Raw genomic sequence first — 57671 nt, 5'->3', positions numbered from 1 at the left:
CCCAATTGTCTTTTTTCAGCTCAATCAAACGCTGTACCAACCGGTATGAATCCTGAATATGCACGTTGACATCTACCATGCCATGACAAATCAATAAATGATCTTTCAATCCTGCCGCGTGATAAATAGGCGAACTCCGACGATACGCCAACGAATCCGTGGCGGGTTCGTTAAGGATATTGGCCGTATAAGGGTGATTATACGCCGCCCAGTCGGTCACGGGACGCAAAGCAGCTCCTGCTTTGAAAACACCCGGCTTGGTAAACATGGCCATTAAAGTGATAAAACCACCGTAAGAACCACCGTAAATACCGATGCGCTTGGCGTCAATTCCGTGTTTTTCAACCAAGAATTTTGCCCCGTCAACATTATCATCCAAATCTTTTCCGCCCATAAAACGATAAATCCCCGTGCGTACATCGCGGCCATAGCCCGACGACGCCCGGTAATCCATGTCGAGCACGGTATAGCCCAAATCCACCAACAGGTTATGAAACATATACTCTCTAAAATATTGACTCCACCATTTATGGGCATTTTGAAGGTAACCCGCCCCGTGAACAAACACCACCGCCGCACCATTTTTCTTTTTGGGAACGTACAAACGGGCATAAATATCAACCCCGTCGCTGGCCTTTACGGTCACAATTTGGGGTTCACGCCACTGATACGAGCTAAACTCAGGGGAAAGCGATTTCGTAAGTTGCGTAGCCGTGGCGCTGGGCTGCGCCTCCTGAAGGTACAATTCCCATGGTTTTGTGGCCGAAGAATAACGAATCAATAACTTCGACTCATCGGGCGATAGCGTGGCATCATTGGCTCCCACCATGCCCGTAAGCTTGGTACGCTCCCCTCCCGTAACGGCCATTTTATAGAAATGCTGCTCGCCCGGGTGTACTTCGTTTGACTGAAAATAGATGGTTTTCTTGTCTTTTGAGAGCTGCGCCTGCTGCACCTCAAACTTCCCCGACGTGAGGGTTTTGCGCTCGCCCGTACGGACATTAACCGAGTACAAATGCGAATAGCCCGTGGCTTCGGAATGAAAAATAATGGTTTCATTATCAATCCATTCCAACCAAAAACTGCCCGGGCCACCTACCCATGCTTCGTCGCGCAGGTGGTCAAGGACTTTAAATTTAGCAGTTTCGGGGTTTAGAGAAGCAATCCAACGGTCTTTATTGTCTTGTGAGCGCATCATTGCAACCACGTACTTGCCATCTTCCGACCACCGAACGTTGATAAACTGCACTTTGCGGGCGGCGGCTTTTTTAGCCGTATCGGCTTTGTATTCTTTCAGGTATTCAGGTTTTACGTTGATACCCGTCAAGTCTTTGGTCGATGCTTCGAGTACGGTATCTTTCTTAATGTTGTAGATAAACAACTGCGAGTTGTTTTGGGAAGCGCCCACTTTCGTGCGGGCGGGCAGGTTTTCGGTGTAGCCAGATTCAGTTACATAACTCGGCACAACGGTTGATTTTGCGCCACTACCCCCTTTGGTCGAACGGTAAGTGATAAACTCCGCCGTGGGCGATAAGAGGATATTATCCAAGATAGCATCGTTGGTATAAATCTCTTTCGGGCGTTTCGGTTGGTTTGATTTTGTAATTTTATCCGCTTCCTTTTTTTTGTCAGCACGCTCTTTCAAAACCTCAAACAACGCCAATTGGTCTTTTTTCAGCCACTTATCCTGCTCGTTTGCGGCCGCGTCGGCTTTCTTTGTTCCTGGCAAAAAATTCGTTAATTGAATCAACTCTCCCGTGAGCAAATGTTGCGAAAACAAGTTTTGCCCGCGTCTAAAAATAGCTTTGCTGCCATCGGCGCTAAACGTAACGTTTGATTCTGCATCTACGGTATTGGTCAACTGTCGGGTTTGGCCCGTTTTCACGTCAATCCAATAAATATCCCCATTTTTTATGAATAATTTTTGGGTGAAAGCACGGTTATAATCGCCCGATGCAGTCGGCAGCAAACTGCGCTCCAGCGGCGTTACTTTGCGGGTTTGCTTGGTTGACAGTTCGTACACGTAGAGTGAGTCACCCGTGTTTTTTTCAGGATTCCAGCTAAAGAAAATTTTGGTACCGTCTTCGCTCCAGTAGGGATTGGAAGGGGCAACGCCCATCCATTTGGGGTCGCGCATGATTTTTTCCACCGAAAGTGGCGCAAGGGTCTGGGCTTTGAGCGTGACGTTTAGGGCACAAAAAAAGGCAAGGAACAGGTGGGTTCGCCAAAGGTAAAAGTTTCGCATAAGTAAGTAAAATGAAGTGTTTACGGTTGAAAATACAATTTAAAAATCAAAACAAATAAATACCGCCCACAAAACGACGGAATGAGGACGTAGCCTTGGTTTAAAGAGATAAAAGTAGTTAAAATCGCATCTTTTGCCGATATTTCCCCCTTTATTTCCTGATAATTATCATTTTTTCAAACCATCACAGCGCCTACCATTGCGCCAAACCAAACGGCCCACCCAATGCGCCCAAAAATCAGCTACGTTTCTCCGCAAGAGGCTCTTTCCTGCGTTCAATCTGGCCACCGAGTCTTTGTACAAGGAAGTGCACAAACCCCTTCATTCCTTTTAAAACACCTCGCTCTGGAAGCCCCTCGATTACAGGATGTTGAGGTTGTTTCTATCACCGTTTACGGCGATGTATACATTGATAAACCCGAATTCCAAGGCCATTTTCACATCAATTCACTTTTTGTTTCGGAGAGCATTCGCAAGGCCGTCAATGAAGGGCGGGCCGATTATGTTCCGGTGTTTTTAAGTGAAATCCCAGAGTTGTTTAATCAAGGAATTTTACCCATCGACGTTGCCTTGGTGCACGTGTCGGTACCCGACCAACACGGTTATTGCTCGTTGGGGCTTTCGGTCGACATTGCCCGCTCGGCTGTCAACAACGCCCGTTACGTCATTGCTCAGGTAAACCCCAACGTTCCGCGTACGCAGGGCGACGGCATGATTCACGCCAGTAAATTTCACGCGATGGTTTATTGTGAAGACGCCCTCCATGAAGCCAATTTCAGCAGTTCAGTGTCGGAAAGCGACCAAAAAATCGGTCAATACGTCGCCGAATTGATTGACGACGGCAGCACCCTCCAAATGGGCATCGGCTCCATTCCCAACGCGGTTTTGCAGTGTCTTTATAACCACAAAAACCTAGGCGTTCACACCGAAATGTTCAGCGATGGGCTGATTGATTTGTTCGATAAAGATGTCATCAACAATCGATTTAAAGTAATCATGCCCAACAAAACCGTCACGGGTTTTGCCTTAGGCACTAAGCGTCTGTATGATTACGTCAATGACAATCCTGCGTTTTCGTTTCTTGACATTGATTTTGTCAATGACCCGTACATTATCAAACAAAATCCCAAAGTGGTGGCCATCAACAGCGCCGTAGAAGTCGACGTAACGGGGCAAATCTGTTCTGATTCGATTGGTACCTATCAGTATTCGGGCGTGGGTGGTCAAATGGATTTTATGCGCGGGGCCGCCCTTAGTCAAGGCGGGAAACCCATCATTGCGCTTCCCTCCCGTACCCAAAAAGGTATTTCAAGGATTGCGCCTTACCTCAAGCAAGGCGCTGGAGTGGTCACCACCCGCGCCCACGCGCACTACATCATTACGGAATATGGGGTAGCGTATCTGTTCGGAAAAAACCTCCGCCAACGTGCCAAAGCCCTCATCAACATTGCCCACCCCGACGACCGTGAAGACATTGAGCGTCAATGCTTTGAACGATTCAAAACGTTGTAAATAATGAATTACTAGCATACAAAAGCAGCGCCAATCGGACCCGATTGGCGCTGCTTTGATGTAGAAAAGAAATGTTGTTAAATATCAGAATAGTCGGTTGGATAAAAGAATCGGGTGTCATTCTTAGAAACATTCTTTTGGTATTCGGGCATCGCCGCAAGTTTTTTCCAGTAGGCATCGGCGCTGAATGCTTTCCAATGCTCATCGCGGGAAGCACGGTTTTCAAAAGTGGTGAGATACATCAGATTGGGCATCCGACTGCCCGATACGACTTCGGCATAAAACACCGCGTTAAAGCCAAGACGCTTGAAGAGACCAATTTCGTCGCCGTCGTTAAACATCTTTATTTTATTCTTAGATATTTTTTCGGTGTGGCCTTCATAACTTCTTAATTCATAGACCCTTTCTTTGGGGGCAGAAGTGAGTTGGGGCATGGTAAATTGCAGGCTTTTATCAAACGCATTCAATAAAATTGATTCAATTCTATCATACGGCGGCTCGCTGAATACCGCGTCGTGGTAGGCTTTGCCGTCGTTCCAATACGCCTTATCTTTCGCCAGTCTTTGTTCCAACTTAAAAAATTCATCGCGTGAGCGGAAAGGAATAAAAACGTAGATAAGCTTTTCGTCGGTCGGCTTGGCCGTTTCGGGGTTGATGATGGGTTTAAAAACCCCCACTTTACTGATACCGATTCGATGCAAGGCGGGCAGGTACGCGTCTTTTAAAAACGCATCCACTTTTTTCTCCTGCTCTTCCGTTTTGAGGTGATAAATTTTAATTTGGTAAAAATCGCGTTTTGCGGCGGTTGCCGAAACACCAAAACTCAGAAAACACACTGCCAACAACAATGGCATAAATAACTTAGACATACTGAAAATGATTTTTGGGGGTTACGTTGTAATTAGGGCCAAAGTAACGGCTAGTTTTTCAGTAAATCCACATTTTAAAGTCTAACGCTTAACTCATAATTTACGAAGGAAATTCCATTTCATTCTCAGCAAAACTGCACAAACCGCCCAGCAACTCGCTCAGTTTTTCGCCCGTTTCGGTCAAAGAATATTCTACCCGGGCGGGAACTTCGCCCAAATGATTGTTTCTAACAATGAGTTTATATTGTTCAAGAAGCTTGAGGCGGTCAGCCAAAATATTGTCGCTGATGTGCTTTAAGTCCTCTTTCAGGCTTGAAAATCGGCTGTTGCCTTCTTCAATGCTAAACATAACCTCCGTTAGCCATCGTTTGCTCAGAAGATGAATCAGCTCATTGAGCGCACATTTATCTTCCAAAAACGTCTGATTATAATAATTGGTAGAGCTTAACTTTCTCATCGCCATCACTAACTTTTTAAGGAGTTGTTCAATATTACCTAAACTATTGTTCAAAGTTAGATTTAAACGTTCATTTGTGAACTGATTTTTATCGAAAACCGTAAATAAAAACGGCAACCTACCTGTATACGTGTTTTGTTGTTAATACTATTTCTATGAACTACCGCAAAATTGGCATTTCAGACAAACCAAATCAAGCTAGCCTTGATGTATCCGTGATTACCTTTGGCGCTTGGGCCGCTGGAGGATGGATGTGGGGCGGAACCGAGCGAAATGAAGCCGTAAAGGCCATCAGAGCGTCTTATGACGTGGGCGTAACTTCCATTGACACCGCCCCAATTTATGGGCAAGGACTCAGCGAAGAAATCGTGGGCGAGGCCATCAAGGGTATTCCGCGCGACAAAGTTCAAATCCTCACAAAATTTGGCATGCGCTGGGACTTGGCGAAGGGAGATTTTGCCATGCACAGCAAAAAAAACGACGGTCAAGCCATTGATATTTACCGGTACGCGGGCAAAGAGAGCATTGTCAAAGAATGTGAAGACAGCCTGCGACGCCTGGGCACCGATTATATTGACCTGTATCAAATTCACTGGCCAGACACCACAACGCCCATCGGTGAAACCATGGAGGCCGTTTCGCGGTTAATAGCGCAAGGAAAAGTGCGCTACGCGGGTGTTTGCAATTACAACGCCGACCAAATGCGCGAAGCCGAAAAGTTCATCCCTCTTGCTTCCAACCAAGTGCCTTACAGCATGGTGAAAAGAGACATTGAAAAGCAAACGGTTCCGTATTGCATCGAGCACGGAAAAGCCATCTTGGCCTACAGCCCGTTGGAACGTGGATTATTGACCGGAAAAATGAAACCCGGCCACCAATTTGCGGCCGACGACCACCGAGCAAAGCTGTTTTTTTACAAAGATGAGAATCTCAAACGGGTGGATGCATTTTTGGATAAAATCAAACCTTTGGCCGATGATAAAAAAGCAACGATTGGCCAATTGGTGCTGCGTTGGACCGTCGAGCAGCCGGGCATTACCATTGCGTTGGTCGGGGCGCGCGACGCCAAACAAGCGCTCGAAAATGCCGCCGCCATGGACATCCATTTGAGTAATGAAGAAATTAATTTTATCACTGGGCATTTAAACCAACTCGAATTGGTTCCATAACAAAGGAGGAAGGAGAATCCACGGCCCTATTCTATTTTTAACATTTCAACCTATCGTTTTTTTATTCATTTTCATTTTATGAAGAACAACAAAACCTTACTCAAAAAGAGCCTTCCCGTTGCGTTGACAGGCTTGATTCTAACCGCTTCCGTTGCGTTGATGAGCAATAGCGGTATCACGGAGGGTACAAATTCTGTACAAAAAATAACCGAAGCCAACTTGAAAGTAGATACCGTTGCCAGAGGGTTGACCATGCCCTGGGCAACTGCTTTTCTACCCAACGGGGACTTGCTAGTGACCGAGCGCGTCGGCAAATTGCGTCTGGTAAAAAATGGCGTTTTGGACCCGCAAGAAATTACTGGATTGCCAGCCATTCTTTACAAAGGACAAGGCGGCTTGCTCGACGTAGCTTTGCATCCCGATTATGCTTCAAACGGCTGGATTTATATCAGTTATTCATCGCCCAAAGCGGCGGGTGAAGAAGGCGACGACGGCGGCGCAAATACCGCCCTGCTGCGTGCCAAACTGAAAGACCACGCCCTAACCGATATTCAGTACTTGTTTAAAGCCATCCCCAACGTCAGAGCCAATGTACACTTCGGTGGCCGCATTGTATTTGACAAAAAAGGCTATGTATTTTTGTCGCTCGGCGAACGCGGACAAAAAGAAAATTCACAAAATCTGAGCAAAGACCAAGGGAAAGTGGTCCGCCTGCACGAAGACGGAAAAATCCCTACCGATAATCCATTCGTAAAAACCGCCGGTGCGCGTCCTGAAATCTGGACCTATGGCCACCGCAATCCCCAAGGAATGACGATTCACCCCACCACGGGCGTTATTTGGGAGCACGAACACGGTCCGCAGGGAGGTGATGAGCTGAATATCGTAGAGCGTGGCAAAAACTACGGCTGGCCCGTGATTACGTTCGGGATTGACTACGACAACAGCATTATCTCCAAAGACACCGCCAAAGTGGGTATGGAGCAACCCGTTACGTACTGGAAGCCTTCGATTGCGCCGTGCGGAATGACGTTTATCACGAGCGATAAATTCAAAGAATGGAAAGGCGACCTGATTGTTGGCTCACTTAAATTTGCGTACCTCCAACACCTCGTGGTAAAAGGCAACAAAGTGGTAAGCCGCGAAATAATGTTCGAAAAACTCGGACGCGTACGTGACGTACGTCAAGGACCCGACGGCAATATCTACGTGGTGCTCGAAAACTCAGGCAAAATCGTCAGAATCAGCCCCAAAGCGTAAATCGTTTTTATTAGCATCACTTACTTATAAATAATGATTTGAGCAGTTATGTTAATCCCATAGCTGCTCAAATTGTGTTTGATGAATTATCCATACTTACCACTTTTTCGCATGAAACTGTTAGTCATTTTTTGTTCAGGCATCTTTTTTTGTTCTGCCAGCCTCCCCCACCAAGACGATGCACTTACCAAAAGCATGGAGCGGGGAAAAGTGATTTACGCTGAAAACTGCATTACGTGCCACATGGGCGCAGGAGAGGGCGTTGCGGGAGCTTTCCCACCACTTGCCAAAGCCGATTATTTGGTCAAAACCCCCGAAAAAGCCATTGCTGCCATTAAATTCGGTCTGTCGGAAAAAATTACCGTCAACGGCGTTGCCTACGAAGGAATGATGCCCAATCCGGGATTAGACAATGAAGAAATAGCGGATGTGATGAATTACATTCAAAATTCATGGGGCAATACCTCCAACAAGAAACTCGTAACGGCGAAGATGGTTGAGGAAGTAAAACCGAAAAAGTAACCCTGTCGCCATTGCACAACGGATAGCATTTGAGAGGTGTTATCTGTTTTTTTTTAGTTATTGCTGCCGTTTGGTCGATATAGGAAATGTGTACGTATAAAACAAGATATTTTGGGGCTTTGAGCTCAATTTTAGGCGCGTTATCTAATTTTAAACTGTTGGAATACTTACAAAGTACTTAAACCACTCCAACCAACAATGAAAAAGCACTGTTTTCTAATTTTGATTTTCCTGATTTCAGGGATTTTTGCTACGGCACAGGTTCCCGGCTCGGTGGTTGCGTACAGTCCGGCGGCCTCGGGTTTGTACATCGGCTCACCGAGTATTTGTATTTTATCCAACGGCGATTATCTGGCATCGCACGATTTGTTTGGCCCGAAATCCAATGAGTTTGAACGCCCAAACTCCCGAATTTATCGCTCCAATGACAAAGGCAAAACATGGACGCAGATTTCTGAAATCAACGGTCAATTTTGGTCAAAACTCTTTGTGCATGAAAAAGGGCTGTATTTCATGGGCACAAGCAAACACCACGGCAACACCATCATCCGGAAATCTACCGATGGCGGCGTGACTTGGAGTGAGCCAACCGACGGTGAAAACGGCCTACTTTTAGCGGGCGAATACCACTGTGCACCCATGCCCCTGATTGAACACAACGGCCGCCTCTGGCGCGCCATGGAAGATGCGATGGGCTCGATCAAAAAATGGGGAAAACGCTACGGTGCTTTCATGATGTCCATTCCCTTGGGGGCCGACCCCATGAAGGCTGCCAACTGGACGAGCAGCAATGTATTACGTTATGATTCGACCTTGCTTAACGGAAATTTTGGCGCTTGGATTGAAGGAAACGCCGTCGTAGACCCCACAGGGCAATTGTGGGATGTGTTGCGGGTGGATGACAAATCGACATTGGAAGAAAAGGCCGCCTTCATCAAAATCAGCGCCGACGGCAAAACAGCCACCTTTGATTCTAATACAGACTTTGTCAAATTCCCGGGCGGCAGCAAAAAATTCAGCATTCGGTACGACCCCAAATCCAAACTATACTGGACCGTTGCCAATTATATTCCGCAGGAAATCAAAGCCGCAAATCCGGGCAAAAACCCCGCGAGTATTCGCAACACCCAAGCGCTTTTCAGTTCCGAAGATTTGCGTAATTGGGACTTACGCACCCTTCTTTTGCAACATCCCGAAATCATCAAACACGGCTTTCAGTACGTAGATTGGCTTTTTGAAGGCAAAGACATCATCTTCCTTTCCCGCACTGCCTTCGACGACGGCCAAGGCGGCGCCCACAACAACCACGATGCCAATTACCTGACGTTCCACCGAATCAAAAAATTTCGGAAGATTGGGGTTTTGTAAAGCTTTTGAGATAACGCCTTTAAAGGTGTATTTTTGTTCACAAAACACGCAATTATGGCTTTTGCTGAAAAATACATAAATCCTTTTACCGACTTTGGATTCAAAAAATTGTTCGGCAGCGAGCCAAACAAAGAGTTGTTAATTGACTTTTTGAATCAGGTAGTACTGCCTGAACAGCATCGAATCACGGAGTTAAGCTACACTCGAAACGAACACCTTGGCGCTAAGGAGCTTGATCGAAAAGCGATATTTGACCTGTATTGCATTGGTAAAAACGGGGAACGATTTATTGTTGAGATGCAAAAGGCCAAACAAAACTATTTTAAAGACCGCAGCGTATTTTACGCTTCTTTCCCGATTCAAGAACAGGCCAAACGCGGAGAGTGGGATTTTCAATTGACCGAAATTTATACCGTAGGCGTGTTAGATTTTGTGTTTTCTGAAGATGCTCATGAAAAAGAAGTTCGTCATGAAGTAAAACTTAAAGACCAAAACGGGCGCGTATTTTACAAAAAATTGACCTTCGTGTATTTAGAGATGCCCCATTTCACCAAAACAGAGGAGGAACTGGAAACCACGTACGACAAATGGCTCTACGTACTCAAACACCTGCCCTATTTAGACAGTAAGCCAAAAGCTTTGCAGGAAAAAGTTTTTGATCAACTATTTGCCGTTGCTGAAATTGCTAAGTTCACGCCCGACGAAATGAACGCCTATGAACAAAGCCTCAAATATTACCGTGATTTAAAGAATGTCATTGACACGGCCATTATGGAAGGCGAGACCAAGGGGAGAATGGAAGGGAGATTAGAAGGTGAAATGAAAGGGAGAATAGAAGGGAGGCTGGAAGCAATCACTGAAAGTATTATCAAGGCGCTCAGTCGTGGAAAACTGACAGTCGAAGAAATTGCCGAAGATTTTGGTGTGAGTGTTGACTTTGTGTTACAGATAAAAGAAGAACAGAGACCCTAATCCCTACCGATACGTCACCGTCACGTAATAAAAACCACCGATTTGCGGGCCGCCGAGGATGGAGAAATAGTAGCGGTTGAGGAGATTGGTGCCGCCGAGTTTGAAATCCACTTTTTGTTTTGGCAATGAATAAGTAATCTGTCCGTCAAAAACGTTGATGGCGGGCACGTTGCCGTTGACCAAAAACGATTGATAATAGAATTGACTTTGGTGTTTGTAGCTAAGTCCAAAACCGATATTTTTAAACAGATTTGCGTGACTAACGGAGACATTGGTCATCCATTTGGGGGTATTAAATCCATCTTCCAAGCCGTCATTTGCTTCTTTGCGGTCAAGTTGGGTGTAAGTAGCATTGACCGCCACAAACCACCCTTGCCTAAACCGATACCGACCGCCAAGACTCGCCCCGTAATTATGAACAATGGTTTTGGAATTGGTCCAGAGGCGATAACGCTGCTGTTTAGACCGGTCGAGCATGATATAGCCCAGCGAATCTGGCGTAGAAACATTCGGAATATTGGCTTCTACCTGCGCCATAAAATCTTGGTAGCGATTGTAATAAAAGTCTGCATCAACAAACAAATGTTTCTGAAAAAAGAGGCCTTTGTAGCCGATTTCCAAAGAACGAATAAACTCCGGACGGAGGTAGGTATACGCATTGCGTTGCAGAAGTCCGAGGTTGGCTTTGACCAAACTGTCACGCTTGCTTACGCCCAATCTGTTCACGCCCGCATTTACTGCCGCCTGAAATGCATCAATCGACGTGCGTATATATGAGTTCTCAAAAATCCCCTGCGACATCACCGGCAAGCCGCCCACCCGTTTTACCCCACCGCTGTTGATGTTGGAAAAACCCTCAAAAATGCTCGGAAAACGATACCCGCTTTGGTAGGATGCCCGAAAATGGTGGTTTTCATGGAAAGCGTAAACAGCCGTAAAACGCGGATTGAGTTTCAGGTCGAAGTAATCGGCTTTATCAGCGCGAAGGGTAGCGCCAAGTTTGAGCTTTTCTCCAAACAATACTTTCGTTGCCTGCACAAATCCCCCTGTTTTGGCATAAGTCAGATGACGGCTGTTACTTTCCGGATTAATGAAATAATTACCATCAGGAACAATGGCATAAGTACGATGGTCAAAACCCGCCAAAATTTCAATTCCCGTTTGTTTTCGCCATTTTTCAAGCCATTCTTCCGTCAGATTCCATTGGCCTTCGGCATGGTACAACTTGGCTTTGACCCGCAACGCCGCGCCTACGTCCCAATTGTTAATATTCTGCAAACGAGCTAAACTATTCGTAAAAGCTTCCGTGCCGGGCTGCGGTCGGCCCGCATCGGCAAAAGTACGGGCTTCACGCAAGGCATCGGCCCAAGAAACCGAACCCTCTACCTGTCTGAAACGGGCCTGAAAATCCGTAAACCATTGGTTATCTGATTTATACCCACGGTCAATATTCTCAGCCATGGAACGAAGGTTATAGGACTTACCAGTATTTTCGGACGTAACATACGCCCGAACCTGAAACGCCCGACCGCGCAGTTGAAAGGCGTGCTGTTGCAACAAATAGTTGGCTAACTGAAAGCGATTGGAGCGTTGGTAGACATTATTGAGGTAGGCAATCCGATACGTGTAACTCAGTTCAACGGCTTTCGTAGGACGGAAATGAAGACCTGCATCGGCCTTTAGGTTCTGAAAATGATAATCAACCACATCTGATTCATTATAACCCGTACGCGCCACGACAATGTTGCGATTGGCCAAAGTCAGCGTGCGCCGATTGGCCGACTCGTTGCCGTAGCCGCTCACGGGGTCGAAAGCGGGATTGTCGACGTCTCTCAGTCCGGCAGAGGCATTGATATTGGGGGAAATATCGGTGCGGTCGGTGGCTTGCCAATCGTAACCCTTGGTAAACGTCCCGTTGATTTTAAAGGCCCAACGGTCGTTCCAAGCGTGGGCGTAACGTAGATTACTTTCGTTGAACAATTTGGCCGTTACCCCCTTATCACTCAGGTGATTTACCCCTAATTTTTGCTGAAAACTCAACCCCAAATGTTCAAAAGGATTTTTGGTTTGGAAATTTGCCAAGCCGTTGATGGCGTTCATCCCATACAGCGCAGAGGCTGTTCCGGGAATAATTTCAACGCTCAGAATATCCAAATCGCTCGGTCCGAGCGCATTGCCGACGGGCGCGCCAATGTGCGGCGACTGGTTATCAATTCCGTCAATGAGCTGGGCAAAACGCACATTTGTGGTATTGGCAAAGCCTCTGGTATTAAGCACTTTAAACCCCAAACTAGGCACAATCAAGTGAACACCTTTGATGTTTTCGAGAGCATCAAAAAACGACGGCTGCGCCGAACGACGAAAATCCTGCATTGTCACTTTCTCAATACTTACTGGTGATTTCAACAGACTTTCTTGCAAACGCGAAGCCGAAATAACCACTTCGTCTAACCGAAAAATACGGTTTTGTAGAGAGGTGGTATCTTGCGTCTGGGCTTCAACGCTGCCCCCCAATGCAAAAACTCCAATAAACGTTATGAACTGCCCAAATCTCATCCCGAAAAGCGTTATCTCCTCAAAGATATAACGCTTTTCAAAAAAGACAAAATCAAAATACGATTACAAATATCCCCTAGCCTGCAATTGAAACAGTTCGGCGTAGCGTCCTTTATTATCCATCAAGCTTTGGTGACTTCCCGACTCGATGAGTTGGCCGTTTTCAATCACAATGATACGGTCAGCCATGCGAACGGTAGAAAAACGGTGTGAAATCAACAGCGCCATTTTCCCTTTGGTCAACTCGGCAAACCGCTGAAAAACTTCATACTCGGCACGAGCGTCGAGTGCGGCGGTAGGTTCGTCCAAAATCAATAAATCAGAATCTCTCATATAGGCCCGGGCAAGGGCGATTTTTTGCCATTCCCCCCCCGAAAGCTCCACCCCTCCGCTGAAATGCCGTCCCAACACCTGCTGCAAACCATCAGGAAAACGTTTAATCAGCGCCGACGCCAAACTGCGGTCAGCCGCCGTTGCAATGCGGTCAAGGTTGTTGAGTTCGTCAATATCTCCCACGGCAATGTTGCTCTGGGCCGTCATCATTAAGCGGATGTAATCCTGAAAAATGACCCCAATGTGGCGCTGTAATTCTCCTAATTCATACTCCCGTAAATCGCGCCCTTCGAGCAAAATACGCCCTTCGGTGGGGTCATACAAGCGGGTGAGCAGCTTCACCAGGGTTGTTTTTCCTGCCCCATTTTCCCCCACAATGGCCAATTTTTCACCTGCTTTCAACGTAAAATTAAGGTTTTGAAAGACCCATCTTTCAGCTCCGGGATACTTAAAACTGACGTTTTCAAACACAAATCCTTTTTGAATAACAGAAGGAAACGGAAGCGGTTTGGGAGGAGAAATCACTTCGGGTCGTAAGTCAAAAAATTCAAAGAAATCTCGTAGGTACAAAGTTCCCTGAGAGATAGTCGTAAACCGGTTAAGAATACCTTCAAGCGAAGCTTTCAACTGCCTAAAAGACCCCGCCAAAAAAGTAAGGCTCCCAATCGTAATAACCCCCTTAATGGTTTCAATACCGATAAAAGCGTACGCTCCGTAATAGCCCGCCGTACCAACGGCCGCCAACAGCGCCCCCCAAACTGCACGACGAATGGCTAACTTTCTGTTTTGTAAGTAATACGCTGCTGATACTTCCCGAAAACGTTCCGTCAAAAAGCCTGAGAGGCTGAATAATTTCATCTCTTTAGCATAGACATTGCTCGCTCCGATGTAACGTATGTAGTCCAATTCACGGCGTTGGGGCGTCCATTGATACGACAGCGCATAACTTTGCGAATTGAAATAAAACTCCCCAAAAAAGCCCGGAATAATACTTAACACCAAAATCAAAATCAACCACGGACTAAACACCGCCAAACCGCCAGCCAAGAAACCAATGGTAATAATATCCTGCACCTGCGCTAATGTCTGCGCCAACAACGCCGTCCGTCCAACAGTCTGTTGGCGGGCACGTTCGAGCTTATCGTAAAAAATCGGCTCTTCAAATTGGGTTAAATCGAGCGTTGCCGCGTGTTGCATGATTTGAATCGACGACCGATTGGCGTGCAAATCGCCCAAAAGTCCATCCAATAGCCCTGTCATACGGTTCAGAATATCGGAGCTCATCGCCAACGCCAATTCCATCCCAATCAGCGCCAATAAATGCCGCGTATCGGTAGAGTGGCTATTGATAAGCAATACTACTTCATCAATGATTAACTTTCCCAAATACAGCGTCAAAAACGGAATCACCGACCGAATGAGTCGTAAAACCACATTGGTCGCCGTCATCCACGGCTGCGTGTGCCAAATTTCTTTTAAAAACAGCGGTAAGTATTTAAGTGCCAATATTCTGGCTTTAATGGTGGGGAGTTGATGTTTATTTTTTTGGGACATTGTTGATAATTTTCAATTGCCGATTGGCAATGTTGACGTTACAGCAACAGAAACCAGTCGCAATTAGTGCCGAAAAATAAACGGGCCGCTTATCGAACAGGTTATCTGAATTACTTTGGTAAAAAAATCAGAAAGAAACGTATAAAACAAGAAGACCTTCTACGCTTTTGTAAATCAATGAGCGCGGAGGCACAAGCCATGAACACCAAAAACTATCAACTATTCTTTGTCAAAGACCTCGCGGATTTTCCCGATGGCACCCTCTTCGAGTTAGAAAATCAACTCTACAGCCACGCACAAATCAGCAAAGCCTCCAACGAACGCATGAGGGACATTGCCGATTGGGAATACGAAACCAAAGGCTACCTACTACCGGACCGTGGCGACGGTGTTCAGACGATTGTACCCGAGGAAAAAGCCATTGTTTGCGCCCCTTTTTCTCAAAATTTTTCTCCCCTCAAAGGACGAATTCAGATAACAAAAACCACGACCAAAAGTCTACGGTTTCCCGATGCTCCCGCCCCGTCCAACGTTCCGGTAGGGATATTGGCCCGAAATCAGGTTTCCGTTTTTCAGAACATCCACTTTCAGCGGCTCCTCATTGAACTGAATTCAGAGCCTTTTGAAGTAGAACAAATCAGCGTTTTTCATAAAGTAAAAGGCCTTGAAACTGAATGCTATTACGCTCCCAATCCCAAAAAAGAAAATGGAAAATGGATCATTACCTGTGAATTCAGCCACATCATGTTTGGCTTTTACGAAGTTCAGGTTCAATTTACCAATGGCTGGTATTACAGCATCGACCTCATCAAACATTTTCCCGAAGAAGTAAAAGAAAAGTACCCTTTTTCGGATCAATTTTCCGCCATCTCTGGCCAACGGGCCGTTTTTACGCCGATTCCTGAAATTGGGTTTGACCTTTCCAAGTATGATTTATCCAACTTCACCAACGCTGCGATGAACACCAACGAATTAGGTTTCAGCGATGAGCTATTGAATCATGCCATGGAATTGAGCATCGAGTGGGGCGAGAATTACCGCAAGCCCATTTATGAACGATTACAAAAAAAATACCCCCAAATCACCGCCGAAGAGGCCGAAAGAATTCAAAAGCACTGCCGTGAAGCAGAATCGTACATCTACGCGATGGGCGAAAAAGAACTCAACGGCGACATTACAGAGGCCGACATTGTGCCCCTTGCCCAACGAAAATACCCGTGGGTAAAAGCGAAACATTGGTATCGACTGAAAAATATTGCGATGTTTTACGCTCGAAAATAATTTTCCTCCCCAAGTCTCCCAGAAGCTATACGGAAAAGGCATTATAAACCCCAAACATTTTGCTTTAACAGTTAATTGTTCAAATGACATGTTCTAAATCCGGATACTTATGAAAAAATACCTTTGGGGACTGGGTGGGTTGGCGCTGGCTGGCTCTTTGTTGGCAACTTACCAAAACGACAACCCAAGTCGCGGGGCTCAAACGACCCTCGACAGTGTATACGCTACCCTCACGCAGGAACAAAAACACGAATTGAAATACGCCGTGGGGGCTTTGGAAGTAGCCGACGGGCTGGAAGCCAATCTGTATGCTTCGGAACCGATGATTACCAACCCGACCAACATCGACATCGACCACAAAGGACGAATCTGGGTGTTGGAGGCCTACAACTACCGTCCGCATATTACGGGAAATGCCACCCACAAAGAAGGCGACCGCATCATGATTCTGGAAGATACCAACGGCGACGGCAAAGCCGACGCCAGTAAGGTGTTTTATCAGGGGCCCGAAGTCAACGCGCCCTTGGGGATTTTGGTGATGGGCAACCGCGTGCTGGTTTCACAAAGCCCGTACGTGTGGCTGTTTACGGACGAAAATGGTGACGACAAAGCCGACAAAAAAGAAATCATCTTTCAGGGAGTGAAGGGCGAGCAGCACGACCACGGAATGCACGCTTTCACCTTCGGGCACGACGGAAAACTGTATTTTAACTTCGGAAACGAAGGAAATCAGCTCCTCGACGGCAAAGGCCAACCCGTACTGGACCAAGACGGACAGCCCATTGACCGAAAAAAATACAAACAGGGAATGGTGTTTCGATGCGACCAAGACTTCAAAAATGTAGAAGTATTGGGACACAATTTCCGTAACAACTACGAAGTAGCCGTAGACAGCTACGGCACCATGTGGCAGTCAGACAACGACGACGACGGCAACAAAGGGGTGCGCATCAACTATGTAATGGAGTACGGAAACTACGGCTACACCGACGAAATGACGGGTGCAAGCTGGAGCGCTAACCGGACCAACATCGAATCAGAAATTCCGCTACGCCACTGGCACCTGAATGACCCCGGCGCCATCCCCAACCTGCTCCAAACGGGTGCGGGCTCGCCCACGGGCATGTTGATTTACGAAGGCGACATGTTGCCACAAGTATTTCAAAACCAGATGATTCACTGCGATGCAGGGCCAAACGTGGTGCGCTCGTATCCCGTCGAAAAAAGCGGGGCGGGCTACAAAGCAAGCATCGTAAATGTACTTTACGGAAAGCGCAATCAGTGGTTTCGCCCGTCGGATGTGTGCGTGGCCCCTGATGGTTCACTCTTCGCCGCCGACTGGTACGACCCGGGCGTGGGCGGCCACCAAGCGGGCGATTTGAACCGAGGCCGCATTTACCGCGTAGCACCTGCCAATACGGCTTACAAAGTGCCAAGTACGGATTTCAGCACCTTAGAAGGAGCGTTAAAAGCGATTCAAAGCCCCAATGTTTCAGTACGTTATATGGCTTGGAACAAAATTCGTAGCCTTGGACAAAGTGCCGAAAGTGACCTCGTAAAAATGTACCAGACCTCCCCCAATCCGCGCATGAAAGCCCGGGCATTGTGGTTGTTGACGAAACTTTCCAACGGCACTAAATACGTAGAACTTGCCTTAAAAGATAGCAACCCTGACCTCAAAATCACGGCCATCCGCGCCGCCCGGCAGATTACCGCCAAAGGTGTGTTGCCGTTGTCGGTTGAACATTTGAACACCTTAGCGGCTGACCCCGACGCACAGGTGCGCCGCGAAGTAGCTTTGGCGATTCGTCACATCAGCGACGATTTAGCCGCCGACGTGTGGGCCCAATTGGCCACCCGTTACGACGGAAAAGACCGCTGGTATTTAGAAGCCCTCGGGGTGTCGGCCGATGGTCAATGGGATAAATTCTACAACGCATGGCTCAAAATGGCGGGGTCCAATCCTACGGCCACGCCTAAAAACCGTGACATTGTATGGCGGGCGCGTACGGCCGCTTCGGTGCCGTTGTTGGCTTCGTTGGCAGGTGATAAAAATGTGCCGCTCACCGACCGTTTGCGCTATTTCCGCGCGTTTGACTTTAACCCCGGCGCAACCGAAAAATCAAACGCTTTGTTGGACATCATGAAGGGCAACACCGACAATGACGTGGCTAAATTGTGCCTGCGCCATTTAGACCCCGGCTTTGTCAAAACCTCGCCTGTGGCGCAGCAATCCCTTCAAAAACTGTTGGATGCCAGTTTTGGCACCTCTGAGTACATGGATTTGGTACAACGCTTTGAGCCAATCTCGGAGTCAAAACGTCTTTTACAGGTGGCCACCGAAAAGCCCATGCAACGCGACGGCCGCGACGCCGCCCGTCAGTTGTTGAAGCAAGAACAGGCACCGCTGTTGTGGGCGACCATCAACGGCAAAGATGCCACCAAAGCGCAGAGTGTGGTCACTTCTTTACGGAGTGTGGGCACCAAACAATCCATCGACATGCTGAAAGCAATTGCCCTTGACCCCAAACGCCCCAAAGCCCTCCGGGCCGAAGCAACACGGGCGTTAGGCGGCAGCATGGACGGCGAAGATTTAGTATTGGCGCTGTTGAAAGAAGGCAAATTTAGCGGTGATTTAAAAGCCGCTGCCGTGCAGGGCGTAAGCGGTGCTTGGCGCAAAAATGTAAAAATAGAAGCCGCCAAATACATAGATGCTACCCCCAGCAAAGCGGGCAAAAAACTCCCGCCCGTAAGTGAACTGATGGCCATGACGGGCAACGCCGCCAACGGGCAAAAAGTGTTTGCCAATTACTGCGCTATCTGCCACCAAGTCAACGGTGAAGGCAACGATTTTGGGCCTAAATTGTCAGAAATTGGCAGCAAATTGGGCAAAGATGGTCAATATATGGCTATTTTCTACCCAAGTGCAGGGGTAAGTTTCGGCTACGAAGGCTATGAAGTAAAGTTCAAAGACGGCACGACTACCGTGGGGATTGTTTCGAGCAAAACCGAAACCGATTTACTGCTCAAATTTCCCGGAGGCACCACCCAAAGCTACAAAATGAGCCAAGTGGTGTCGATGAAAAAAATGGATGAATCGCTCATGAGCGCAGGCTTACACGAATCCATGAGTCAACCAGAATTGGTGGACTTGGTAGAATATTTATCCAGCTTGAAACGGAAGTAATTTTTAAGCAAAGTTTAAGCCACATTTAAGTACTTTTTAAGGATTAATTTGGACATTTGACCTAATCAAACGAAAAGCTATCACGTAAGTCGAAATTCTTTTTCGTTTTTTGTGGTGTTATATATACTCAGATACCCGACGTGCCAATCCAAGTGCGCGTCGGGTATTTTTATTATGGCTAATATTGAAACTTTCTGCAAATTGTTTGTTTATTTTATCATATTTGTTATTGATATAGTAATAATCAAGCCAGAAAGTAAATATCCGTAGAATATGCTAAATAGAGCTTCATTTTTCTTAATTGCTTTACTAATAGGTTGTCAGACCAAAGACGAGCCTATTTCATCCATTCACCTCCCACTTACAATTGTGAAGGGTTATGGGCCATTTATACCAGCGTTTTCATTGCTTTCCAAAGAACATTCTTCTACAGACCCTGCTGGGGCAGGTTGGGTTAAAACCTATTTGCCGATTAAAGGAATTCCTCCTAAATGGCAAAGTGTAAGCAGATCTATGATTGTGCTTAACATCAGACAATTAGTTTATCAAAATTATGTTTCAGAAAATATTACTTTTGAAATGTACAGTTACCTACAAAAATCATGGAAATGGCAACCCGACGAGCTTAAACTTTCCAAAAAACCAATTAAATGCTACGTATATGTTATTTGGGGAATAAATTCTGAAGGAAATTGGATGGCTATGGTTGACACCAACAACAATCTTGACTTCAGCGACGAAAAAGCGTTTTATCCCGAAATATTGGATTTTAATAAAAATGTTTCTTCTACTTTAAATGAACAAATTGTTAAGTATCAAGTGTATCAAAACCATCAAATAATAGACGCCGAAATTCCAATCGTTATCAAACAATTCAACGGAAATCAATTCGGGTATAATTTTCCTCGATATGCCATAGTTGAATTGATTCAGAAAGGGCAAAAGCATGAATTGGCGGTTGTTCCGAGTGGTTTAACCAGTCCTGATTTTGAAAGCGCAAGTGTTGTAGAAATGGATGGCTCGGTGCAAAATAAAGTAATCGAAGACAACGAACTAATTGAAATAGAGCAATATATCACCATTGGAGGCTTATTGGGAACAAAATACAAAAATAAGGGAGTGGATTTATTCAATAATACAGTAAAATTAGAAGGAATACCCTCTGATGTGGTTGTGTATTCTACCCAAGTAGGCTATCTTTTTCAACCATTTTCAGCCAAAGAGTTTTCCACTAAAAAAACCATTTCATTGGATAGTCTCAAAGGCAAATATGTACTTATTGATTTTTGGGGAACTTGGTGTAGAGGATGCGTGGAAGAAATCCCTAATTTGGTCACAATCTACAAAGGTCTTGATAAAAGCCGTTTTGAATTTATCGGAATTGTTGGGGGAGATACTTCTGATGAATTAAGGAAATTCAATGATAAAAATGGGGTAACTTGGCCCCAAATTTTATCTGATAGTTCTAATAAATTGATTGAAATTTATAAAATAACAGGCTTCCCTCAGACTGTTCTCCTTGACCCAAGCGGGAAAGTAATTGCAAAAGACTTGAAAGGAAAACAATTGCAAATAAAATTAAATGAACTTGCCCTTAAAAAAATATAACAGGCCTTTTAATCTATGCTAAAACCATTTTTTTTGTACGTTTTTCTACTCTGCTGTCTTTCCGTAAAAGCGTCCATAGGCCATCAATTGCCTCTTTTTCTTTCAAAGCCTCTCGGCTTAAATCCCCGCGTGGAGGCGTTGGCATTCATGTACCCCGCGCAGGCACCGCTCATTTTTGATGCGGGCAACGAAGCCAATGCCTATACCGACCAATTTTTTGGGGTAGGTGCACAAAGCCAAAATGACAATAGTTCCAACGCTTTCCGACATTCACTTTGGAATGCGCTTGCGGTCAAAAAACTGAAAGATGCGGGCGCCAACGATGCCACGGCCAACGACATTGTACAGCAATTTACGTCGGCCTATGAGTACAATGACGCAGGAACGGCGCTGGTCAAAACGGCCGCTTCGGCCATGGATTTGCACAATAATTTGGTGGGGCGTTCCTTTAAAAACTACACAACGGTGAATCAACTGTTAGACAGTCTTTTTCTAAAGTCCATTGAACCTAAAGTAATTACATCTACCCTCAGTCAAATTTTGGCAAGTCACAATGCGGATGTGAATACCGCATGGGATTTATTGGAAAACACCGATAGCTCTGGCCTGAACGTCAGTAAATTTTTGGTTAGAATTGACCCCTGTACGGTTTCGTTGGCGCTGAATCACACCATTACAGATACGGTCAAATTTGAGGTTAGCACCAATATTCAGGCCCAAAATATTCTTTCACCTTCGGCCAAAGTGACTTATGATGCCCAAAATTACGTGTTATTGAACCCTGGCTTTAAAGCAGACCAAGGTAGTACCTTTTCTGCGTATGTGGATGGGTGCGGCAATAAGTAGGGCTTACGTTGGCTGATACATTCCATAGCCTTTTGTCACTTTCCCGTACCTAGTTACCAATCATCGGTTCGAAACGATTTTATAAAAAACGCCTCTGGTGAGTTCCCAAATTGTGGAACTATTTTGATACATTTGCTCTTATGAGAATATATTCGCATAAAACCCTGAAAGAGTTTTGGGACCAATACCCTGATGCAAGGACATCCTTAGAGATGTGGTATGAGAAAATGGACGAAAACACCTATGAAACCTCAAACCAAGTTATCAAAGACTTTAAAGATGCTGATATTATTGGAAATGGAAGAGTCGTTTTTAACATAGCCCTCAATAAATATAGATTAGTAGCCTATTTTCGATATAAATTTCATGCAGTTTATGTTCGATTTATAGGAACCCACAAAGAATACGATAAAATAAAGGATATTTTTAACCTATAACAAAAGGCAGACACGGTTATGAAAAATAGAAATATTCAGATTAAGCCAATTACCAATGATGCAGAATTTGCGGAGGCCCATGAAATGATTGAGCTTTTACTAGAGTGTCCTGAGGGTTCTGAAGAAGAGAAAATTTTAGAGGCAATTACAATACTTGCCTGCGAGTATGAGAAAAAACATTATCCAATACCCAAGCCCAATCCAATTGAGGCTATTAAATATAAAATGGCTGAACTTAAACTTTCCCAAAAAGATGTGGCCCACTATTTTGGAGGCGAAAATAGAGTGTCGGAAGTATTGAATGGAAAAAGGAAGTTAAGTCTTAAAATGATAAAAGAACTGCACCATAATTTAGGAATTTCTGCCACTACTTTGTTGGCTATGTGATTAATTAGTTGAATAGAAATACTCACTTTTGTCACCTCATAAAGGTCTAAAACCTCCTATTGAGCAGCACAAGAGGCAGCAGATGTATTTTGCCGTTGTTGGTTTTTCCACCAACATCCTTTCTCTCAACGTCCTAGTTTCCAATCATCAGTTCGAAACGGAATGGCGGGTAAACCCTCTTTGTTGAACAAGTTTGGAACGGGCGTATCCCGAAACGCAAAACGCACCGCTATGGGCTGACTAACCTTATCGGAGGTGACTTCAACGACGTTGTTTTTGACAATTCGGGCCTGTGCTTTGTAAAATACGTGGTCTGCTCCCGCGACTTCAAACTCAGTCAACGGGCCTCCTTTGGCGGCAAGACCACTTTCGGCGTGGTCAAACGAAACGATGGCTTTGTTGCCTTCTACTTGCAAAGATTTATACTGCGGACTTTTATAATTTCCGTTCTTCTGATTGTAAGTCTCTGCCAATGCCCAACCCGCCAACCGATTGCCGACTTCTTTTTTATACACGGGGTGAATGTTGTTAAGGTCATCGACCAAATCGGTAATGACCACCATACCCGATTTCGGAATGTCCATGGCCCGGGTTTGCATCTCGCGCACGGCGGGGGCTTTAAATTCGGTGGTATCGCGGTAGTTGAAAGGGGCAATTTGAACGTAGTAAAACGGAAAGTCTTTCTGCCACGCGCCCCGCCACGTATCCACCATCAGGTGCATGAGTTGGTAGTACGTAGAAGGATAATGACGGTTGGACTCGCCCTGATACCACAACGCCCCCGCAATGACAAACGGCGTGAGGGGTGCTACCATGCCGTTGTAAATATATCCCGCCTGTCGCGGCCATCCTTTGCTCGGAATCATGGTTTCGGCCGAGGTACGGGTGTTGGGGAAGAGATTGACCAAATGCTCTGGAATCCACGATTCGATGTACGAACCGCCCCACGCTACATCAATCAAGCCGATGGGCACATTGAGCGATTGATTGAGTTTTTTACCGAAAAAATATCCCACGGCACTGAACCGCTTTAACGTCAGTGAATCACAAACCGTCCAGATTCCTTTGGCGTCGGTTTGGGGCGTTTCGGCGGTGAGTTTGGGCATTTTAAAAAAACGAATGTTGGCATTGTAGGCCGTCGGCAACTCCGCCTTTGCGTCTTTTACGCCGTGGTCGGCGCTCCATTCCATGTTGGATTGACCCGCACACAACCACACCTCACCCATCAGGACATTTTCCAGCACAATTTTATTTCTTCCCTGAATGCTCAACGTATACGGTCCGCCTCCTGCTTTGGGGGTAGTAATAGTTAATTTCCAAACAGCATTTTCGTTGGTCACCACACTGACCGTTTCACTTTGCCAACTCCCCGTAACTGTTACCCTCTCGCCCGGCTGCGCCCATCCCCATACCGTTACGTTGGATTGTTGCTGCAACACCATATTACTACTAAAAATAGCCGGCAAGTACACATCGGCAACGGCGAAGAGTGGGAAAAGAAAGAGGAGAAGGAAGAGTTTTTTCATTTTTTGAGGAGGTTTTAGGAGTGCATATCCCAACTGAATTAATTTGTTTGGCTAACTTTATTGATAATTTTTACCGTTTCGTAGTTGCTGGTGTTTTCCAACAACAACCTCATTTATGGGCACGGTTTCGGAAAAAATTCAGGTTTTAAGAAACCTGAATCATGGGCTTGAGAAACCGCCCTGACACACGAGTATCACTCCATCATTTGCCGCTTAAAAAACGCCCATGCTTCCAGATACACATCAATATCGCGCGGGGAATTGTGTTGGCCGTTCAGTACTTTTAAGAGGGTTACTTCGGGCTTGCCAGGTTCTTTATACGTATAGCGCTCAATGGTGCGGCCGTCGGTTGGGTCGGTATCGGGCAGCGCCTCCATTTTGGGGCTGCCTGCATATCCCGCCAGTTCAGACCAATATTTGAACGTCCTGTCGGTGGAGCGAACAAAGCCAAGACTGATACCGTTGGTCAACACCTCCCCACCAGTGTAGGGGTTGGTGCGGTCGGCCGTACCGTTGACAATCATCACGGGAATCGCCATGCGTTTTTCGGCGCAATCCATGTTATTGGTGTCGGGTAAGTTGGCAATAAGCGCGGTAATGGCTCTGAACTGTTCGGGCATCGTCAGCGCCAACTTATACGCCATGTGCCCGCCTCCCGAAGTGCCTACCGCGAATACTTTTTTAGGATTGATGGCGTATTTTTGCTCGAAATAGGTAATCATGGATTGAAAAAACGCATTGTCGTTGATGTTTTCCATGTTTGCCGCCGACTGCGCCGTTTTCCGACATTCATTCCAATAGTTTTTGTAGCCGTCGGGATATACCATTAAAATGTTTTCATTGGGAGCAATGGCTTCCAATTTCTGGGCTCCGTTTCGCTGTCCACGCCCGTTGCCCCCTGAGCCGTGCAAAACAAACAGCAAAGAAGACTGCTTATCGGCAGGTGTCAGAAAATGGAAGGTACGGTAATGACCTTCAATCAGCACCGAGTCGCTCACCAGTTGGCAGTGGGCAGTATGGACGAGGAACACTAAGAAGTAGATAAATAGATTTTTTTGCATAACGATGTATTTATCAGTTAGTGAGCCGAAGCCTTCAACTCTTTTTTTACGGTTTTCCACGCGGTTTTCCGCAGCTGTTTTGCAAAATCAGCAGGTACGTTTTTCGGGGTAAAAGTCAGCTTGATTGGCGATTCCTGAAACAAGAAACCATACCAAACCAATGCCCCCAAATAACACCCTGCTGGACTGGCGTGGTGCGAATCAAAATTTAATTTTTCTTTATTCCACGCATAACCCACGTGGAGAGAGTTCGTTTGATCGGGCAGATTGGACATTGTTGGATTTTTGAAATCGAAGTTTTTATCCCGATGGTACGTCCATTTCCGACTGGAACTCATTTGCCAAAATGCATCGCCCGTCGGGATGACCGCTGCGTGAAGCGAGGCAGCGGTGGCTCGGTACGCAGCCCGCGATTTTTCCCACATTTCTTGCTCATTTTTAGCCTCTCCTCCTTCGGTCAGCTGCCCAAAATCGTTAGAATCAGACCGATAAGCCCACGTTTGATGAAAAACGATGCGGGCGTTGGGCTGGAGTTTACGGACGTATTCGTAGAGCTTAGTGGCATACGGTTCGTACGTGCTCAAATCGGTAGAAATTTTGGAGTATTGCTGAAGCGTTATCACGTCCCAACTCCCTTCCGACAAAAGCATTTTTAGCGATTTCCCTTTGTAAGGCTTTCCTTTTTCATCGTTAGGATTTGCTTCGGCGGCGGCGGCGTGTTCCCAGTGGCGCTGCAAAGAGCATCCACCCAATTCAGCCCTTCCAATGATGAGTTCGTGCCCGCCTTCTTTACTCAACTCGGGCAGAAACTGGGTGGCATTTTGCGAAAAGCTATTCCCAATCAAAAACAACCTTAACGGCTGTTTCTGCGCCGAAACACATTGAAGAATAAATAAAAAAAATAAAGTCAGCAGTAACTGACGAGTACGTATTGAACATTTTTGCATACTATATATTTAGCTGATAATGAATTTATTGCCTAAAAACCCTACTTTTTCACTCCCACTTTCGCCGCCCATTGGCGGTATTTTTCGGTTAATTGGGCTACAATTTCGGGGTGTGCCTGCGCCAAATCTTGGGTTTCGGTACGGTCGTTTTCAAGGTCATACAATTCCCATTGGCTTTTACCTTTCATTCCTACCAACTTCCATTTTCCTTGTCGTATGGCACGGTTATCGAAATGCTCCCACGCGATATAGTCATGTCCTTTACGGGTTTTTCCCTGCAAAATGGGCACCAAACTTTTGCCTTCGATGGGCTTAAGGTTCTGTTGGTTCATCGTAAGCGGTTGTTTCACCTGCGCCACTTCCAGAATCGTCGGGAGGAGGTCGATGATGTGCCCGACCTGCGAAGTTTGGAATGCCTTTTTTATAACATTGGGATAATGTACAATCATGGGGGTAGCGATGCCGCCTTCGTGCGTAAACTGCTTGTACATTCGGAAAGGAGTATTGCCCAAAGCGGCCCACTCTTTACCATACGTGGTATAAGAGCCTTTTTGGCCCGCTGGCGTTGTCAACGAAACGGTATAAGCTGCCTCGCCCAAATCTTTTTTGGCGCGGGCATCTAGCACTTCAGCGCAGGCTCCATTGTCCGACAAAAACACAATCATCGTGTTATTGAGCTGCCCGTTGGCGCGCAGTTTTTCGACGATTTTTCCAATGCCCGCATCCATGCGGCTCACCATGGCGGCGTAGGTAGCCATTTTCAAATCCCATTCGTCTTGGTTGGTGGTGTTTTCCCAAGCGGCAATGTCAGCATCACGTTCGGGCAACGCGTATTTTTTACCAAAGAGGCCCATTTTCTGTTGTTTCACAAATCGCTCTTTTCTCAATTCATCCCACCCTCTCTTGTACTTGCCCCGAAATTTTTGGATTTCTTCATCGGGCGCGTGCAACGGCCAATGCGGCGCGGTGTAAGCAACGTACATAAAGAAGGGCTGTTTTGTTTTTTCGTTGGACGAAATATACTCCACGGCTTTGTCGCTGATGGCGTCGGTCATGTAAAAATCCTTGGGCAGGGTATACGGCTCGTTGTCTTCCAGCACCAACCGACCGGGCAACACCTCATAATAGCTCGTGGCTCCGCTGATGAGGCCAAAATATTTATCAAAACCGCGCTGCAATGGCCAATCGGCGCGCTCTTCGCCCACGTGCCATTTACCCGACATAAATGTCTGATAACCTGACGCTTTCAGCATTTCGGCCACGGTGGCAGTTTGTTTGCTTAGCCAACCTTGATAGGGGTTTTCTTGCGCACGGTCTTTTACCTTCGTAACCACCATTTCGCCCATTCCTGCCTGATGCGGATACACCCCCGTCAGCAACGCCGCCCGACTAGGACAGCAACGGGCCGCGTTGTAAAATTGCGTGAATTTTGTGCCGTTTTTGGCCAGATTGTCCAAATGAGGTGTGGGAATTTCAGAACCGTAACAGCCGATGTCGCTAAAGCCCATATCATCGGCCATGATGACGATAATGTTGGGCTTAACGGTGGCGGTGGGTGGGCCAAAACTTAATCCGCTCAGGCCCAAGAAGACCAGCGACGCGACGGTAAATCTATATTTTGTTTTCATACGAATCAGTTGAAAAAAGACAGGTTTTGAGAAAACTGAATCCCACAGTGTGCGGGCCGTTTCTCAAAACCTGCATAATCATCATGTCCTTATTTCACTTTCACGATAACCGTCGGGTCAAAGGGGTACATGCCAAATTTTTCGCCGTAAATCGCTAAACCACCGTTGCCTTCTACCGCCAAACGCAACACCAATTCGCCCGTTTGGATGGCTTTCTGGAGGGCCTCATTGGGTACATTTACTTCCAAACGATAGCCGTAGCTGCCCGCTTCGCGTAGTTTACGGTTTTGGGGTTGATAGTGCCACGACAATACCCCACGGTGGTCGGCGGGATCATCGGGCAGGTTGAGTTTTCCCGCCGCTACTCCGTTGAAACTGATGGCTACATCGCTCGGAAATTTAGTCTCATCGGTCATGGGATAAGAATTGGGATTGAGGCTATTGTCAAACGTACCGCCGCCGAGCATGTAGTTGTCGGCAATTTTGACGTCACCGCTTTTGTCTTTACCAAACAACTGTTTTGCGGAGGCTTCCATGATGAACGACGCCCCGTTGACGTTGTCTGCTTTTAGGTCGGTCGGCCATTTAATTTTGTATTCAAAATAACCGCTTCCTGCGCCGTTTACTTTCAATCCGTCCAACACATCCCACTGCTTCATTGACCATTTTGCATCGCTAAATTTATTGGGTGCAATGGTCAATAATCGTTGTTTTTCTCCACCGCCCGTCACTATTTCTGCGGCTTGGGGTTTCTCAATGATGTACATATTGAAATTGCGACTCAAGATATTTCCCTTGGCATCCTGCAACGTCAGCGCCAACACAGCCACCGATTTTTCGGAAGGCATCACCACGTACAACGGCGCGAGTGCCTGCTGAATCCACGGGCTGTATGGGACTTTTTTGGTAAAACTCTGCCACTTTTTAGCCTGTCCAAAAGCATCCCAGCCGTTCAGTTCCACTTTCAGGGTCAGCTCATTGCCCAAATCAGTGCGTCCTGTCATCGACGAAATCGTTAGGGGTACTTGCACCACTTCGGTCGGGCGCACGCTAAGTGAAATATCCTGGCCCGTAGTGACATAAATATCGGCGTGCAAATCCTTGAGACTCATACCCGGCACGAAGGCTTCCAAGCCCGTAAATTTTTGGGTACGGTCAAATTTAAAATAGCCGTTCCACTCGTTGATTACGTCGTGGTGCTCGGTGTACAACCAGCCCGCCACCAACGGATATTTACGAAAAGTATTGACCGAGCGGTGGTAGTCCCACGTCCAATCCACGTCGCCAGAACTGCCATCGTAGCCCCATACGTTGCCAAATTCGGAGTTGATGTTCGGTTGTCTGCCCACTTTGTAGCCATTTTCAAAATTAAAGGTAGAACCTTCGTACGTTTTGGTGGTCAAGTTTTTAAGGTAGTCTTCCCATCCATAGCCGGGCAGATACTCATGCCACGAGTTGATGTCCGTTTCGGTATGGCCCGCGCCGCAGCAAATTGAATTATCCTCAATCAAACGGCTAGAGTCGAGTGCTTTGGCTTTGCGGTACATGCTTGCCACCCACTGCTGGGTTTCGGGCAAGTATTTATCCACTTTTTTGCCGTTTTCTTCTACTTTGGTCTTTAATCCCCAAGTTTCATTGAAGAGAATCCACGAAAAAATGGCGGGGTGATTGAAATCTCGTTTGATGAGTTGGGGCAACACCCGCTCCGATTCGGCCCGGGCTTCGGCGTTGGGTTGTCCCCAGAAATTGGGTAAATCGGACATAATCAACAGCCCCATTTTATCCGCCCAATACAACTTACGGGGTACGTCAATTTTGATGTGCGTCCGGATGCCGTTTAAGCCAATATCCTTGGCCAATTTTATCTCATTTTTCATAAACTCATCCGTCGGAAAGGTATAAAAACCCTCTGGATGGTACGACTGGTCGAGCGCGATTTGGAGATAAATCGGCTGATTGTTAAGCGCGACATACGGAAAATTAGTCCCGGGCAAATTGACCACCGAAATTTTACGCATCCCGAAATAACTTTTAATTTTATCTCCTCCCAGCGCCGCTTCCACTTCGTACAGGTGCGGATTTTCCAGCGTCCAAAGTTTAAAATCAGGGATAGAAACGTCAAACATCAGTTGCGTTTGTCCCTTTCCAATGGTTTGCGAAACGGGCGCAGATACACCCGCTATGTTGAGTTTCAGCGCCAAATCTTGCGAGGCAGGTTGCGGCAAAGTGGCCGTTACCTGAACCTTGCCTTTGTCAATATCGGGCGTAAAATGCAGGGTTTCAAGATAATCATTGGCGCGCGCTTCCAGATAAATGGTTTGCCAAATGCCCCGTGCGTTGCCGTAGCCCTGTTTTCCGTATAAAGCATATTCACGGCGCTTATCATCTACCCGAATCACCAATTTTTGATTTGCTCCAGCCTGATTTGCACTGGCTTTTAAGCCAGTGACAGGAAGTTCAAATTCAAAGGGCACATAGCCACCTTCAAAAGTACCAAGTTCTTTGCCACCAAACCAAACGGTGGTTTTATAATCGCTGGCTCCAATGACCACAAAAATGCGTTGGCCCTTCCAATCTTTGGGAATAGAAATCGTGCGTTGATACCACGCAATATCGGCTTCATCTTTGACCCCCGACAGCGGTGCCCCCCACGGAAACGGCACATGGATGGTCAGGGGAAATTTTTGAGTGCCTTTGCCCCAACCCTGTTTCAGGCCGGCATCTTCTTTATCGAACCGAAACTCCCAGTCGCCGTTAAGGTTGAGCCAATTGGCACGCTCCCAATCAGGACGTGGGTGCTCTGGCAACGGTATATTGGTTTGGGCAGTAAGGGTCTGCATCCCAAAAAACAATAAACAAAGATAAATTGAGAAACGAAGCATATAGGATAGATATGTTTATGAAATAATCACAACTATTATTTAAAGCAATTTTGTCCCTTAAACTAATGCTTTCCTTACATTTGTAACCTTCCTATCAACCTTTAAAAACCGGATGAAAAAATTCCTTAAATGGACGGGTATCACGCTCGTCGCCTTGGTTATTATTTATTTTATCGGCCCTCGTCCCGAAAAAGCCATGTTATCTCCTACCCTCACGAGCGTGACGACTGATGTTGTCCAACTTGAAAAAGACATTCAAGAAACCGAATCACAGTTTGAGCTTAAACCCGACAACGAAGCCCGCATCATTTGGGCCGATACCGCCAAAAAGCAAAAAACCAAGTACAGCATGGTCTATATCCACGGTTTTGGGGCCAGTTGGGCGGAAGGCGACCCGATACACAAGCAACTAGCCCAAAAATACGGGTGTAATCTCTACCTCGCTCGCCTCTACGATGCTGGCGTAAAAAGTCCCGACGCGTTTCAAAACCTAACCCCCGAAAACTTTTTATCCAGCGCAAAATACGCCATTGCCGTAGCCAAATCCCTCGGCGACAGTGTTATTGTCATAGGTTGCTCGGCAGGTGGATTACTCAGTTCTTACATTGCCTCCGAACATCCTGACATCAAAGCACTTGTGCTGTATTCGCCTTGCTTCAAAGTCAATGGATTGGAAGTGGCAACGGGGCCTTGGGGCAAGCAATTGTTGCAACTGTTGAGCGGCTCCCACCGCGACCTCACGCATTATACCCCCGAGCGCGCCAATTACTGGCTAACGCGCTACCATACCAACGGGGTTATGACGCTGCAACAGACGATGGACGCCATCGTAAAACCAGAAACATTTGCCAAAATAAAGATGCCCGTTTTTATGGCGTACTATTACAAAGATGAAGAAAATCAAGACAAAGTAGTGTCGGTAGAAGCCATGCTCAAAGCCTTTGATGAACTGGGGACTCCTGCTGCTCAGAAGCGAAAAGTGGCGTTTCCCAATGCGGGTGAGCACGTTATTGCATCGCATTTTACTTCCAAAGACTTGGAAGGCGTATTTCGCGAAACAGACATTTTTTTAAAGGAAATCGTCTTTAAATGATAAAAGCAAAAAAATCTAAGATTTAATAAAAAGTGAAGATACTCCCAAGGTTTCTAAATCCTTTTGATTTAGTTGGGTAGTCATGTCAACGTCAACAAGTTGATAAAGAAAAAAAGAGAGTTCCTGAACGTCCCATTTACGGGTATACGCCTCTTTTTGAATGTAGGCCACCAAAAGATAAACCATTATTCCCACTAAAAATGAAGCCGTTGCGGTTCTCACTTTTGTATGTCCTACAATAATACCCACGATGGCGCTTTTCTGACTGGGCAACATGCCCGCTAACATTTGGTCTCCTTTGAGAGACATTTCATGCAGAAACTCTGCCGTAGGCAAACGTTCAAAACACTCACTGTCAACCACCGCTTTCATAATTTTGCCAGTCGCGATTTGTTTGCCGATGCTGTAAGTCATTTGTTTGGCGATGCAAACCGACAAACATTCAAGTGACAACTCCAATACTTGTTTTATTTTATCAAACGATTCATTGGTTGCTTCACTCACACAAACGGAAAACTCCGGCGCTTGGTAAAAATTATTTATATCAACGATGGATTGCTTCATGGGAAAATAACCGATTGGTTGTGCAAATTAGACTTAGCACTTTCCAATAGGTCACTTCCCAGAAGCACAGGCAGTTGTCATTTACAACATCCCGAAGTTATTCAAATAGTCAGTGATGGATTTACGAATCACCTCGTGGGCTTCTTCTCTACCATACACGTTGGCGATTTCGCAGGTCATCGGCTCGCCGGGTAAGTTCTTATACGTCAAAAAGTAGTGTTGCAAACGGTTCACAACACTTTGGGGCAAATCCGCGATGTCTTTGTATTTTCCGTACAACAGGTCGTCTTTCAACACCGCAATGATTTTATCGTCGGCCTCGCCTTTGTCAATCAGCCGCAAACCGCCGATGGGAATGGCCTGACAAATGATGTCACCGTGGGGAATGGTGCTTTCGCAAAGCACGCAAATATCAAGCGGGTCGCCGTCGCCTTCTTTGATGTCGCTACGACCCGACTGCTGACGGGCAAACTCTGCGATGGCATCGCCGCAGTAGGTCTTGGGCACAAAACCGTACAGCGCCGGAACAATATTTGAGTATTTCTGAGGGCGGTCAATTTTCAGGTAACCCGTCAGTTTATCAATTTCGTATTTAACCGTGTCGGTCGGTACAATTTCAATAAAGGTTGTAACGACTTCGGGGGCCTTTTCCCCGATGGGGATTCCGTGCCAAGGGTGCGATTTATAGACTGTTTTCATTTGTTAAATTGAATCTTTAGACAAACATTGGAAAATTTTGGAGAATTACCGACTTTGCATCGGTAAAAATCCAAATGATTAGTGAAATAACCGCATTCACCGTGCTTCAAAAAAACAAATTACGCCTATTTTTACTTTTTTCTGAGGTTCCTCCATCGTGCGTTTTGAAGAGGAAAAATAAGCGTAAATCACACGGTGTGGCTTTTGTACTTTAACCTTTATCAAACCAAGCCCCTCACTTTTTTTCATCAATTCTAAAAATCAATGAGCGAACTGAAAGTACCAACCATGGCCGAAATGGCCGCCGCTGGCGAAACCCCCGAAGTGTTGTTTTGGGTCGGCTGCGCGGGCTCCTTCGACGACCGTTATAAAAAAGTGACCATTGCTTTTGTCAAAATCCTGAACAAAGTAGGGATAAAATTTGCCGTGCTGGGCACCGAAGAAGGCTGCACTGGCGACCCCGCCCGCCGTGCGGGCAATGAGTTTTTGTTTCAAATGCAGGCCATGGCCAACATTCAGGTGTTGGATATGTACGGCATCAAAAAAATCGTGACGGCTTGCCCGCATTGCTTCAACACCCTCAAAAACGAATACCCTGACCTCGGCGGCAACTACGAAGTGATTCACCATTCGGAATTTCTGCAACAACTCATCAACGCGGGCAAAGTAAAAATCGAAGGGGGCGGTACGTTCAAAGGCCGTAAAATCACGTTTCATGATTCGTGCTACCTCGGCCGCGCCAACGATGTATACGAGGCACCCCGCGCGGTTTTGGAAGCCCTAGATGCCGATTTGATTGAAATGAAACGCTCCAAAGCCAAAGGACTTTGCTGCGGCGCGGGTGGGGCACAGATGTTTAAAGAACCCGAAAAAGGGAAAAAAGACGTCAACATTGAACGCATTGAAGAAGCCCTCGCCACGGGCGCCGACACGATTGCGGTGGGTTGCCCATTTTGTATGGTGATGATGAGCGACGGCGTTAAAAACAAAGAAAAAGAAGGCTCCGTCAAAGTCTTCGACTTGGCGGAACTTGTGGCGCAGGCCGAAGGTTTATAAGAAAGTTAGTGAAATAGTCATTAGGTAGTCATGCAATAGACATGAAGTGGATGTTTATTAACTGGTAGTCAACAACTTGACAATCTGTTACCACACTTAACAACCATAATTCACCAATCACTAATTCACTAATCACCATTCACTAATTACCATTCACCAATGTACATTCCTTTCGATCAAATAGATTTTGAAGCGCGCGTCTGGATTTATCAGGCAAATCGCCCGCTGACCAACGACGAAGTTGGCACACTTACCGAAACCCTCAAAGCCGCCTTGGACGAGTGGGAAGCCCACGGCCTGAAGCTCACAGCGTCGGGAAAAATCTTCCATAATCGGTTTGTTGTCATTGCCGTGGATGAAAGCAAAGAGCTGCCAAGTGGCTGTTCTATCGACAAATCTGTTCATTGGTTGCAGGAAATCGGCCCGCGTTTGGGCGTCGACTTTTTCGACCGCTCGTTGATGTACATTGACGACCGAGGAGAACTTCAAAGCATCCCAGTATCGGGCATTAAAAGCGCGGTCAACGCCGAAGAATTAGCTCCTGACACTACCGTCTTTGACAATACCGTTACCACAAAATCGCAATGGATGAAACGCTGGAAAGTACGCGCTGATGCCACATGGCTTAAACGCTATTTTGCAGCGCAGCAAGCCTCCTGAGCCATTATTCATCCCCAAATACGATGTGCCATGCCCCAAAGCATGGCATTTTTTTGCCCTATTTACAAAATTCCCTTATTCGAAAAGTGTAGAAATAATTACCCACATTGTTTATTCCCGCATATAATACCTTAAACACAAGAAATACAGCCAACTCATCATCAGCCTTTTAATCTATATTTACTTGTATTGGCATGACTATTTAAACGAGTGCATTCTACTCAAGCAACTCGCTCTTTTATGAAACCAATCATTCGATACACCCTATTTTCGCTTTCTATTTTTATCTTTAACAGTTGTCGTAAGCCCGAAAGAACCGAAGAATTATTGCTGGAAAAGTTACAAGACCAAAAGACGTACGCAGCGCTGCTTAGCTATTCTCACGCCATCGGAATTGATACCGCACGGGCCGCTAAAAAAGGCCCTTTGGGACTATTGGAAGAAATCAGTTATGGCCACAAACCGCGCTATATTCGCTATACTGCAAAGGTTTTACTCCCCGATTCGGCCCGAATTCGTGAAGTGGCTTGGGACGTAGTGGAAGGTAAAAACAAAAACATTGACGACGTGCTGGCGCGTTTAGAGCCTTCATTCCCCGTTTATTCTCAACTAAAAAACCACTACGCCCGATTTATCAAAAACGGACAGGCCGACAGCGCCGCCATCATTGCCGAATCGCTCAATGCCTACCGTTGGATGAACCGACAGGCGCAAGGAGCGGAACGCATGGTGCTGGTCAACACGCGTGGTGCGTATTTGAAAGGATTTGACTCAACGGGTGCCCAAAAACTGAGTATGCGGGTGATTGTGGGCAAAGCGGACTCTCCCACGCCGGGCATTGATACCTACGCCACCAACATCATTATGTATCCATATTGGAACGTCCCGACCAACATTGCCCTCCGGGAAATGTTGCCAAAAATCAGGGAGGATGAAGACTATTTGGAAGACAACGGAATGGCCGTCATTGATACCAAAGGCGATAGCGTAGACGCCCACTCCATCAACTGGGACGAAATTTCGGAAGACAATTTTCCGTATCGTTTTCGGCAAGACAACGGAGAAGATAATTCTCTGGGTTTGATGAAAGTAAACATCAAAAACCCGCTCGCAATTTATTTGCACGACACCAATGTTCGCACCCTTTTTGTCAGCGACCAACGCTGGCGAAGCCACGGTTGTGTGCGGTTGCAAAGCCCCGCGCAATTGGCCAATTTTTTGGCGGGAGAACACCTATTGGACGACGATTTTATCAATGAACCTGTCACCAATCAGAAGCCCAAATCGGATAAGTTAAAGCAAAAAGTGCCCGTATTTATTCTGTATTTAGGGGCCGACATCAACGATGCGGGTCAGTTGGTGTTTTTCAACGACGTGTACGGTTGGGAGCGAAAATCCGTTTGAGTTTCTTCGTCCAAACCCGCCAATAGTTTTGAGTTTTTGAGATAGGAATTATCAGGATAATACAAAAACAGCCCCGCGCCATTGCACAGCAGCGGAATGAGTTTTTTGGTATCGTCTACCGATACGGCGGGGCAGCCTTGACTGCGCCCCAAGCGGCCCGTACGCCGAATAAACTCCTCGCTCACGTAGTCGGCGCCGTGCATCACAATAGCCCGCTCCAGCGCGCGGTGATTGATATTTTCTTCCAATCCCTGCAATTTTAGCGACAGTCCGTGCTTGCCGTGGTAGGTGCTCAACGCGCGGTAAAAGCCCAAGCTAGATTGGTAAGAAGAATTTTTGTTGGAAAATTGACGGGCAAACTCCTCACCCGAATTGCGGCCGTGCGCCACATAGGTATTGTACAAAAGTTTATTTTCCTTTAAGTCAATCACGTACAAACGTTTGTGGCGGGAAGATTGGCTAAAATCGGCAATGGCAAGAATAGATTTTGTAAACTTTTCTTTTTGAAAACCCGCCCATGCGTACCGAAAACCTTCGAGAGAGAGGCCTGCTTCTTTGAGGCGGAGCGATTGATAGACCCGTTGCCATTGGGGCAGAGAATCGGGTTTTTGTTGCGTAGTATCTACCAAATGTTGGGTAGTAAATTGAGAAAATTGTAAAGGATGTTCTAACTTTTGAAAACCAACCAACGCCACAAAGGCCGTTACACAGGCGCTCACTACCAGCAACACATTTTTCATCCGTTATTCTCTTTTAAGTTTTTACTTCACAAATTTACGTTTATTCTTTCACGACGGTTTCAAAAAAACACCGCTTTTGGTGGGTTTGGTTCCATCTACCCATCATAGACTCCAACGCGTAGGTGTTTGATTTCTGTATAAAAATAGTTTAAGATTGATGGTTCTGGCTTAATTTTGACGATAAATCTTCACACACGCTTCTATAAATTCAATTCCTTTTGCATGAAAATTCTTTTAATTGAAGACGATATAAAAATCATTCAATCGCTGCGTAAAGGCCTCGAAGAGAACGGATATGAGGTAGATATTGCCTACGATGGCACAATTGGAAAACTGCTTGCCCGTCGAAATGACTACTTCGTCATCGTCTCTGATATTATCATTCCGGGCATCAACGGCGTGCAGCTTTGCCGTGAACTCCGAAGTGCGGGCGTTCGTACCCCGTTTATCATGCTGACCGCCCTGGGGGCGTTGGAAGAAAAGCTCGTGGGCTTCGATGCAGGCGCCGACGATTATTTGGTCAAACCGTTTGATTTTTTGGAGTTATTGGCCCGCATCAAGGTCGTCACCAAACGAGTTCAGTCTGAGCCAGTCACCGCGAATGTGCTCCGCTACGCCGACCTCGAAATGAACCTTACCACCCGCGAAATAACGCGCGGTAGCCAACGCATCGATTTGACGGGGAAAGAATACGCCCTCCTCGAATTTTTGCTCCGCAACGCCGAAAGGGTTCTGTCGAAAGTAGACATTGCCGAAAAAATCTGGGACATTCGTTTCGATACGGGCACCAACATTATCGAAGTATATATCACCCTTTTGCGCAAAAAAATTGACCGAGATTTTCCCGTCAAACTCATCCACACGCACTATGGCGTAGGCTACGTGCTCAAACAGGAGGCATAAATGCAGATTCGGACCAAGCTCACCGCACAATTCGCATTGCTGGTATCGGCCATTATGCTGATGGCATTTATCATCATTTATTTGATACGAATGACCTATGTAGAGCAGGAATTCTACAAACGGTTGCGGCACAAAGCCATCACTACCTGTGAGCTATTGGTAAAAGTAGAAGGCGTTGACTCTAAACTCCTTAGAAAGATTGACAAGACCAACTACGACGTACTTCACAACGAAAACTTGACGATTTATGACCACAAAAATGAAGAACTTTACACCAGCAATGAGACCCTTTACTACACCCTCACCCCCGAACTTCTCGACCAAATACGGCTCGAAAAAGAAGTTCAGTTTTCGGAAGGAAAAGCTAAAATTATCGGAATTGTGTACACCGACCGCTTCAACCGTGTCATATGTATTGCGGGGGCGGAAGATAAATACGGCGACGATGAACTGCGCAGTCTATGGCGAATTTTGACGGGAATGTACTTTGGTGTGATTGGGTTGGTGATTGTTGCGGGCTGGTATTTTGCGGGTCAGGCCATGAAACCCGTTTCCAATGCCATCGGACAGGTAAATCAAATTTATCCTAAGCTCATGGAGCAACGCCTGACCGTCCAAAACCCTCGCGACGAAGTGGGGCAACTGACCAGCACGTTCAACAAACTACTGGACCGCATCGGCGAGGTGTTTCGACTACAAAACCTGTTCATTTCCAACGTGTCGCATGAACTCAAAAACCCCCTTATGCGCATTGGGGCACAACTCGACGTGACCCTGCTCAAAGAACGAACCGAAGCCGAATACCGACAAACGCTGCTATCTATACGAGAGGATATTCGGGATTTGGGTCAACTCTCAGAAACACTGCTGGAACTGGCCAAAGTAAATGACCAAAACCGCAGTTTGATTTACAACGACGTCCGGATTGACGAAATCATCTGGGAAGCTCGTGATTTATTGCTCAAAGCCGAGCCTTCGTACCAAGTGCAAGTCCGAATGCTGAGCACCATTGAAGACGACAATCAGCTCATTGTCAAAGCCAATGCCCACCTGATGAAAACCGCCATCGTCAATCTGATGGAAAATGGCTGCAAGTTTTCGCCCGATTCAACCGTAGCGGTCGATGTATTTCCGATGGAAACTGACGTTGAAATCAGATTTACAAATACGGGAACCGTCATTTTACCCAAAGATTTACCGTACATATTTCAACCCTTTTTCAGAAGTGACAGCACAACCACTATCAAAGGCTACGGCGTGGGGTTGTCGTTGGTGGAGCGCATCGCCAAACTGCACAACGGCAACATTAAGGTAACTTCCGACGCCAACGCACAAACCACTTTTTTCTCCTTACTCATTCCCTACCGCCATTGATTTTTGCCCCGATTTCGCGTCTCTAGCTTCGTTTTTTACGTCTTAGATTTTCTTCATTTTTAGTAACTTTTTAATAATTCCTTCATAAGTTCTTAAGGATTGCCCCGTTTCTTTGCTATTGTAATACAAGCGATTGGCGCAGTGGCAACTGCCGCAATAAAGTATTCTCAATGCGCAGCTCTGAATGAAGACACGAATTTTGCCGAGATACGGCAACACGTACGACCGTCAGCGCGGAAAGCACAACCGACGCAGCGCAGTTATCAGTTTTTTGGCCATTTTGGCGGGCTTGATTTTCGTCTGCTTCTACCAATGGATGGCGCAGCGCAACATGACAGAAATGACGAACCGAGCCCTTTTGCGACAAGACTCGCTCGAAGCCGTTAAGTTGTCGCAGGATAAGGTTATTTTTTTGATGAAAGATACCATCAATCAGCTAAGACAAGCAAACCTACACCTGCAACAACAGCAATTTACATTCAAAAAAAGCGGAAAATGAAGGTAACATACGATTTGGTTGACTAGCAATGACGAGCGAGGTATGCTCACTCGTCATTCTTAACTTTTTTGTTGCCGTTACGACATTTTTTTTCAACCATTCCCCAAAATTATTTTTTTTTAATTGCTGCTTAAGGTGTTGTTAAGATTGCCGGAAGACCTTTGATTGTTAATTGTCCTGAGTGTTTGCCTCGCCCAAGCGGGAACGTCTCCGCTTGGGTATTCTTCCTCATCTATCTTCCAAACATCAACTCTATGAACAACGTTACCGTTATCATTCCTACCCTCAATGAAGAAGCCACCATTGCCAACGTTATTCGAAAAGCTCAAAATTGCGCCCAAGTTCGTGAAATCATCGTCATCGACGATCAATCTTACGACAATACCGTTGAAGTAGCCATGCTCTCTGGCGCAACCGCCTTTACGAGTACACAATTGGGGAAAGGGGCGTCTATGCGCGAAGGCCTTATGATGGCCCAATCTGATATTATCGTTTTTCTGGATGCCGACATTCCGACCTACCCCGAAAACGTCGTGGATATTCTCGTTGAGCCGCTTCTAAAAAATGAAGCCGACTTTGTAAAATCTTATTTTGACCGTCAGGCGGGGCGCGTAACGGAGTTGGTGGCCAAGCCGCTGCTGAGCATTTTATTCCCCGCCCTCACGCATTTCAAACAACCGCTGAGTGGCATCATTGCGGGCCGAAAATCATTCTTTGAAAAAATTGATTTTGAAAATGATTACGGTGTTGACATCGGAATTTTGTTGGATATGCATCGTCTCGAAACCCGCATTGCCGAAGTGAGCATCGGAACGGTCGAAAATAAAATGAAGCCTTGGCAAGAGCTCGGTAAAATGTCGAGAGAAGTGACAAAAGCCATTCTGGCGCGCACCAATCAAATCACGGAGCCCTCCCTCGAAAACCTCGAAAACATCAACGTTATTCGGCACGAGATGACCGACGCCATCAGGGAATCAATGGTGGGATTGCGCAAAATGGTGGTTTTTGACATGGACAATACCATTCTGCGGGCTGGTTTTATTCACACCGCCGCCGATGCTTTTGGGTTCAAGAAGGAACTTTGGCAAATCGTGGCCGAACAAACCAACCCCGTGGTGCGTACCAAGCAGATTGCCCAACTGCTACACGGAAAAACCTTCGGTGAAATCATTGAAGTTGTCAAATCCATTCCCGTCGTGGCTGATTTCGGGGAAATTGTGGCGGAATTAAAACAAAAAGGATTCATCACGGGCATCATCAGCGACAGTTATACTTGCGTCACTGGCCACCTCAAAAATTTATTTGGGCTGGATTTTACTTTGGCCAATGAACTTGAATTTTCGCGGAGCGTGGCCACGGGTCAAGTCAAAATCCCGTCGTATTTTTTCAAGCGCAACACTTCCAATTGCGGGCATGATTTCTGCAAAACCAATGCGCTGTCTTACCTTTCAGAAATCTACCACGTGGGTTTTGAAAACATCATGGCCATCGGCGACGGAGAAAACGACATTTGCATGATTCGCAAATCAGGCATTGGTGTTTCTTTTTGCACCAAAAACCAAATTTTAGAAAACAGCGCCGATGTGGTACTCAGCAAGCCCTATTTTCGTCCCATTTTGAAACTGGTTTGAGTATCCACGCTGGACTGATTAAATCAGTCCAGAGATTTTAAACATTACGATGAAATACATCACCAAAAACAAAGCTCCTTCCCAAGTGGAGATGCGCTTATCTTGGGCCAAAAGATAAAAAAAGGCCGATGCAGCCACGAGTATCGGCAACGCAAGCGACAGAAGCTGGCCGCTGGCCGTTAGGTTTCCCGCCCAGCTTGCCACGCCCGGAATGACCAAAACGTTGAAGATACACGAGCCCATCACGTTGCCAATCGCCAACGACGCTTTACCCTGCTTTACCGAAAAATAGTTGACCGCCAACTCGGGCAGCGTCGTTCCTAACGACAACACAGTGAGGGCAATGATGGACGGAGGAATCGTTAGAATTTCGGCGATTCGGGTGATACTCAACACCGTATAGTCGGCCCCAAAATAAATTCCGACGCCGGCCAAAACCAGAATCAGCCCCACTTTGCCCCATGTAGGAGTGATTTCGGTGGTTTCTTCGGGTTCGTCTTCATTGCCGGCCCTCAGGAGATAAAGGCTGTATATCACAAAGATAAGAATCAAAAAAGCCCCTTCTTTCCACGTAAGGATGCCGTCTTGTAAAAACAAATAAAAGACCAGCGCCGAGCCTAGCAGATAATGAAGGTCAATCATAAGGTAACGTTTCCCTAAGTCAATCGTTCGGCGATTCATCAAGGCCGTAAAACCCACAATCAAGAAAATATTGGAGATATTGGCCCCGATGAGATTTCCCGCCACAATCTCCGCCTGCCCCGACGAAATGGACAAAAGGGCCGTTACCAATTCGGGCAATGAAGTGCCAATGCCTACGATAAAAATACCCGTCACGAAGGGAGGGAGCTTGAGGAGTCGGCCTGCGCTTTCGGCGGCATTGGTAAAAAAACGGGCGGCAACCAACAAAACCGTTAGGCTACCCACAAAAAGTAAAATCCAGTTAAGAAGCATCGTTTCTATTTTGCTTAATATTTCTGCAAAATCGGTGTTTTTTGCGTAAATAGCGAGTTTTTAACGACTTTTTAAGGATTCAGTTGTTGTTTTAACCCATTCTTAAATTATCAATTATGATTACTACCATTATTATCATTTTTGTCATAGGTTACCTCTTTATTACCCTTGAGCACAACATTAATCTCAACAAAACTGCAACTGCTTTATTGACAGGTGTCATCTGTTGGACCCTCTATGCCTTAGGGAGTAGTGATTCACACCACATCGTCGAAGAGCTTTCCCATCATTTAGCCAATATATCCGAGATTGCCTTTTTCTTGTTGGGGGCCATGACCATTGTAGAGTTGGTCGACGCCCATCAAGGATTTGGCGTGATTACGGAGCGTATTCACACCAAAGACAGCCGCGCTTTGCTGTGGATTATCAGCATTCTTACGTTTTTTCTGTCGGCGGTTTTGGACAACCTTACCACGGCCATTGTGATGGTATCGTTGCTGCGTAAAATCATTCGGGATGATGAAATGCGGCGTTTTTTTGCAGGGATTGTCATCATCGCCGCAAACGCAGGCGGTGCGTGGTCGCCGCTGGGAGATGTCACCACGACGATGTTGTGGATTGGCGGGCAGATTTCAGCCGTCAATGTCATGAAAACCCTCTTTATTCCGAGCCTTATTGCGTTGATTGTTCCCCTTATTTATCTTTCATTTAAACTTAAAGGGTCAATTGCTACCCCAAAGGTTTCAAAGAAATCGGAGGCCGATGATGTAACCGACAAAGAACGTAACATCATGTTTGGGACGGGCATTGGGATGCTTTTATTCGTTCCCATTTTTAAAACCGTGACGCACCTACCGCCTTACATGGGTATTCTGCTGGCGTTGGGCGTGGTTTGGATTGTTTCAGAAATCCTCCATTCCAAAAAAGACGAAGAAGACCGCAAGCCCTTTACGGCCAGTCATGCATTAAGTAAAATTGACACCAGCAGTATTTTATTCTTTATGGGCATACTTCTAGCCATTGGCGTCTTGGAAGTAACGCACGTATTGACCGACCTAGCGACATGGATGAACAATACCATCGGCAACCTCGACGCCATCGTTTTTATCATCGGGATTGCTTCGGCGGTCATTGACAACGTGCCACTCGTGGCAGCCTCCATGGGTATGTACGATTTGGCAACTTACCCCCAAGACCACCGAATCTGGGAATTTTTGGCCTATTGCGCGGGTACGGGCGGCAGTATGTTGATCATTGGCTCAGCGGCGGGCGTAGCCGTAATGGGCATGGAGCGCATCAGCTTTTTCTGGTATCTCAAGCGCATCAGTCTTCTGGCGTTGATTGGGTACGTGGCGGGCGCGCTGGTGTTTTTGTTTGTGTAAGATTGGATTTACCTTTGGGAATTGAAGAACTATTCAACCAGTTTTTATCATCAACAAATCCAATTTCCAAATTTATCAGATGCAAACAATCTTAGAATCACTGCGCATTTCCAGCACAAATCACGGCGTCAGTACGGGCTTGGCCGCTTGGGAAGGTCGGGGAGAAGAGTTGTCTTCATTTTCACCAGTAGACGGTCAACTCATCGGCAAAGTTCACGCGGCATCCCGCGAAGATTACGATACGGTCATCGGTCAGGCCCAGGAAGCTTTCAAAACGTGGCGGCTTGTGCCCGCCCCCAAGCGCGGCGACATCGTTCGGCAAATGGGCGAGCAATTGCGCAAATACAAAACCGAACTCGGCACCTTGGTCAGTTATGAAATGGGCAAAAGCCTCCAAGAAGGCCTCGGTGAAGTGCAAGAAATGATTGACATCTGCGATTTTGCCGTCGGGCTGTCGCGCCAATTATACGGACTCACTATGCACAGCGAGCGCCCTTCGCACCGGATGTATGAGCAGTGGCATCCGCTGGGCATTGTGGGCATTATTTCCGCGTTCAATTTTCCCGTGGCCGTGTGGTCATGGAACTCCATGCTGGCGTGGGTCTGCGGCGACGTTTGCGTGTGGAAACCTTCCGAAAAAACGCCTTTAACGGCCATTGCTTGCCAAAATATCATTCAGGAAGTATTGAAAACCAACGATGTTCCCGAAGGAGTTTCGGGCCTGATTATCGGTGGACACGAAGTGGGCGAATGGCTCTCGCACGATGAACGGGTGCCGTTGGTTTCGGCAACGGGCAGTACGCGCATGGGCAAAGCCGTGGGGCAAGCCGTGGGTGGCCGTTTGGGGCGCAGTTTGTTGGAATTGGGCGGCAACAACGCCATCATCATTTCGCAACATGCCAACCTGCCATTGGCCATTCCAGCCATTGTGTTTGGGGCCGTAGGAACGGCGGGCCAACGCTGCACCAGTACCCGCCGGTTGATTATCCACGAAAGCATCTATGAGGACGTAAAACAGCGTCTGGTCAAAGCCTATGGTCAACTGCGCATCGGCAACCCACTCGACAGCAACATCCACGTTGGCCCGTTGATTGATACTTTAGCCGTCAAAAACTACCAGTCGGCGGTCGACGAAGTACGCATTGCGGGCGGTACCTTTGTGGTAGAACCGGGCGTTTTGACTGGTCCTGATTTTGCATCGGGCTGCTACGTACAACCCTGCGTTGCCGAAGTCGAAAATCACTGGCCGATTGTGCAACACGAAACCTTTGCACCCATCTTATATCTCATCAAATACAGTACTTTAGAGGAAGCCATTTCTTTACAAAATGGCGTACCACAGGGGCTTTCTTCGGCCATCTTTACGCTCAATTTGCGTGAATCCGAGTTGTTTTTGAGTCAAGCGGGTTCGGATTGCGGCATTGCCAATGTCAACATCGGCACCTCAGGCGCCGAAATCGGCGGGGCATTTGGCGGCGAAAAAGAAACAGGCGGGGGGCGCGAATCCGGCTCCGATGCGTGGCGAGCCTACATGCGCCGTCAGACCAATACCATCAACTACGGCACCACGTTGCCGTTGGCGCAAGGAATTAAATTTGAAATTTAAAAAAACTCACTTCTCCAATTACAGGTCACCGCTGTACGGTCCAATTTACTGGCCAACGCAGCGGTGATTTCTGTTTTCTAGCCATTCAATTTTAATCTTTTTATACGACCAACGTGGTCATTTATTTTATACTTTAAATATATAGACTATCTATTTAAAGACCAAAAATTGGCTTTTTAGGATAAAAAGTTATCAAACGGTCGATTTTGAGCAATAATTTCCCCAAAAGACAGCAGTGTAGTCCGTATTTTTGTACTGTTACAATTCCGCTCTAAAGGCCCTACTTTTATTCACCTTTGCCCGTCCCTTTGAAATGAAAAAAGGCTGTTTACTTTTGTATTTGGCTCTTCTTTTTGTGAAAGGCCAATCCCAAACCCTTCAGTCAGGTTTTGCTCAGCAAGTGTATGCTTCCGACTTTAATTCGCTGATGGGCATCACTTTCGACAACAGTGGAAGATTATTTTGCTGGGAAAAGGAAGGGAAAGTGTATGTTATCAACAACGGCGTACAAACTACATTGTTGGATATTAATCAGGAAGTGTATAATGTCACCGATTTAGGGCTCATCGGGTTGGTGCTAGACCCCAATTTTCTGAGCAATGGTTTATTTTATATTTATTATATCGTTGACCCCAAACATTTATTGAACATTGGCAGCCAATACGATGATGCAGGCAACGGTGGGACAATGGCCCGAGTCACCAGATACCAAGCAGACGCCGCCACTGGGTTTACCACGATAGTAGCCAATACGCGCACCATCTTGATTGGAGAAACCGCAAGTACGGGGATTCCCTGTACTTCATTTTTTCACATGGGAGGGAGTATGAAATTCGCCAAAGATGGTACACTCTTCATCTCCGTTGGGGATGCCGCCACAGCCGCCAACAATGACATAGGAGGATTTGATTATGGTTCTCGTACGGTTGCTCGGGGTATTATGACCTCAGCCGAAAACATTGGCTCTTATCGTAGCCAGAATCTAGATTCCCATTGCGGAAAAATTCTTCGAATAAACGCTACCAACGGCAATGGAATCTCTTCAAATCCCTACTATTCAGAAGATTACCCTCGCTCACCTCGGTCACGTATTTGGGCCAGAGGACTCCGCAATCCTTATGGTATCTTGCCCCTTCCTGAAACCGGCTCTCACAATCCGGAAGTGGGAAATCCCGGAAACCTATTGATTGGAGATGTCGGCAGTATTTTGTTTGAAGAAGTCAATCTTGCTACCGGCCCCGGGCAAAATTTTGGCTGGCCGCGTTACGAAGGAGAAAACGCCCGCGCCGAACACCCAAGTGCTACATGGGATCCCGGCAGCAACAAAAAAAAACCTCAGCTTTATTATAACTCCACCACAGGATACAGTATTGTGGGCGGAAATACGTATACGGTAGGGGGTATACAAGTTCCTGGAGAAATCAACGGACATTGCATCTTGATTGGTGATTTTTACAAAAGAACAGACTTATCCAGTCAATACCTCAACAAGCTCTACATTGCCGACTATTCCCAAAAATGGATTAAAATGGTCACTTTTGACACGACCAATCAGATAATCGCTGTTGAAAATTTTGCTTCCAATCTCAGCAACAATGTCATTTCGTTGAGTGTTTCACCTACCACTAGCGGTATTTTTTACTGTACTGCCAACCAAATCCTAAGAATTTTTCCAACAACCAACAGTGCCCCCATTGCCAAGATAGAAGCTGACAAGACGTACGGAGCAGGCCCCTTAGTTGTACGATTCAGTGCCGCAAAATCATACGACCCTGACAGTACAAGCCTGACCTATTTATGGCAATTTGGAGATGGCAGCTCTACCGAAAGCGGGCTCAAGCCCCACCACCGTTTTGCATCTAACTCAAGCGCACCCCAAAAATATACCGTAACGGTGACAGTCACCGATGCCAACGGGGCATCCACCTCCGACTCTCTATATATATACCTTAACAATACGCCACCGGTGATTGCATCAACTTCATTGGACAACTTCACTCCTTTTCCAGTCAATCAAAACCATCCTATTACCTTAGATGCAACAGTCCAAGACAATGAGCAGAACCCTGCTTCGCTGAGTCTGAGTTGGAAAATATACCTTGCTCACAATGACCACCAACACTTGAGTTCATCTCATTCGGGCAATAATATCAATACTACCCTTGCCCCTTTGGATTGTGAATTGGGAGCGGCTTCGTACTGGTACCGTGTTTATCTTACAGTATCAGACTCTCTGGGTCTAACCACTACCCTCATCAAAGACCTCTTTCCTCAATGTGGCGGTATTGCTCAAACCATTACTTTTCCAACAATCAACGACAAACAGACCACAAACACTCCCTTTGTCTTAGGTGCAACTACATCTTCGGGCCTATCGCCCTCTTATTATTCCATTTCGGGGCCCGCGTATGTGATAGGAAATCAAGTGACTCTTTCGGGTATGCCCGGCACGGTGGTGCTCCGCGCAGCCCAGCACGGCAACGGGGCCTACAATCAAGCCGCTCCAGTTGAACGGAGTTTTCAGGTAAATCGCCCACTGGATTCCCAAAGTTTTGCTTTTTCCCCTATATCCAACAAAAATGTAAGTGATGCCCCTTTTCCCCTCACTGCCTCAGCCTCAACAAATACACCCAAGTTTCTCGTAGTCTCTGGTCCAGCTACGGTAACTGGAAACACCGTTACACTCACCGGCACAGCGGGCCAAGTGACAATCCGTGCCTATGCCTCAGGCACTTATGCGACCGACGGGGTTTATTCCGACCGGAGTTTTCAAGTAGTATACCCTTGCCCTTCCACCCAAACCGTCAATAATTTGGCCTACACCGTGTACCAAGCCCAAACCGCTCTTACAGTGACCGGAGCTACGTTGGTTACTCCCTCCAATCAATCACTTTTATTGCAAGCTGGCGGTTCCATCACCATCCAACCCACGGTGGGCACTTCATTTTCTACGGGTACCAACAGTACTTTCAAAATGGAAATTGCAGGATGCCCTTAACAGCAGGAGCTACTAAGCCGTTTTTTCTTCGCTTTATTCTCGTATTTCAACTTTATAACCTCACTTTTATCAGAAGATTGTTACTAACTTTCAGTAAGTTTTGCGTCCATTCTTATTTTGAATAAAACAGTTTTTCAACAAAAAGAATGAAAATAATGAACCCTCTCCCCTATATAATCCAAACGATGCCGCTTTTGGCATTTATTGGCACGTATCTGTTAATCATCGCTTACGATAAATCAAAGATTGTGGAGCGTGTCACCTCCAAAGGCATCAAAACCGTAGGAACAGTGGTTGAAATTCGACAAAACCCTGGTGAATTATTTGGTTCAAAAGAAGGCGAAGGGCAGGCGCCCGTGGTAGATTTTGTCTTTTCTAACGGCTCACATCGGCATTATTCAACGCATTACCAAACCCCTTGTCCTTATGAAGTGGGGCAAAAAGTGGAAGTCTCCTATTATTTCTACAAATCAATCAGAGAAGTGTTATTAGCCAACGAAGGTGCGGGAACGTTGCCCAAAACGCTGTTTCGTTGGGGCATTGCGCTTTGTCTTATCGGTTATCCGTTTCTCATCAAAAAACTAATGCTTTTGGGAGGAACAAATTGAAAGCTGCCGATTAATCGTCCAAAATATTTAATAAATGAAAGAATAGCCTTGAGTAGTGCAATTGGAGTATTTACTTAAACGTATAGTAGCTATTCCAATTTTATTTTATGGACACCCTTCAAATCAAATCTATTCTTGAAAAAATAAAAACCGTCAAAGTGGCGGTATATGGAGACTTCTGTTTGGACGCGTACTGGATCATGGATACGCGCAAATCAGAAGTATCAATCGAAACGGGCCTGCAAGCCGAGTCCGTAGCCAAGCACTATTATTCGCCAGGCGGCGCGGCCAACGTCATCGCTAACCTTTCGGCCCTTCAACCCGCTCAACTCAAGGTTATCGGCGTAGTAGGCGACGATATTCACGGGCGTGAATTGACCGCTCAATTGCAAAATTTAGGCGCCGACACCAGCTCATTGGTCATTCAAAAAGAGCATTTTCAAACCTACGCATACCTCAAAAGATACATTGAAGGCGTAGAAGAGCCGCGCATTGACTTTGGAGTGTACAACAAACGCTCTCTCGAAACCGATGCGCTGATTCTGGCGGGCCTACAATCGGCGCTAGAGATGTACGATGCGCTGATTTTCAACCAACAGGTGCTCGGAAGTATTACCAACGATAGCTTTATCGAAAAAGCCAATGCGCTTTTTGAGCAATACAACGACAAAATTATCTTGGTTGACTCGCGGCATTTCAACGACCGTTTCTCCAACGTATACCGCAAAGTAAACGACGTGGAGGCTGCCCACCTCAACGGCGTTCAGGTAGAGCCGCGTACGATGTTGCCGCGCGCTACCGTGCTGGAATACGGTCAATCTTTATTTGCCCAGTCGCAAAAACCCGTCTTTGTCACCTGCGGTGCCAGAGGCATTACCGCCTTTGATTCAACTGGTTATCATGAGCATTTGGGATTACAGCTGACCGCGCAACTCGACACCGTAGGTGCGGGCGACACCGTCATCAGTGCCATCACCTTGTGTTTGGCGGCGGGAATCAGCCCCAACGAAGCCGCTGAATTTGCCAACTTTGCGGCGGCAGTTACGGTTCAAAAACTGTTTATTACGGGCACCGCCAATGGCGAAGAAATTCTGGCCATCAGCCAAGATCCCAACTATATTTACCAAGCCGATTTGGCCGAAAATCCGCGTCAGGCAGTTTATCTACCCGACTCCGAAACGGAGCTCTGTGACCCATCGGTGTTGGAAAAACTGGGCCACATCAAATACGCCGTCTTTGACCACGACGGCACCATCAGCATCCTCCGCCACGGGTGGGAAGAAATCATGGAGCCCGTGATGATGAAAGCGATTTTGGGCGATTCTTACGATACAATTGACGCCGCAGGATTCAAAAAAGTACAGCGCGAAACGCAAGAGTTTATTCACAAAACCACCGGTATTCAGACCATTTACCAAATGGAAGGCTTGGTCAACATGGTGCGCGAAGCAGGCTACGTGCCCGAAGACCAAATTTTGGATAAGTTTCAGTACAAACAGATTTACAACGACGCCCTGATGGAATTGGTCAACAAACGCATGGCCAAATTACAGGCGGGTGAACTGGACTGGGAAGATTATACCATGAAGGGCGCAGTGGCGTTTTTACACGAACTGAAAGAGCGCGGCGTAGTAATGTATCTAGCCAGCGGCACCGACGTAGATGACGTTCGCCACGAAGCCACCGTACTTGGCTATGCTGACTTATTCGACGGCGGGATTTACGGTGCTTTGCGCGAGTACACCAAGTTTTCCAAGAAGATGATTATCGAGCGAATCATCCGCGACAACAACCTGAATGGCAATGAATTGGCCGTATTTGGCGATGGTCCCGACGAAATCCGTGAAGGGCGTCGTTCGGGTGGTATTTCGATTGGAATTACGAGCAACGAAGTACAACGCCACGGACACAATTTCGACAAACGGCCTCGCCTCGTGAAAGCCGGTGCGCAGTTGATTATTCCTGATTTCTCGCAATACCGCAAGCTAGTCAGTTTGCTCTTCAAGGAAGAAGAAATTTCGGAAACAGTGTAAGAAAGATGGGCGGCGGTCATATCGCACACAAACAGGCAGACGCAAGGCCTGCCCCTACAATGGCAATTATTTCGTAGGGGCGGGGCTTGCCTCCGCCCTCTGTCAGATGTAAAAAACCGATCAAAATCAGCGTTCCAAATTGTTAAGATGTTAAAACAAACAACCATATACCTCTTTGCCATAGGCGTTCTAATGGCCTCACTTTTTTCCTGTTCAGAATCCGGCAAAGAACCCGTTGATTACGTTGACCCGTTTATCGGGACCGATTTCTTTGGTCATACCTTCCCGGGAGCCACGCTCCCCTACGGCATGGTACAACTCAGTCCCGACCACGACGTCAAAGGGTGGACCTACGCGGCCGGCTACGCCTATCCCGACAGTTCTATCATCGGCTTCAGCCACACGCATTTCAGTGGCGTCGGTATGACCACGGGCGGTGATATTTTGGTCATGCCCACCGTCAGCGATAAAATTCAAACCTCGGCAGGCAGCAAGGAAAACCCTGATTCGGGCTATCGTTCTCGTTACGACAAAAAAGACGAATCGGCTTCGCCGGGTTATTATTCTGTGTTGTTAAAAGACGGTAACATCAAAGCCGAGCTCACCGCCACCAAACGCGTGGGCGTACACCGCTATACCTTCCCCGAATCACGAAAATCAACTATTCTGCTCGACATCGGCCACGAAATCGGCGGTAATGCGGAAAGTGGCGAATCGTTGGTAAAAATGACCAATGATTCCACCCTCGAAGGCTACAAAGATGCCAACGGCACGATGGTTTATTTTGTGGCAAAATTCAGCCGCCCGTTTGAATATTATGGCACGTGGGACAATGACTACATCACCCCCGAATCGTCGGAAGGTTATTGGCCGTACAAAAACGAAGAAAAAGGGTTGAATGTCGGCTTTTTTGTAGGTTATAAAACCAAAAAAGACGACCAAGTCACGGTCAAAGTGGCCATTTCGCACGTGAGTGTAGAAGGTGCAAAAAAGAATTTACAGGCCGAAGTTGCGCATTGGGATTTTGACAAAGTGAAAAACGACGCCCGCGAGACATGGAATGAAGAACTCAAACGCGTAGCCATCAAAGGCAACGATGAAGCCCAAAAGCAGGTTTTTTACACGGCATTTTACCGCAGTTTATTGGCTCAATACATCGGGCAGGACGTGGATGGGCGGTACATGGGTATGGACAAAAAAGTGCATACCGCCCAAAAATATGACTTTTACCCCTCCTTTTCCTGTTGGGATACCTACCGCACGCAGCATCCACTGTTGACGCTTATCGCCCCCGACCACGTCAACGATTTTGTTAAATCCATTGCCGCCAAAACCACCGAATTCGGTTGGCTTCCCGCGCAGCATTTCCGCAATACGTATCGCCCAAGCATGGTCGGTGACCACTTGATTCCTGTTATCGTAGATGCCTATTTTAAAGGCTACCGTGATTGGGACATTGAAGGATTGTACGCCGCCATGCGTCGCAAAGCCTTGGAATCTCCCCCCGCCAATATTCCCGCCTCCGCCGGTCGTGCTGGACTGGCCGATTATATCCGCTTAGGCTACGCACCCGCCGACCGCACCACCGAATCCGTTCCCAACACGATGGAATTGGCCTACGATGATTGGTGCATTGCCCGGTTGGCCGAAGCATTGAACAAAAAAGAAGACGCGGCCTTGTTTTACAAACGCGCTCAGAATTACCGAAACGTATTTGATGCGTCTACGGCTTTTATGCGTCCGCGCCGCGAAAACGGCGCGTGGTTGGAAGCCATCGGCACCAATCAACAAACCATTGATTCTGTGGGAGCACATCATTATTACCGATATTTTGACCCGCTGTTGGTGGGCCGTCGTCCCAACCGTCATTATACTGAATCCAACGCGTGGCAATACCTCTGGTCGGTGCAACACGACCCAGCCGGTTTGATTCAGTTATTGGGTGGAAATCAATCGTTTAATCAACGTTTGGATACCTTCTTTGCCATGGATGCCTCCATCAGTACCCCAAAATACGTGGGTGTGGTGGGTACCATCGGGCAATACGTACACGGAAATCAACCTTCGCATCACGTAGCGTACTTGTACAATTATGCGGGTGCTCCGTGGAAAACCCAGTATTGGGCCCGCGAAATCATGGAGCGTTTTTACCGGACCGGACCGGGAGGGTTATCAGGTAATGAAGATATGGGTTCGCTTTCCTCTTGGTATTTATTGAGCAGCATGGGCATTTATCCCGTGGCTCCGGGCAGTACCCAATACGCCATTGGTAGCCCGATGTTTGAGGAAACTGAATTTAATGTCGGGAAAGAAAAAACCTTCAAAATCATTGCCCCAAACACCTCCTCCAAAAACCGATACATCCAATCCGCCACGCTCAACGGCAAAGCCTTTGACCGAAGCTGGATTGACCATTCTGAAATCATGGCGGGTGGAGAATTGACGTTTGTAATGGGTCCTGAGCCGAATAAATCGTGGGCAACGGGCAAAGATGCCGCGCCCTATTCGCAGAGCAAGTAGTCGCTCGGTTCTACCGAGTGACAATTATCCCAAGGCCTCCGGCCTGTTGATTCAATAAGGCCGGAGGCCTACCAATAGCCATCACTCGCGGGACGCGAGCGACTGCCGTCAAACACAACAAAAACACCAACCAAACCCCATGATAACCAATACCTTAAAAACCCTCCTCCTCTTGTTGGCAACGGCCTTCATCAGCCAAGCCCAGCAAACCTACGCCGAAAAACTCGGCTGGCCCAAAGGAGCCAAAGTCGTGATTTTTCACGTAGACGACCCGGGCATGTCGTATTCTTCCAACCAAGGAACCATCAAATCCGTGGAGCAGGGCGTGGCTACGTCGTGCAGCATTATGTTTCCGTGCGCATGGTCGGCGAGTTTTGTGAATTACATTCAAAAAAGCAATCCTAATCTCGACGCGGGGGTACATTTGACGTTGACATCGGAGTGGCGCGATTATCGTTGGGGACCCGTGGCGGGCTTTCAAAACGTACCAAGTTTGGTGGATAAAGAAGGGAATCTGTGGCACGAAGTAGCCCAAGTCGTGAAAAATGGCACGGCCGACGACGTAGAAAAAGAAATCAGGGCGCAGGTCGAAAAAGCATTGCGCATGGGCCTGAAACCCACCCACATGGACTCGCACATGGGTACGCTTTTTGCGCACGTCCCCTTTTTGGAGCGATACATCAAAGTCGGGGTTGAATACGGCATTCCGGTCATGTTTCCGGGCGGAAATAACAAGTTGCTCATTGAATGCCAAAATTATCCTGTCATCAAGAAATTAAAGGCCGAAGGCAAATGGCAAGAGGGCATGAAATTGCCCGAATCCGAATTAATTAAAATGACGGGACCGGTGGGACAGAAAATCTGGCAATCGGGCTTGCCCGTGTTGGATGATTTGCACACCATCAGCGGCGACTGGAAGCCCACAACTCCCAACTCAACGCCCGAAGAATGGGGCAAGTACAAAGCCCAAAAATTCATCGAAACCCTCAACAACATGCAGCCCGGATTGGCCATGTTCATCGTCCACAGCAGCGACGTGACCGACGCCTTCAAGCACATCAGCGCTTCGGGTGGCTCACGCTACGCTGATATGCTTTCGATGATGAATCCCGAATTGAAAGCCTATATCCAATCACAGGGCATCATCCTGACTACGTGGCGGGAAGTGATGGAACGCCGGAAGAAAGTCAAGTAATTTGATTTGTCACCCTGAAAGGGTCTAAAACCGTACGAATTAACAATTCGCAAAAAGCAATTATACCACCATGCAAAGGCTCTTAGATGCCCGAATGGGCGGCCCCGTCCAGCATGACAAAAAATACGTTTTTATAAATACAAAAAGCACCAATGAAACTCCGTTTTCCTCTCTCCATACTCCTTTTTACCTTTATTTCCCTGCAAAACACCTTTGCGCAATCCTCCCCCATTGTTCGCTCCACGCTGATTTTTCCGGGTCAGGAAAAACACGTTCACGGCAGCAGTTTGGTCAATTTACCCAATGGCGATTTTCTTTCCGTGTGGTTTTATGGGAGTGGCGAACGCACCGCCGACGACGTCAAAATCATGGGTGCCCGTTTGAAAAAAGGCGAAACCGTTTGGAGTGAACCGTTTGAAATGGCCGATACGCCCCACCTGCCCGATTGCAACCCCGTTTTGTTTTTGAATCAACAGGGCAAACTGTTTTTAGTCTGGATTGCGGTACAGGCCAACCAATGGGAGCAGTCTATTCTGCGTTTTAAAACCTCGACCGATTACGCTAAAAGCGGCCCACCTATTTGGAATTGGCAGGATAATATTTTGCTCAAACCCGATGACAATTTTGCCAAAGAAGTAGCCGAAAAATTCAAGAAACTGCCCGAAAATACCGCAGGTTGGGCAGGATACGCCCGCAAATACGACGACATGATCATCGAAGCCGCCAAAGATGCCCCCAAACGCAGCATCGGGTGGATGACGCGTATCAAACCGATGCTGATGGAAAACGGCCGCATTGTGTTGCCGCTCTATTCCGACGGATATAACTTTTCGCTCATGGCCATTTCCGACGATTTTGGTACGACGTGGAAACCAAGCCTGCCGCTCGTAGGCCGTGGGCCGATTCAACCCGCGTTGGCAAAACGTAAAAACGGGAACTTGGTGGCGTACCTGCGCGACAGCGGCGACGAGCCTACGCGCGTTCAAATCAGTGAATCTTCGGACAAAGGAGAAAGTTGGACCGCCTCTCTCAAAACCGACATTCCCAATACCGCAAGCGTTGAAATATTGACATTGCAGGATGGCAAATGGGCCTTTTTGGGCAACGACATCGACGACGGACGCTACCGCGTGAGCCTGTATCTATCTGATGATGAAGGGAAAACGTGGAAGTGGAAAACGCGCCTCGAAGACCACGCCCGCGACAAAGGCGGTTATTCGTACCCCTGCCTGATTCAAACGCCTGACGGTTTGTTGCACATTACTTACTCCGCCCACGCCGACAAAAACAACAAATCCATTAAATACGTAGTGGTTGACCCTAAGAAGATGAAATAATCGGCTTTATCTTTAACCACTAAGGCACTAAAGGCCACTAAGAAGAGTTAAATCCCTTAGTGATTCTTAGTGCCTTAGTGGTTATAAAAACCTACAACCTCTTCAAAATCTTCACCAACTTTTCCGTAATCACCTCATAGCCTACGTCCGAAGGGTGCAGGCCGTCGTAGGTCATGGCAATGGACTCGACGGGGTAAGGATATTCGTCGGTTTCGGGGTTGAAAGGAACGTCAATAAAATCGGGATAAGCGTAGTTTTTGTACGCGCCCGTTTGCGGGTCTTTCAGCCGTTTGTACTTAACCAACTTCTTCACGCTTAAGCGTTTGGTATTGTACAAATCAATCACTTTCAGTTTTTCATGCTTCCCAATCGCATTGATGGCCTCCGCAAACTGACCGAGCATTTGTCCCTTTTTCTCTTTGTAAGAACCGTACGCGTTGTTTTTCATATTGGCGATGTACACAAAATCGACCCGTTGCATGGGTGTCATCAATATAATTTTGGCATCCGGGTTCAGGCGGCGCAGTTTGTCGATAATGATGCGAAACGAACCGTAGAGCGTTTGGTGGCCGGCATTGTTTTCATAATCGGCCAAAGTGCCCAACGGTCGCCCGCCCCACCAGTCGTTTGTCCCCAAAAAAACGGTGTACACATCGGCTTTTGTCAGGTTAAGCGTTTCTATTTTCTCGGCAATCAGCCCCGCCGTCCAGCCGTTATAACCTTTATTAATGTATTCAATGTGAGGCAGTTTCTCCACTACCCTCGTCATATAGCCTTTCGTAATTCGGTTTCCAGTTTCGTTTTGGTGTTCGTTCAGGTAGGTGATGGAGTCACCGATGGCCACCCAGGTGATTTTTTCGGGAGAGAATGAACTGAATAGTCCAACTAGGACAATCAACGCAATGATTTTTTTCATGCCTAAAGTTAAATTGGGTGTTTACTTTCTCCCAAAAGCCTTCAAGCGCGTTTTTATCCTTATTTATTTGGCGAGGAGGTGCTGGCAAAACGACGTGACTTAGGCATTGGCCTATGCCTCCACTTAAAGTGTATACAAATACCCTGGCTTTTTAGCTACTTGATTGGTACTTACCGTGTTATAAACAGTCTTGTTATTTTACCTTCGCAGTCACCCTTTGGAAGGCGGTGAACAACTTGAGGAAAGAAGATGACGAATCTCTAACAATAACTAGGTATATAGTCAACCAGGTTACTTAGCAGTTGCAAGTTTTTGCTTAATATCTACGACAAAATCAAGAGTAACTCCTGCGATTTTAGCGATTTTGTCAAAAGTCATATCTGTCTCTCTCAATAGATTTTCAACTATTTTTCTTTTTGCTTTGACGACAAAGTAATCGTTTTCTTCATTTAAATATTTTGCGATGCTCTCCATGATTTCGTCAATTTGTAGGTCTAATTTACGCAGTTTTTTGCCGATGTTGGTGTTTTTTCACCAACATCCTCACTTTTTAGCTATATAATTGGCACTTACCGTGTTACAAACACTCTTGCTATTTTGCGTTCGCAGTCACCATCTAAAAGATTGCGAACAAAAATTGTTACAAAAATTACAGCCAAAATAAGGCTCTGTTTTAAGATAAGACAACTATATTTTCAAATGATTACATTTATTATCTTCAAATTTGTATAATTGTAAAAATATAATCATAAACCATGGAAGACCGTACTAAAGCCGAAGATATTTTGTAACTATCTGATTATAGGATATTTGGATGTCAATCCATCGAATCATTATTTCAATATATTCAGTGCATAAGCGTATAAAATTATCATTTGCGTTTTTGAGACCT

44 protein-coding genes (1 of these 44 running past the window's edge) are annotated in these 57671 nt (G+C 46.6%); 28 read left to right on the top strand and 16 right to left on the bottom strand.

The genetic code is table 11. From position 1 onward, the window contains the following. On the bottom strand, positions 1 to 2245 hold the 5' portion of the coding sequence (locus DVG78_RS23455; RefSeq protein WP_114463471.1) for a prolyl oligopeptidase family serine peptidase. Its footprint begins 107 nt before the window's first position; 2245 of the gene's 2352 nt are visible here — the first part of the coding sequence; the start codon lies at positions 2243 to 2245; its stop codon lies off the left edge, out of view. Positions 2246 to 2470: 225 nt separating this feature from the next. Between DVG78_RS23455 and DVG78_RS23450 the strand changes: the two genes are divergently transcribed. After that, positions 2471 to 3757, top strand: coding sequence for an acetyl-CoA hydrolase/transferase family protein (locus DVG78_RS23450; RefSeq protein WP_114463470.1), 1287 nt, complete (start codon positions 2471 to 2473; stop codon positions 3755 to 3757). Between the two features lie 77 nt (positions 3758 to 3834). Here the strand turns inward: DVG78_RS23450 and DVG78_RS23445 are convergent, their stop codons facing one another. Together DVG78_RS23445 and DVG78_RS23440 are read right to left on the bottom strand one after the other, a co-directional pair. Continuing rightward, positions 3835 to 4626 (bottom strand): NIPSNAP family protein, encoded by a 792-nt coding sequence (locus DVG78_RS23445; RefSeq protein WP_114463469.1) that lies wholly within the window; start codon positions 4624 to 4626, stop codon positions 3835 to 3837. Positions 4627 to 4726: 100 nt separating this feature from the next. Further along, positions 4727 to 5083: a winged helix-turn-helix transcriptional regulator gene (locus tag DVG78_RS23440; protein WP_114463507.1), complete on the bottom strand. Its 357-nt coding sequence runs from the start codon at positions 5081 to 5083 to the stop codon at positions 4727 to 4729. A gap of 155 nt (positions 5084 to 5238) precedes the next feature. Between DVG78_RS23440 and DVG78_RS23435 the strand changes: the two genes are divergently transcribed. The 5 genes from DVG78_RS23435 (at position 5239) to DVG78_RS23415 (ending at position 10374) form a co-directional block, all read left to right on the top strand. Then, positions 5239 to 6252 carry an aldo/keto reductase gene (locus DVG78_RS23435; RefSeq protein ID WP_114463468.1) on the top strand — a complete coding sequence of 338 codons (1014 nt, stop codon included), beginning with the start codon at positions 5239 to 5241 and terminating at the stop codon, positions 6250 to 6252. Positions 6253 to 6330: 78 nt separating this feature from the next. Further along, positions 6331 to 7512 carry a PQQ-dependent sugar dehydrogenase gene (locus tag DVG78_RS23430; RefSeq protein WP_114463467.1) on the top strand — a complete coding sequence of 394 codons (1182 nt, stop codon included), beginning with the start codon at positions 6331 to 6333 and terminating at the stop codon, positions 7510 to 7512. Positions 7513 to 7623: 111 nt separating this feature from the next. Further along, positions 7624 to 8034, top strand: coding sequence for a c-type cytochrome (locus tag DVG78_RS23425; protein WP_114463466.1), 411 nt, complete (start codon positions 7624 to 7626; stop codon positions 8032 to 8034). A gap of 198 nt (positions 8035 to 8232) precedes the next feature. Continuing rightward, entirely contained in the window at positions 8233 to 9402 is a 1170-nt protein-coding gene (locus DVG78_RS23420) for a sialidase family protein (RefSeq protein ID WP_114463465.1), read from the top strand. 54 nt (positions 9403 to 9456) lie between these two features. Then, a complete protein-coding gene (locus tag DVG78_RS23415) occupies positions 9457 to 10374 on the top strand; it encodes an Rpn family recombination-promoting nuclease/putative transposase (RefSeq protein ID WP_114463464.1) in 918 nt (305 codons plus the stop codon). Between the two features lie 3 nt (positions 10375 to 10377). Here the strand turns inward: DVG78_RS23415 and DVG78_RS23410 are convergent, their stop codons facing one another. Both DVG78_RS23410 and DVG78_RS23405 read right to left on the bottom strand, forming a co-directional pair. Further along, entirely contained in the window at positions 10378 to 12930 is a 2553-nt protein-coding gene (locus DVG78_RS23410; RefSeq protein WP_114463463.1) for a TonB-dependent receptor, read from the bottom strand. 63 nt (positions 12931 to 12993) lie between these two features. Beyond that, positions 12994 to 14817, bottom strand: coding sequence for an ABC transporter ATP-binding protein (locus tag DVG78_RS23405; RefSeq protein ID WP_114463462.1), 1824 nt, complete (start codon positions 14815 to 14817; stop codon positions 12994 to 12996). A 177-nt stretch (positions 14818 to 14994) separates the two neighbouring features. Between DVG78_RS23405 and DVG78_RS23400 the strand changes: the two genes are divergently transcribed. The 6 genes from DVG78_RS23400 to DVG78_RS23375 all read left to right on the top strand — a co-directional run bounded on the left by DVG78_RS23400 (position 14995) and on the right by DVG78_RS23375 (position 22563). Beyond that, positions 14995 to 16098, top strand: a complete 1104-nt coding sequence (locus DVG78_RS23400; RefSeq protein ID WP_114463461.1) for a hypothetical protein — start codon at positions 14995 to 14997, stop codon at positions 16096 to 16098. Between the two features lie 109 nt (positions 16099 to 16207). After that, a complete protein-coding gene (locus DVG78_RS23395; protein WP_114463460.1) occupies positions 16208 to 19285 on the top strand; it encodes a PVC-type heme-binding CxxCH protein in 3078 nt (1025 codons plus the stop codon). A gap of 273 nt (positions 19286 to 19558) precedes the next feature. Further along, on the top strand, positions 19559 to 20893 hold the full coding sequence (locus DVG78_RS23390; RefSeq protein ID WP_114463459.1) for a peroxiredoxin family protein: 1335 nt from the start codon (positions 19559 to 19561) through the stop codon (positions 20891 to 20893). A 15-nt stretch (positions 20894 to 20908) separates the two neighbouring features. After that, positions 20909 to 21739 (top strand): DUF6973 domain-containing protein, encoded by an 831-nt coding sequence (locus DVG78_RS23385; RefSeq protein WP_114463458.1) that lies wholly within the window; start codon positions 20909 to 20911, stop codon positions 21737 to 21739. Positions 21740 to 21879: 140 nt separating this feature from the next. Beyond that, the gene (locus tag DVG78_RS23380; RefSeq protein WP_114463457.1) at positions 21880 to 22176 is read left to right on the top strand and encodes a type II toxin-antitoxin system HigB family toxin; all 297 of its coding nucleotides are present in this window, start codon (positions 21880 to 21882) and stop codon (positions 22174 to 22176) included. 18 nt (positions 22177 to 22194) lie between these two features. Then, the gene (locus tag DVG78_RS23375) at positions 22195 to 22563 is read left to right on the top strand and encodes a helix-turn-helix domain-containing protein (protein WP_114463456.1); all 369 of its coding nucleotides are present in this window, start codon (positions 22195 to 22197) and stop codon (positions 22561 to 22563) included. Positions 22564 to 22688: 125 nt separating this feature from the next. Here DVG78_RS23375 and DVG78_RS23370 read toward each other — a convergent pair whose 3' ends face one another. The 5 genes from DVG78_RS23370 to DVG78_RS23350 form a co-directional block, all read right to left on the bottom strand. Further along, positions 22689 to 24089, bottom strand: coding sequence for a sialate O-acetylesterase (locus DVG78_RS23370; protein ID WP_114463455.1), 1401 nt, complete (start codon positions 24087 to 24089; stop codon positions 22689 to 22691). Positions 24090 to 24283: 194 nt separating this feature from the next. Continuing rightward, positions 24284 to 25150 (bottom strand): CE1 family esterase, encoded by an 867-nt coding sequence (locus DVG78_RS23365; RefSeq protein ID WP_114463506.1) that lies wholly within the window; start codon positions 25148 to 25150, stop codon positions 24284 to 24286. Between the two features lie 17 nt (positions 25151 to 25167). Further along, the gene (locus DVG78_RS23360; protein WP_114463454.1) at positions 25168 to 26097 is read right to left on the bottom strand and encodes a DUF4886 domain-containing protein; all 930 of its coding nucleotides are present in this window, start codon (positions 26095 to 26097) and stop codon (positions 25168 to 25170) included. Positions 26098 to 26138: 41 nt separating this feature from the next. Then, positions 26139 to 27725 carry an arylsulfatase gene (locus DVG78_RS23355; RefSeq protein ID WP_229598302.1) on the bottom strand — a complete coding sequence of 529 codons (1587 nt, stop codon included), beginning with the start codon at positions 27723 to 27725 and terminating at the stop codon, positions 26139 to 26141. An 89-nt stretch (positions 27726 to 27814) separates the two neighbouring features. Continuing rightward, the gene (locus DVG78_RS23350) at positions 27815 to 30607 is read right to left on the bottom strand and encodes a glycoside hydrolase family 2 protein (protein WP_114463453.1); all 2793 of its coding nucleotides are present in this window, start codon (positions 30605 to 30607) and stop codon (positions 27815 to 27817) included. 112 nt (positions 30608 to 30719) lie between these two features. On the opposite strand from DVG78_RS23350, the gene DVG78_RS23345 reads away from it, so the two are divergent. Beyond that, positions 30720 to 31700 carry an alpha/beta hydrolase gene (locus tag DVG78_RS23345; protein ID WP_114463452.1) on the top strand — a complete coding sequence of 327 codons (981 nt, stop codon included), beginning with the start codon at positions 30720 to 30722 and terminating at the stop codon, positions 31698 to 31700. Between the two features lie 15 nt (positions 31701 to 31715). On the opposite strand, the gene DVG78_RS23340 is transcribed toward DVG78_RS23345, so the two are convergent. Together DVG78_RS23340 and DVG78_RS23335 are read right to left on the bottom strand one after the other, a co-directional pair. Further along, on the bottom strand, positions 31716 to 32264 hold the full coding sequence (locus tag DVG78_RS23340) for a hypothetical protein (RefSeq protein ID WP_114463451.1): 549 nt from the start codon (positions 32262 to 32264) through the stop codon (positions 31716 to 31718). Positions 32265 to 32345: 81 nt separating this feature from the next. Then, positions 32346 to 32963 carry an inorganic pyrophosphatase gene (locus DVG78_RS23335; protein ID WP_114069579.1) on the bottom strand — a complete coding sequence of 206 codons (618 nt, stop codon included), beginning with the start codon at positions 32961 to 32963 and terminating at the stop codon, positions 32346 to 32348. Positions 32964 to 33227: 264 nt separating this feature from the next. Here DVG78_RS23335 and DVG78_RS23330 point away from each other — a divergent pair, with 264 nt between their 5' ends. From DVG78_RS23330 to DVG78_RS23320, 3 genes are all read left to right on the top strand, one after another. Beyond that, entirely contained in the window at positions 33228 to 34019 is a 792-nt protein-coding gene (locus DVG78_RS23330) for a (Fe-S)-binding protein (protein WP_114463450.1), read from the top strand. 159 nt (positions 34020 to 34178) lie between these two features. Further along, positions 34179 to 34679 (top strand): hypothetical protein, encoded by a 501-nt coding sequence (locus DVG78_RS23325; protein ID WP_114463449.1) that lies wholly within the window; start codon positions 34179 to 34181, stop codon positions 34677 to 34679. Between the two features lie 240 nt (positions 34680 to 34919). Continuing rightward, positions 34920 to 36083 (top strand): L,D-transpeptidase family protein, encoded by a 1164-nt coding sequence (locus tag DVG78_RS23320; RefSeq protein WP_114463448.1) that lies wholly within the window; start codon positions 34920 to 34922, stop codon positions 36081 to 36083. Here the strand turns inward: DVG78_RS23320 and DVG78_RS23315 are convergent. Next, positions 36032 to 36823 (bottom strand): murein L,D-transpeptidase catalytic domain family protein, encoded by a 792-nt coding sequence (locus DVG78_RS23315; RefSeq protein WP_114463447.1) that lies wholly within the window; start codon positions 36821 to 36823, stop codon positions 36032 to 36034. The two genes, DVG78_RS23320 and DVG78_RS23315, sit on opposite strands and share 52 nt — an antisense overlap. A 222-nt stretch (positions 36824 to 37045) precedes the next feature. Here DVG78_RS23315 and DVG78_RS23310 point away from each other — a divergent pair, with 222 nt between their 5' ends. The 4 genes from DVG78_RS23310 (at position 37046) to DVG78_RS23295 (ending at position 41230) form a co-directional block, all read left to right on the top strand. Then, complete coding sequence (locus tag DVG78_RS23310) at positions 37046 to 37726, top strand: response regulator (RefSeq protein ID WP_114463446.1); 681 nt, start codon at positions 37046 to 37048, stop codon at positions 37724 to 37726. After that, positions 37727 to 39100 carry a sensor histidine kinase gene (locus DVG78_RS23305; protein ID WP_114463445.1) on the top strand — a complete coding sequence of 458 codons (1374 nt, stop codon included), beginning with the start codon at positions 37727 to 37729 and terminating at the stop codon, positions 39098 to 39100. A gap of 184 nt (positions 39101 to 39284) precedes the next feature. Further along, positions 39285 to 39599 (top strand): hypothetical protein, encoded by a 315-nt coding sequence (locus DVG78_RS23300; protein ID WP_114463444.1) that lies wholly within the window; start codon positions 39285 to 39287, stop codon positions 39597 to 39599. Positions 39600 to 39853: 254 nt separating this feature from the next. Next, complete coding sequence (locus tag DVG78_RS23295; protein ID WP_114463443.1) at positions 39854 to 41230, top strand: HAD-IB family phosphatase; 1377 nt, start codon at positions 39854 to 39856, stop codon at positions 41228 to 41230. 18 nt (positions 41231 to 41248) lie between these two features. On the opposite strand, the gene DVG78_RS23290 is transcribed toward DVG78_RS23295, so the two are convergent. After that, positions 41249 to 42184 carry a sodium:calcium antiporter gene (locus DVG78_RS23290; RefSeq protein WP_114463442.1) on the bottom strand — a complete coding sequence of 312 codons (936 nt, stop codon included), beginning with the start codon at positions 42182 to 42184 and terminating at the stop codon, positions 41249 to 41251. Between the two features lie 116 nt (positions 42185 to 42300). Here DVG78_RS23290 and nhaD point away from each other — a divergent pair, with 116 nt between their 5' ends. The 8 genes from nhaD (at position 42301) to DVG78_RS23250 (ending at position 55863) form a co-directional block, all read left to right on the top strand. Next, positions 42301 to 43566: a sodium:proton antiporter NhaD gene (nhaD, locus tag DVG78_RS23285; protein WP_114463441.1), complete on the top strand. Its 1266-nt coding sequence runs from the start codon at positions 42301 to 42303 to the stop codon at positions 43564 to 43566. A gap of 79 nt (positions 43567 to 43645) precedes the next feature. After that, positions 43646 to 45172, top strand: coding sequence for an L-piperidine-6-carboxylate dehydrogenase (gene amaB / locus DVG78_RS23280; RefSeq protein ID WP_114463440.1), 1527 nt, complete (start codon positions 43646 to 43648; stop codon positions 45170 to 45172). Positions 45173 to 45485: 313 nt separating this feature from the next. After that, entirely contained in the window at positions 45486 to 48170 is a 2685-nt protein-coding gene (locus DVG78_RS23275; protein ID WP_114463439.1) for a PQQ-dependent sugar dehydrogenase, read from the top strand. A 155-nt stretch (positions 48171 to 48325) separates the two neighbouring features. After that, positions 48326 to 48778, top strand: coding sequence for a DUF3592 domain-containing protein (locus tag DVG78_RS23270; protein WP_147277160.1), 453 nt, complete (start codon positions 48326 to 48328; stop codon positions 48776 to 48778). Positions 48779 to 48885: 107 nt separating this feature from the next. Further along, positions 48886 to 50811, top strand: a complete 1926-nt coding sequence (locus tag DVG78_RS23265; RefSeq protein ID WP_114463437.1) for a PfkB family carbohydrate kinase — start codon at positions 48886 to 48888, stop codon at positions 50809 to 50811. A gap of 18 nt (positions 50812 to 50829) precedes the next feature. Further along, entirely contained in the window at positions 50830 to 53331 is a 2502-nt protein-coding gene (locus DVG78_RS23260) for a GH92 family glycosyl hydrolase (protein ID WP_374755728.1), read from the top strand. A gap of 139 nt (positions 53332 to 53470) precedes the next feature. After that, positions 53471 to 54526, top strand: a complete 1056-nt coding sequence (locus DVG78_RS23255; protein ID WP_114463436.1) for a polysaccharide deacetylase family protein — start codon at positions 53471 to 53473, stop codon at positions 54524 to 54526. A 152-nt stretch (positions 54527 to 54678) separates the two neighbouring features. Beyond that, complete coding sequence (locus tag DVG78_RS23250; RefSeq protein WP_114463435.1) at positions 54679 to 55863, top strand: sialidase family protein; 1185 nt, start codon at positions 54679 to 54681, stop codon at positions 55861 to 55863. A 91-nt stretch (positions 55864 to 55954) separates the two neighbouring features. Here DVG78_RS23250 and DVG78_RS23245 read toward each other — a convergent pair whose 3' ends face one another. After that, complete coding sequence (locus tag DVG78_RS23245; RefSeq protein WP_114463434.1) at positions 55955 to 56779, bottom strand: SGNH/GDSL hydrolase family protein; 825 nt, start codon at positions 56777 to 56779, stop codon at positions 55955 to 55957. 291 nt (positions 56780 to 57070) lie between these two features. Further along, complete coding sequence (locus DVG78_RS23240) at positions 57071 to 57253, bottom strand: hypothetical protein (protein ID WP_114463433.1); 183 nt, start codon at positions 57251 to 57253, stop codon at positions 57071 to 57073. Positions 57254 to 57671: the final 418 nt, after the last annotated feature.

It is taken from the genome of Runella aurantiaca, assembly GCF_003339505.1.
Taxonomy (GTDB): domain Bacteria; phylum Bacteroidota; class Bacteroidia; order Cytophagales; family Spirosomataceae; genus Runella; species Runella aurantiaca.
The sequence above is the reverse complement of the archived record's forward strand: the minus strand, read 5'-3'. Positions and strand labels throughout refer to the sequence as shown.

Excerpts from the sequence above, each read along its gene's own strand:
- DVG78_RS23450 (WP_114463470.1), top strand. The coding sequence starts at position 2,471 with ATGCGCCCAAAAATCAGCTACGTTTCTCCGCAAGAGGCTCTTTCCTGC.
- DVG78_RS23445 (WP_114463469.1), bottom strand. The coding sequence starts at position 4,626 with ATGTCTAAGTTATTTATGCCATTGTTGTTGGCAGTGTGTTTTCTGAGT.
- DVG78_RS23440 (WP_114463507.1), bottom strand. The coding sequence starts at position 5,083 with ATGAGAAAGTTAAGCTCTACCAATTATTATAATCAGACGTTTTTGGAA.
- DVG78_RS23435 (WP_114463468.1), top strand. The coding sequence starts at position 5,239 with ATGAACTACCGCAAAATTGGCATTTCAGACAAACCAAATCAAGCTAGC.
- DVG78_RS23430 (WP_114463467.1), top strand. The coding sequence starts at position 6,331 with ATGAAGAACAACAAAACCTTACTCAAAAAGAGCCTTCCCGTTGCGTTG.
- DVG78_RS23425 (WP_114463466.1), top strand. The coding sequence starts at position 7,624 with ATGAAACTGTTAGTCATTTTTTGTTCAGGCATCTTTTTTTGTTCTGCC.
- DVG78_RS23420 (WP_114463465.1), top strand. The coding sequence starts at position 8,233 with ATGAAAAAGCACTGTTTTCTAATTTTGATTTTCCTGATTTCAGGGATT.
- DVG78_RS23415 (WP_114463464.1), top strand. The coding sequence starts at position 9,457 with ATGGCTTTTGCTGAAAAATACATAAATCCTTTTACCGACTTTGGATTC.
- DVG78_RS23410 (WP_114463463.1), bottom strand. The coding sequence starts at position 12,930 with ATGAGATTTGGGCAGTTCATAACGTTTATTGGAGTTTTTGCATTGGGG.
- DVG78_RS23405 (WP_114463462.1), bottom strand. The coding sequence starts at position 14,817 with ATGTCCCAAAAAAATAAACATCAACTCCCCACCATTAAAGCCAGAATA.
- DVG78_RS23400 (WP_114463461.1), top strand. The coding sequence starts at position 14,995 with ATGAGCGCGGAGGCACAAGCCATGAACACCAAAAACTATCAACTATTC.
- DVG78_RS23395 (WP_114463460.1), top strand. The coding sequence starts at position 16,208 with ATGAAAAAATACCTTTGGGGACTGGGTGGGTTGGCGCTGGCTGGCTCT.
- DVG78_RS23390 (WP_114463459.1), top strand. The coding sequence starts at position 19,559 with ATGCTAAATAGAGCTTCATTTTTCTTAATTGCTTTACTAATAGGTTGT.
- DVG78_RS23385 (WP_114463458.1), top strand. The coding sequence starts at position 20,909 with ATGCTAAAACCATTTTTTTTGTACGTTTTTCTACTCTGCTGTCTTTCC.
- DVG78_RS23380 (WP_114463457.1), top strand. The coding sequence starts at position 21,880 with ATGAGAATATATTCGCATAAAACCCTGAAAGAGTTTTGGGACCAATAC.
- DVG78_RS23375 (WP_114463456.1), top strand. The coding sequence starts at position 22,195 with ATGAAAAATAGAAATATTCAGATTAAGCCAATTACCAATGATGCAGAA.
- DVG78_RS23370 (WP_114463455.1), bottom strand. The coding sequence starts at position 24,089 with ATGAAAAAACTCTTCCTTCTCCTCTTTCTTTTCCCACTCTTCGCCGTT.
- DVG78_RS23365 (WP_114463506.1), bottom strand. The coding sequence starts at position 25,150 with ATGCAAAAAAATCTATTTATCTACTTCTTAGTGTTCCTCGTCCATACT.
- DVG78_RS23360 (WP_114463454.1), bottom strand. The coding sequence starts at position 26,097 with ATGCAAAAATGTTCAATACGTACTCGTCAGTTACTGCTGACTTTATTT.
- DVG78_RS23355 (WP_229598302.1), bottom strand. The coding sequence starts at position 27,725 with ATGAAAACAAAATATAGATTTACCGTCGCGTCGCTGGTCTTCTTGGGC.
- DVG78_RS23350 (WP_114463453.1), bottom strand. The coding sequence starts at position 30,607 with ATGCTTCGTTTCTCAATTTATCTTTGTTTATTGTTTTTTGGGATGCAG.
- DVG78_RS23345 (WP_114463452.1), top strand. The coding sequence starts at position 30,720 with ATGAAAAAATTCCTTAAATGGACGGGTATCACGCTCGTCGCCTTGGTT.
- DVG78_RS23340 (WP_114463451.1), bottom strand. The coding sequence starts at position 32,264 with ATGAAGCAATCCATCGTTGATATAAATAATTTTTACCAAGCGCCGGAG.
- DVG78_RS23335 (WP_114069579.1), bottom strand. The coding sequence starts at position 32,963 with ATGAAAACAGTCTATAAATCGCACCCTTGGCACGGAATCCCCATCGGG.
- DVG78_RS23330 (WP_114463450.1), top strand. The coding sequence starts at position 33,228 with ATGAGCGAACTGAAAGTACCAACCATGGCCGAAATGGCCGCCGCTGGC.
- DVG78_RS23325 (WP_114463449.1), top strand. The coding sequence starts at position 34,179 with ATGTACATTCCTTTCGATCAAATAGATTTTGAAGCGCGCGTCTGGATT.
- DVG78_RS23320 (WP_114463448.1), top strand. The coding sequence starts at position 34,920 with ATGAAACCAATCATTCGATACACCCTATTTTCGCTTTCTATTTTTATC.
- DVG78_RS23315 (WP_114463447.1), bottom strand. The coding sequence starts at position 36,823 with ATGAAAAATGTGTTGCTGGTAGTGAGCGCCTGTGTAACGGCCTTTGTG.
- DVG78_RS23310 (WP_114463446.1), top strand. The coding sequence starts at position 37,046 with ATGAAAATTCTTTTAATTGAAGACGATATAAAAATCATTCAATCGCTG.
- DVG78_RS23305 (WP_114463445.1), top strand. The coding sequence starts at position 37,727 with ATGCAGATTCGGACCAAGCTCACCGCACAATTCGCATTGCTGGTATCG.
- DVG78_RS23300 (WP_114463444.1), top strand. The coding sequence starts at position 39,285 with ATGAAGACACGAATTTTGCCGAGATACGGCAACACGTACGACCGTCAG.
- DVG78_RS23295 (WP_114463443.1), top strand. The coding sequence starts at position 39,854 with ATGAACAACGTTACCGTTATCATTCCTACCCTCAATGAAGAAGCCACC.
- DVG78_RS23290 (WP_114463442.1), bottom strand. The coding sequence starts at position 42,184 with ATGCTTCTTAACTGGATTTTACTTTTTGTGGGTAGCCTAACGGTTTTG.
- nhaD (WP_114463441.1), top strand. The coding sequence starts at position 42,301 with ATGATTACTACCATTATTATCATTTTTGTCATAGGTTACCTCTTTATT.
- amaB (WP_114463440.1), top strand. The coding sequence starts at position 43,646 with ATGCAAACAATCTTAGAATCACTGCGCATTTCCAGCACAAATCACGGC.
- DVG78_RS23275 (WP_114463439.1), top strand. The coding sequence starts at position 45,486 with ATGAAAAAAGGCTGTTTACTTTTGTATTTGGCTCTTCTTTTTGTGAAA.
- DVG78_RS23270 (WP_147277160.1), top strand. The coding sequence starts at position 48,326 with ATGAACCCTCTCCCCTATATAATCCAAACGATGCCGCTTTTGGCATTT.
- DVG78_RS23265 (WP_114463437.1), top strand. The coding sequence starts at position 48,886 with ATGGACACCCTTCAAATCAAATCTATTCTTGAAAAAATAAAAACCGTC.
- DVG78_RS23255 (WP_114463436.1), top strand. The coding sequence starts at position 53,471 with ATGATAACCAATACCTTAAAAACCCTCCTCCTCTTGTTGGCAACGGCC.
- DVG78_RS23250 (WP_114463435.1), top strand. The coding sequence starts at position 54,679 with ATGAAACTCCGTTTTCCTCTCTCCATACTCCTTTTTACCTTTATTTCC.
- DVG78_RS23245 (WP_114463434.1), bottom strand. The coding sequence starts at position 56,779 with ATGAAAAAAATCATTGCGTTGATTGTCCTAGTTGGACTATTCAGTTCA.
- DVG78_RS23240 (WP_114463433.1), bottom strand. The coding sequence starts at position 57,253 with ATGGAGAGCATCGCAAAATATTTAAATGAAGAAAACGATTACTTTGTC.